Consider the following 53748-nt stretch of genomic DNA (forward strand, 5'->3'; position numbering starts at 1 on the left):
GCGCAAGAGCGGGGCGACGAAGCTGCCAATCGCCCCTTGCGGGGGAGATGTCCGGCAGGACGGAGAGGGGTGTGAAGGATCGCGACCTTCGAGCGGTCAGCTTTCGAGTGTCCGTGAGCAACGGCCAATAAGCCGGCGGGACAGCACCCCCTCTGCCTTGCCAGGCATCTCCCCCGCAAGGGGCGATTGGCAGCTTCGTCGCCCCGCTCTTGCGCCCACCTCCCATCTCCCTCATCTTTTTCTCTACAAGAACACGACGGGACATCACGTGACCCTTCCCAACATGATCACGATCATGCGGCTGCTGCTCGTGCCCGCCGTGGTGCTGGCCATGCTCCAGTCGCTTTGGGGTTGGGCCTTCGCCGGATTCCTCGTCGCCGGCATTTCCGATGGCGTCGACGGCTTCATCGCGCGCCGCTGGAACCAGTCGTCCCGCCTCGGCGCCTATCTCGATCCGATCGCCGACAAGCTCTTGCTGGTCTCGGTTTTCGTCGTCATGGGCTTTGCCGGCGAACTGCCGCTCTGGCTGGTGGTGACCATGGTCTCGCGCGACGGGCTGATCGTCTGCGCCGTGCTTTTGTCCAGCGTGATGAGCCATCCGGTCGAGGTGAAGCCTCTCTTCGTGTCGAAGGCCAACACCGCCGCTCAGATCGTGCTGGCGGCGCTTGTGCTGGGCGAACTTGCCTTTTCCGTGCACCTAGGCCCGCTGCGGACCGCGCTCATATTGCTGACCGGGGTCTTGACCGTGGCTTCGGCCGCGGCCTATCTCGTGGCTTGGCTAAGGCATATGAGCGGCTATGGCGAAGGCTCCCGGACGAGCAACTCCCAGATCGTCAACACCAAGTCGGGCATCGGCAAGTCGGGCGGCTCCAGCACGGACGCCTGACGATGACGACGCGGTGATCGCTGCTGACGACGGCTCGGGCGGGCTTCGCCGCCAGGTCTTCTTCTGGCTGGCGACGGCCGTCCTGCTGGCGCTCTTCCTCTATTTGTTCTCGGGCATCCTCTTGCCCTTCGTCGCCGGCATGGTGCTGGCCTACTTCCTCGATCCGGTGGCCGACTGGCTGCAGCGGCTCGGCCTCTCGCGCCTGATGGCGACGGTGGTGATCCTGATCGCCTTCATCGTCGTGGTCGTGCTGGCCTTCGTCATCCTGGTGCCGGTGCTGGCCACCCAGATGGCCGATTTCGCCCGCAAGCTGCCGGAATATCTCACCCGCCTGCAGTCGCTGATCACCAGCTTCGATCCGAAATGGCTGGAGCAGCGTTTTGGCGTCAACGCCGCCGGCCTGCGCGACGGGCTGAATTCGCTCTTGACCTCGGGCTTCAGCCTGCTCACCACCGTCTTCACCTCGATCTGGAGCTCGGGCGTCGCGCTGGTCTCGGTGGTGAGTCTGTTCGTCGTCACCCCGGTCGTCGCCTTCTACATGCTGCTCGACTGGGACCGCATGGTGGCCGAGGTCGACGGCTGGGTGCCTCGCGACCATGTCGAGACAGTGCGCGCGCTTGCCCGCGACATCAACACCGCCACCGCCGGCTTCGTGCGTGGGCAGGGTACGCTCTGCCTTGTGCTCGGCGCCATGTATGCCACCGGACTGACGCTGACCGGCTTGAACTTCGCCATCCTCATCGGCTTCTTCGCCGGGCTGATCTCCTTCATCCCTTATGTCGGCTCCCTGACCGGATTGGTGCTCGCCGTCGGCGTCGCCTTCGTCCAGTTCTGGCCGGACTGGACCATGGTGGTCGCGGTGGCCTGCGTGTTCTTCGTCGGCCAGTTCATCGAGGGCAACATCCTGCAGCCGAGGCTGGTCGGGAAGAGCGTCGGCCTGCATCCGGTGTGGCTGATGTTCGCGCTCTTTGCCTTCGGCGCGCTGTTCGGCTTCGTCGGTCTTTTGATCGCCGTGCCGGCCTCGGCGGCGATTGCCGTGCTGGTGCGCTTCGCCATCGGCCGCTATCTTGAATCGCCGCTTTACAAGGGCCACGCCACCGAACCCGCGCCGCCATTGCCGGCAGATCGCGGCGGCGGCCACCGCTCGAAGCGGGGCTGAAATGGCTGCTCAGCCAGCAGATAAGCCACGCCAGCTGCCGCTCGATCTCGGCCACGGCACCGGCTATTCGCGTGACGAGCTCGTCGTCTCGGGCACCAATGCGCAAGCGGCATCGCTGGTCGACCGCTGGCCCGACTGGCCGTCGCCGGTCGTGGTGCTGGCTGGGCCGCCCGGCTCCGGCAAGACGCATCTCGCCCGGATCTGGCAGGAGCGCGCGCACGCCGTCGCCATCGATCCCGGCCGGATCGGCGAGCACATTGCCGGGCTCGGTGTCGGGTCGGCGCTTATCGACGACATCGACAAGGCGGCGATCGACGAGCAGGCCCTGTTCCACCTGATCAATGCCGTGCGCGCCGCCGGCTCGACGCTGCTCTTGACGGCGCGGCGGTTCCCCTCCGCCTGGCGCGTCGCGCTGCCCGACCTCATCTCGCGGCTGAAAGCGGCGGCGACGGTGGAGATCCACGAGCCCGACGACCTTTTGCTCGCCGGCGTCATCACCAAGCTGTTCGCCGACCGCCAGATCGAGGTCGAGCCGCATGTGGTGCAATATCTGGTGCGCCGCATCGAGCGTTCGCTCGGCACCGCCATGCGTATCGTCGAGCGCCTCGATAGCGCAGCCCTCGAGCGCAAGACGCCGATCACCCGCGTCTTGGCCGCCGAGACCGTCAGCGCCATGGACGAAGGGCAGGGTGAGTTCGATATCTAGTCTGCTTCCCTTCTCCCGGGGAGAAGCGCCCTTACGCCCATAGCCGGGCCAGATGCCGGGCCAGCAGATAGACTCCCATATGCGCGGCCACATAGCAGGCGGCGACAAGGATGAAGAACATCAGGCTGGCGGACCGCGACCGGACCACACCGCCATTTCTCTTGCCGGGACGGTTGTTCCAAACCCACAGGGCGGCGCACAGAATTGCCCAAGAGACTGCGACCGAAACCGTAAAGCCGTAATAGGCCAGATAGGCCGGGCCGATCAGCGACAGCAACGCCTCGATGGCAGGCATCGAAAATCCCCCTGGGTTCGAAGTGTAGACCGGTGACAGGTTGGAAGCGAGGGATTGTCGTGCCGCGTCCCGGCAGAAACCGATTCGCATGGCCAGATCTGATTATAAGCGGGCTAATCGGCCGGCGCGTGACATCGAGATGACGACGTGATATATTGATATCAATGCAATCGGCATGATATCAATGAGTGCTGTTACGATCAGAAACCTTCCGGAGGAAACGCATCGTGCGTTGCGGGTGCGCGCGGCCATCAATGGACGCAGCACGGAGGCGGAAATCCGCGCCATTCTTGAAGACGCGGTTCGACCGGAGGGCCGAGTCAAGCTGGGCTCGCTATTGTCCGCCATTGCTCGCCGGTCGGGCGTGACGGACGAGGACGTTGAAGCACTCGAACAAGCCCGTGAGAAAAGCCTGGCCGAGCCGCTGAAATTCGAATGATCCTCTTGGACACTAACGTCGTTTCGGAGGTGATGAGACCGCAACCTAATCCCGCGGTCCTGGCCTGGCTGGACAAGCAGGTTGCCCAGACACTCTATCTGTCCAGCATCACGCTGGCGGAGGTGCTGTTCGGCATCGAAGCCATGCCAGCCGGTCGGCGCAAAGATGCGCTGGCCGAAACCTTTGCCGGGATATGCGCAATCTTCGATCGGCGCATCCTGGTCTTTGACGAGGAGGCGGCACGCCGCTATGCCGGTCTCGCCGTAAAGGCCAGAACCGCCGGAAGGGGATTTCCCGTGCCTGACGGGTACATCGCGGCCATCGCCGCCGCGAAAGGCTTTCAGGTCGCGTCGCGGGACACGGCGCCGTTTCATGCGGCCGGCGTTTCCGTGATCAACCCATGGGAGCCTGTGGCGTAGATGTCCCATTCCGGAACAGTCTTTCGGCATCGCTCTTGCAATGCAGACAATGCCGGCTGATCCCGGTCCCGGTCGCGTTCCAGATCGGGTTGTAGGCTCGCCGGGCTCGAGGTGTTGGGGTTCTCGCCCGGCGGGTTTACCGTTCCAGCGGAGCTCGTCTCACGCCGTAGGACTCAACTTCGGGGACTGTTTCGCTATGAAGCAGCGAAAGCTCGCAGCTGCCCGCCGCTTTATGTCGGCGACGATTTCTCCAAGACCGACATGGAACGCGATCTGAACGGCCGAGGTGGCTAGAGCAATTCTAGGAAAAGTGTGAGCGGTTTTCAGTCTGGAATTGCGTCAAAACAAGGAGATAGAGCGGTTCGCCGTTTCCGTGAAACGGTGAACGCTCTCGGTCCGCCCCCTTGAGCCTGTCCCACAGCCGGCGCAATTGTCTCCGGCCAGGAGTCCCGACAGCGCGGCCGGTCTGATTATTTCCGAGAGAAGCGATGGTCGGAGTGGCAGGATTCGAACCTGCGACCCCCTGATCCCAAATCAGGTGCGCTACCAGGCTGCGCTACACTCCGACGTCCCGCGGCGTATAGGGGGCGCGCGCCCGGAAGGCAACACAAAAACGGAGGCCCTTCGATCCGGGCCGATGCCGCTGTATTGAGGAGTGCCAGCCCTCGATTTCAACAACGGTGTCCGGATAGCCGCGGGGGCCCGCAAGGGGTGGCTGCAAGCGGCGCTTGAAAACCTTGCCGCCTCCGCTGATGCCTTCGCGGCCTTCATGCAAAGTGATCGGTCAGCTCAGCGCTTCTGGCCGGCGATCTTCCTGGCGATCGCCGTACCCTGGATCCTTGCGTTGGAAAAGCAGCCGCGAATGCTCGGCCGCATGCCGGTGAACCAGAGTCCGGGCAGCTTCGGGTCGTTGGGGGCGCCGTTGAACAGCGGCACGCCCTTGGCGTCGAGCACGCCGAGCTTGCCCAGCATCGCCTCCAGCCCGGTGCGATAGCCGGTAGCGGCAATGATGATGTCGGGCGCGATCGTCTGGCCATTGTCCAGCACGACGCCGTCGCGCCTGAATTCGCGCAGTTGCGGCACCACGATGATGCGCCCGGCCTTGATGGCATCGACCGCGCCGTCGTCGGCGGCGATCGCAGTATAGTCGGAGCCGAGCCGGCTGGCGCCCCCCGCCGGGGCAGGGGGCAGGCCGTATTTCGTCAGATCCCCGAACACCAGGCGCTGCGTTGCCGCCATGGCTGCGTCCGCGAGCCATGTGGGTAGGTTGGCCATGAGCGGCGATATGCGGTGCACCGCGATCTGGCCGATGCGCTTGGGCAGCAGCGAAGGTCCGTTGCGGGCCGAAAGCCACATCTGGCCCGTCTCGACACGGGAAAGATGGTTGAGCGCGTCGAAGCCGGAATTGCCGGCGCCGACCACCAGCACCTTCTTGCCGGCATAGTCGCTCGCCTTGCCGAAATCGGCCGAGTGGATGATCGATCCGGGAAAATCCGCCATGCCTTTCCAGGCCGGGATGAAGGGTTGCCGGTCGCGCCCGGTGGCGATCACCACATATCGCGCCGCCTTCAAGCCGGCGCTCGTCCGCAACAGCCAGTGGTCGCCGCGAAATTCGATCTCGTCGACCTTGATGCCGAAAACGATCGGCAGCTGATGCGTCTCGGCGAAATCGTTGAGATGGCGGATGACGGCGCTCCGGTGCGGGAAGGCCGGCGTCCCTACCGGAAAGGATACGCCCGGCAACGAGGAGAGGTCGCGATGCGTGTTGAGGTGCAGGTTGTCGTGGCGGCGATGCCAGGGCTCGGCCAGCCGTTGCTCGCGTTCCAGGACCTGCGTCGTCACGCCGGCCTTGGCCAGCGCATGCGCGGCGGCAAGCCCCGCGGCGCCCGCGCCGATGACAATCGCGCCTTCCAGTATCGTTGGCTCGCCGACCCCCGACGGCAAGACTTTCGCTTCCGCGCCCATGCGTGTCTTTATCGTCGTCATCATGCCTTCAACTGGCACGACCATGTATCTGACATATGCCGCCCACGGGCCAAAAGGAATAGGTCGACGTTGCAAAGACCTTTGGCATTGTGTCGCGGATTTTTACAAGCGCTGGCTAATGAACCGGGTCGGCATGGCGATGCACCAGCTTGAAGGCGCCGTCCTCCAGCCGGAACACTTCCGTCACCCGCAAGGTCATCTCGGTCGCCTCGCCGTTCTTGCCCATGCGCGCCTTGGCATGCTGCAGGCCGCTCCAGAAGGCCAGGTCGCCGCTTGCCGAAGCCTGCAGCACCTCAAGGTCGGTGCTGCCGCCCTTGCCGAAGCTCGCTGCATCGCGTTCGTAGCGGCCGGCAACCGCCTCGGCGCCTTCGAGATGGTCGCCGCGCGGCGAAAAGAACGTCGCCGGCCCGGCATGGGTGACGATCGCCTTCAGCGAGGTGGCGTCGCCATTGACATAGTCCTCGGCGATCTTCCCGCGCTGCTTCATGAAGGCATCGAAGGACGAGCCGCCGGGATGCACCGTCCTGATCCAGGTTTCCATCGCCGCCATGAATTTCTCGAGAAACGCCGCGGTGTCGCTATTGGTCACCGCGCCTTTGTCGTCCAGCAGTTCCGCGACATTGCCGATATAGGCCTCCGGCTGCTGCATCACCGGCATGTCGAGGAAGACGAAGGTCTGCCGTAGCGCGTGGTTGGCCCCGAATGCGCCGAGCTTATAGGGCGTGACGCTGACCACGCCGGCGGGCAGGCCTTTGAACACGCTCTTGCCGGACGGCCGCGAGCCGACATCGAGCGCATTCTTCAGGCAGCCCGGGATCGAACGGTTGTATTCCGGTGTGACGAACAGCACCGCGTCGCATTCGCGTATCGCCGCGCGGAAGGCCGACCACGGCGCCGGCGGGTCGTCGCCGTCCAGATCCTCGTTGTAGAGCGGCAACTGGCCGATCTCGATGAAGCGGCAGCGCACCGAATCCGGCGCGCGGGCGGCCAGCGCCTTGGCGATCTTTCGGCTGAAGGACTGGGCGCGCAGGCTGCCGACAAGCACGGCGAGCTGCAGGACGGCGTGTTCGATTGCATCGGTCATGGCGAAACGTCCGTTTTGGCGGTGGCTCACGGGAGGGTCGGCCCCGGCAAGGCCGCCCGACATTTCGATAATGTCGCCGGCGCGGCGAGGTTCCCCGCGCCGTGGGGGTGCAGGGGTGCTTGCGCCCTTGCCGCCGCGGCCATTGCACAGTAATGACGGATTGGCGCGAGATTTCAGGCTCCCGACAGGACCCGGAAATGGCGCTGAACAAGGGTGCCCGGGCTTCGGGCGGCAAAGAGGTGGTCATGTCCGCGCGTATTTTCAGTCCAGCCAAAACCGCGATGCAGTCCGGCAAGGCCAAGACCGGACATTGGGTGCTGGAATTCGACCCCGCCCAGCGCAAGAAGATCGACCCGCTGATGGGCTACACCACCTCGGGCGACATGCTGAGCCAGGTGAAGCTCACCTTCGACACGAAGGAAGAGGCGGTAGCTTATGCCGAGAAGGAAAAGATCGCCTATCGCCTCGAAGAGCCGAAGGAAGCCAAGCGCCGGCAGATTTCCTATTCGGACAATTTCCGCTATGACCGCAGGACGCCCTGGACGCACTGACTTTCGAGTCACGCGTCGCTTGGCATGACAGACCAGCCGGCTCGGCCGGCCGACGGTCCCGTAGCTCAGCTGGATAGAGCACCGGCCTTCTAAGCCGATGGTCACAGGTTCGAATCCTGTCGGGATCGCCAATTAATTCAATGGCTTATGGAGTCTGGCTGACTCTCGATCTAAACCTGCGCCAGCAACTCTGTCACGAAATCCACGAACACACGCACCTTCGCGGTGCGGTATTGCCGCGAGGGGTAGATCGCGTGGAGCGGGAAGAGCTCGTCCCGCCAGTCGGGGAACAGCTCGATCAGCCGCCCGTCACGGACCTGCTCGCGCGTGGCGAATTCCAGGACCTGCGCGATGCCGGCGCCGGCAAGGCAGGCGCTGAGCATGGTCGGCGCGTCGGAGGTCGTCAGCCTGGTCTGGACGCTGACCGGCAGCATCTCGTTGCCGCGGCGCAGTTCCCACTCATAGGCACTGCCGTGCGCGGCGTCCCAGAAGTCGATGGCGTCATGGTCGGGCAGGTCGGAAGGGTGCTGCGGCCGCCCCGGCGCTGAATATAGGTGGGGGCCGCGACGGTCAGCACGCGCGTCTCGAACAGTTTGCGCGCGGTGAATGAGCCGGCCGGCGGATCGCCGAATCGCAAGGCGAGGTCGAACCCATCGGCCACCAGATCGCCGACCGCGTCGCGCATGATGAGTTCGAGGCGAAGGTGCGGATAGAGCGCCAGGAACCGACCGGCATGCCCCGCCAGCACCAGCTGCGAGAAGAACGGGTCGACATTGACGCGCAGCCTGCCGCGAACCACCGAGGTGGCTCCGGTGGCCTCGACCGCCGCTTCCTCGATGCCGTCGAGGTGAGGGCCGACCCGCTCGTGGAAGCGACGCCCTTCGTCGGTCAGGTGCATGGTGCGCGTCGTGCGGTCGAGCAGCCGCACGCCGATACGGGCCTCCAGCCGCTGGATCGCGCGACCGACGCCCGAGGCGGTCATGCCGAGCGTGTGCGCTGCCCGCGCCATCGAGCCGGCTTCGACCACCGCCATCAGCACCGTCACGCCGGACAGCAATCTTCCGTCGTAGGGCATCAACCATTCCCAACCTGAAGTCCGGGTTATGATGACATATCGGCGTTGGGACCAGCAAGCAAAGGGTGTGACAAGGCCGGCCACCGACCTTCCGCGAGCCTGCTTTCTTTTCGCCGGCCGCGATCCCGATCCACACGATCCGAAAGGCATGATCATGTTCGCCGTTACAGCAATCACCGGCCGCGTCGGCGGCGCCGTAGCCGAAACGCTGCTCAAATCGGGACACAAGGTTCGCGCGGTTCTGCGCGACCAAGCCAGGGGCGCGCCGTGGCTCGCCAAGGGCTGCGAGGCCGCCATCGCCGACCTCGGCGACGCCGGGCCGCTTGCCTCGGCACTTGCGGGCGTCGAGGGCGCGTTCATCCTGTTGCCGCCGGTCTACGATGCCGAGCCCGGCTTTCCGGACGTGCTGCCGAAGATTGCCGTCATTCGCGAGGCGCTTGGTCGCGCGCTGCCGGCCAAGGTGGTCGTGCTGTCGACGATCGGCGCGGATGCGGCGTCGCCCAATCTGCTCAATGTCTTGCGCCTGCTGGAAGAAACGCTCGCCGACTTGCCCGTGCCCGTCACGTTCCTGCGCGCCGCATGGTTCATGGAAAATGCCCAGTGGGATCTCGCCTCGGCGCGCGACGCGGGCGTCATCGACAGCTATCTCCAGCCACTCGACCGTCCGGTTGCCATGATCGCAGCCGCCGATGTCGGCAGGACGGCGGCCGAATTGCTGCTGGAACAATCCAGCGGCCACCGGGTGATCGAACTGGAAGCGCAACACAGGGTCTCGCCGAACCAGATCGCCGCTGCCTTCGGCAATGCCCTCGGTCGCAAGGTCGCGGCGCGTGCCGTCCCGCGCGAGCGCTGGGAGACGATCTTCCGCGACCAGGGCATGCGCCATCCCGAAATGCGCATGCGCATGCTCGACGGCTTCAACGAAGGCTGGATCGATTTTCGCGATCCGAACGCCCAAAGGCGCAAGGGCAGGATCGGGATAGACCAAGCGATTGCGAAGATCGTCGGCCAGGCCGGACAGTGAGTCGACGTTTTCGGGCAGGCAGACCCGAAGACCCGGTCAGAAGTCGCTCACCGTCTGTCCCGCCGGGCCGCCCAGATAAGTGTTCCACACATAGTCGCGAAGCATCTCCCGATGTTCCGTCGATCGGTGGTGGTAACCCGGTCTTTCGGGGTATGACACGCCGGCGAGGTGAAAGAAGGCGCCGTCGATGAACTCGTGGTGCCCGACCGCGCCCGCCATCGTCATCGGCCGCTGTTCCACGGCTGCGACGGCGACATCCGCCTCGTCGAGCTTCGAATAGAGGATCGCCCAGTTTGCGGCGCCGGTGTCGAGGCCGAGATTTATGCGGGGTTCGAAGTTCAGTTTGCGATCGGCCACCGCTGAGAACCGGTAGAAGCAGTAGCCTGCCCACAGGTTCCAGTGCCGGTCCTGCGGCTTGGCCTTGTAGACATGGTTTTCGTTGCCGTTTGCCCTGCGGCCATACACGGCTTTGCCGTCCAGCTTGGACGGGATGTCGAACGGCGCGACCGGGAAGCAGTCGTGGTCGATGAAGCCGAAAAGCTCGGGCTTCAGGTGGCGGACGATGTTGTGGAAGGCCCAGGTGATGGCGGTTCCGTGCGATCTCGACAGGTGCTTTTCGACCCGCATCGGCAGGGCAAGGTAAGGCACGCCGCGCACTTTGCAGATGCGTGCGATGGTTTCTCTCGCCTGGGCCTTGGTCGAGTTGTCGACGACGACCAGCGTCATCCCTGGCGAATGCATCTCCCATGCTTTCGTCAAGGCGTCGATCACCCAGGGCACGTTGAATGCGATCGTAACGCAGACGCGCGACACTCCGGCGTCCTGCAATTCTTTCGCAAGAAGGCGCCCGGATGCGCGCCCCCGATATTCGAAGGCCTTGTAGACGAACTGGTTGCGGAGCGCCTTTACCCGTATCACGACAGGGTTTCTGCTCACTCCATCAACTATTGCTTTATACGCCAACGCTGCCTCTCACAAGCGGCACCCCCCGGTGGTCTCTTTGCTCGCGGCGACTAAAAAATCAAGCAGCTTGAAGCTTCGCCCGTTGGGTTCAACGGCGCAGTTCCGGCTCAAAGCGCGCAGTATCGGGACCTCTGGGTTGCTGGTCGGCTGTTCTGCGGCTATGTCGCCGCAGGGCTGCCGCTGAGGTTTGCAAATGTCGACGATTTCCAGATGGCTCAAGGACGCACGCTCCAAGCTGCCGGAGCATGTAACGGTCGGCCGTCACACCTACGGCGTGACATGGCGCAAGGTCCTGTTCCCGTTGAAGGATGCTCCGCTGCAAGTCGGGGCCTTCTGCTCGGTTGCCGGTCAAGTGCTTTTCATTTGCTCTGGCCAGCACCCAACCGAGAGTGCAACCTCGTTTCCGATCTACAGCCGGTTGCTGAAGCAGCCCGAGCCGACCGCAAATGGCGGCAAGCCTGCCGGCATTACCGTCGGCAATGATGTCTGGATCGGCAACGGCGCGATGATCTTGCCGGGGATCAAGATCGGCGACGGCGCGATCGTCGGGGCGGGATCCGTGGTTACGAAGGATGTTCCACCCTATGCAATCGTCGGCGGAGCCCCGGCCCGGCTGATCAGATACCGATTCTCCGAGGAGATCGTAGCGAAGCTGCTGGCGATCCAGTGGTGGCGTTGGGACGATGAGAAGGTCAAGGCCGAGGCGGCCATCCTCACCGGTCCCATAGAGGCTTTCGTCGAGAGGCATTCTGTGGCAGGCACCGCCACGAAATGACGGGCAGCGATTAGCGGAACGATGAGGTCGTGTTTCTTCCTGGCGACGGATGCCAACTACCTTCCATATGCCTGCCTCACGGCGCGCCGGATTCTGGACGTCTCCACGCCGGTCGACGGCTTTCTGCTCTACACCGGTGCGAGCGAACCGGACCTTGAAGTCGCCCGCCATTTGCTGGAAGGCAAGGTCGAGCTGGTCGACGTCACGGACTTCATGACGAATTTCGGCTTCCGCTTCGGAACCTACAGCATTGCCGCTTACGTTCGGCTTTTTGCCGACCAATTTCCGTTTTTCGCGCCGTATGATCGCATCGCATACACAGATTGCGACGTTCTCTTCAACAGAAACATCAACGACTTGGCTGGCCAGCAGCTGCGCGCCCCGCTGCTCGCCGCGCATGACGACTACATGTATTTCAGGCCTTCTTACCGGCAAAAGCTCAAGCTGGCGCCCGGTGCGCCATACTTCAATTCCGGTGTGGTCGTCTTCGACATGAACGCCGTCCGCGAAAATGCCCTGCTGGAGCAAACGCGAAAGATCGCCGTCGAGGGGCGGATGAACGACCAGAATGCCCTGAACGTCGCCTTCGAGGGCAAATGGCAGACGATGCATCCGAACTGGAATTTGCAATCGCTTGGAACGAGAGAGTTTCGGTTCTCGCAAGCCTGGGCCAGGCACTTCGCCGGCGGCAAGCCTTGGGGCAATCAGGTTGGGGTCGAACTCGAGGCGCTGAAAATCTGGCACGATCTGGCCAGGGACACGCCCTGGGGCAAGCCCTTCGAGCAGCGCATTCCCTTCGAGCGCGGCGTGATGAAGCGCTTCATCCGCCGCTTCGACGCTGCTGCCGGTCTTTTCGGCAAGGACGTGCAACGCCGCCGGGCCAGGTATGACGGCACGAAGATGCATCGGATTTACGCCCGTCAGGCGGATGAAGGAGCGATGGCGGTCCAGTTTCCGGAAGTGCTCGGCGGATTTGGCTGATCCGGCTGCGCAAACCTGGTTTTGCCCTCCGCGGCTGTGGATAGTAACCGCGCGTTTACCACGCTCGGGCGCTTGCGTTGCGGCCTGGCGCCCGACTCGTCGAAATGGAAGTGCCTGAACCCGTCAGGCGACCCAGAAGCCTAGCGGCCGGCGTTTTCATGTACCCCACCGAGATGCGTGCTCGAACGCGTTTCGGAGTATGCGTCGGTCGTCGCTTCGCCCTCACCGAAACAAAAGCCCGCCGCGGTAATGGGGAACCGCGACGGGCGTGCGGGAAATCGAAGCTAGGCCAGCAGGCCGGCGACCTTGGCCGCCTTGCGCAGCGTCTTGCGCGCATCCACCGGGCTGCGGAGACCGTCGAGCGCGTCGCGGCAGACGCGGTTGGCCGAGCGCCAGGCGCGGTCGCGCGACTGTCCCGGCCAGCGCTGGTCGAGGCACTCCATCGCCTCGAAGCAACTTGACACCTTGTGCTGGCCGTTTGGCTGGAAATCGATCACGACCGGTTCGGAAAACCAGACATCGTTCATCACTTTCTCCGTTCTTGTAATTGTCTTTGGGCGAGCAACGACGCCGGACGGCGTCGATCCAGGCCGAGGGCGATTGCCGACCCGCGCGTTAACCAACCACCACGCATTAGGTTCCGAAGAATTTTCATGGCTGCGATGGGCGCCTCATCGGTCGACGGATCCGCGATCCGGATGGCTGAAAATCACGTGACCAAAGTCACTGCCGCGCCCTCGCGGGCGGGGCTAATGAATCAGCCAGGCTGATGAAATGCGGGAAGACCTCTCATGCTTATCGCCGTGCTCGCATCCACCATGACCGTCGCCACCTTGATGGCGACCGCTTTCGGGCTCTACGAGGAAGCGCGGCGGAGCCGTGCTCACGCTGAAACGGACCGCTTGCGCGCGTTTCGAACGGCGCGTCGGTTTTCCGTCAAGTCGCGCGATCGATAGGCCCGACACCGCCGCGCATGTTCACTCCGCTTCAGCTGGCCATGTGCATCTTCCGCGCCGGAATCCTGCTTTCGCCGGCGGTGTTCGCGGTGCTGGTGCTTTTATGGCTCTACTATCGGTAGGCGGGCCGGTCGGACGCCGGGTCGGCTCTATTCCACCAGTACATGCGCCTCGCGCGCGGCGACGATGAAGGCCTCCCTGGCGTTGTCCGCCGCGACGTCGCCGCGGATCGCCCGGCGGCAGGCGCGCAGCGCATCGCCGTGCGGCGCACTGCCGGCATCGCGCCACTGGCCCGTCAGCAGCTCGATGGCCTGCTCGGCGTTGGATATGTGGCGGATCGAGCCGGAAAGCCCGACGGCGACTTCGACCGGCCTCGAAAACCATCCCTGGATCATCGCTAAACCTCCGAAAATATGTCGCAACACGATATATTTTACCGTAGAGTCGCGTGGCGAAACGTCAACTTAACGTGAAGCCATCTCACGAAGGCGACTTAAGCTGCTCATCGTCCAAGCGGCCTCCGCGAAAGCTCGATCAGTTCGGCCTCGTCGGTGATGCCCGCCATGTAATTGGCGATGATGCGCGAGGCGCGCGCTTCCTTCTGCTCGGCGGTCTCGCCTTCGAAATTGCCGTTTTCGTAGACACGGCCAAGCATGGCCGTCTCGTCGGGAGTGAATGTGTTGCGCACAACGGACATGGCTTCCTCCTTCAGCCTGGCCCTCTTTTTACCCGGCTAATATTAGCATGTTTCGAGGTTGGGGGTGAGTCTCGGCGACATTGGGACGAGGGTTGGCATGCTTCTTCGCCTGCGGCTGACGGCTGCTTTGCCGGCCTCGTTATATTCTTGCCGAACGAGCGCTGCGCTGATACGCATTAGCAGCGCGGAATTTTTCTGAGTCTGCATTGACTTGAGCCCAGAAAAGCGCCGCGCATTCTGTCCGAGACCAGCAACCCCGACGTGGTGGCAACCGGGTTACGAAGGGGTTCTGGTCGAAAAAGAAGCAGGGCAGGTCCCGCGTCCAAACCGGGGCAGGCTCATCAACGCTCTGGAACTCTGAAGCCATTGCCCCCATGGCCTTCGGAAGAGCATGAACCATGGGGAAATCGATGGTTACGAAGAAACTTACCGCCAACGCAGAAAGCGCGGCAGCCTTTCTTGCGGTGATGGGCAACGAGAAGCGTCTGCTCATCATGAACTACCTCGCCGAGGGCGAACTCTCCGTCGGCGTGCTCGCCGACAAGGTCGAACTCAGCCAGTCAGCGCTGTCGCAACACCTGGCCAAACTGCGCAGGTTTGGCCTGGTCGAAACCCGCCGCGATCGTCAAATGGTCTATTATTCCTGCAAGTCTTCGGCAGCGCGCGAGCTTCTTGCGCTGCTCGATGGCCTGCTGGCCATGGACAAGCCGCTTGCCGGACCGGCAAGGCAGGCTTTCGTCGAGAGAATGCGGCGGCCGCAGGCCGCCTGAACTGACTGCTACGCACGGACGAGGCCGGGGGCCTTCGTCTGGCGCGGCGCCACTATGGCGCAGGGCCGCATCGCGACGCCACCCACATTTCCTTGAACCGCTCCTGCCATGCCGCTCGCAGGGCGGTTCATCACGTTTCTTTGAGAGGCGAAGCTTCGAAACCCGATCTTCTCTGCAAGCGGCTGACAATAAAGGGTTTTCTTGTGCGGGCGGGTGCTTGGCTCTGACGAAGATTACAGATTTGTAAGTCGCCTCGCGGGCCTCCGCTGGTTAATCTTCGAGTCGATCCACACCCCCGGATCATGACGGTGCCGAGCTTCCACTTCGGCTCCGTAAAAGGCCCGCCGCTCCCGGCGGGCCTTTTCGTTTTGCGGTCACGCGCCTTGCCGCGTTCACCAAGGGCGATCATCGCTTGGTGTCGTCGGGAAGCTCCCGTCCGGCAATCTGGACTCTCGATTTCCCGTCACCTATCACATTGCGCAATGGTTCGTGCCGGGCTCCCGATCCGCGAAGCGGCGGGCAGCGTGGCATTCTTGGCCTTCGGTGCTGACGATGTTCGATACGCAAAAAGCCAAGGCCGCTTCGCGGCTACTGGTGACCCACTGGGACAATGGCACCCGTCTCGATGCGATACCCGAGACGGTTCGGCCGCGAACGCGCTCGGAAGGCTATGCCGTCCAGTCGCATGTGATGGACCGCTCGGCGGCTCCGCTTTTCGGCTGGAAGATCGCCGCAACCAGCCTTGCCGGGCAACGGCACATCAACGTCGACGGTCCGATGGCCGGCCGTCTGCTTGCGGAGAAGGCGATCGAGGTCGGCGGAACTGCCCCGCTGGCGACGAGCAGGATGCGTGTGGCCGAGATCGAATTCGCCTTTCGCTTCGGCCGCGAACTGCAGCCGCGCGCCGAGCCCTATGAGATCGCCGAAGTGATGGACGCGGTGGCGGCATTGCACCCGGCAATCGAGATACCGGACTCGCGATACGACGATTTCTGTGCGGTCGGCGCGGCGCAGCTCATCGCGGACAATGCCTGCGCCAATCTGTTTGTCATCGGCGAGGCCGTCGAAGACGATTGGCGCGATGTGGATCTGGCGAGGCACCCGGTGGTCGGGTTCGTCACCGGGAGGTCGCGCCATGACGGATCGGGAGCGGCCGTGCTGGGCGATCCCCGGATTGCCCTTCAATGGATTGTCAACGAATTGTCGGGCCTCGGCATCGCGCTCGAGCCGGGGCAGGTGGTGATAACCGGCACCTGCGTCAAGCCGATAGAAGTCGAGCCCGGCGATGAAGTCACGGGCGATCTGGGCAGGTTCGGACGCGTCTCGGTCAGGTTTGTCTGATCGGACCGTTTAGAGCAATTCCAGGAAAAGTGTGGGCGGTTTTCCGCCCGGAATTGCGTCAAAACAAAGAGATAGAGCGGTTCGCCGTTTCCGTGAAACGGTGAAACGGTCTAGCGTGCGGCGGGCTGCCTCGTGACGACGCTGCGCACCGCGAGCACCAGCACGGTGATGATGATCAGGATCACCGAAAGTGCCGCGATCGCCGGATCGATGTTGTCGCGCAGGCCCATCCACATCAGGCGCGGCAGCGTTATGGCGTTCACCGAGGTGATGAACAAAGTCACGCCGATCTCTTCCCAGGAAAGCACGAAGGAGAGCAGGGCGGCGGTGACGATGCCGAACTTGATGTTGGGCATGATGACGCGCGTCGCGCGCTCCCACACGCTTGCGCCGAGGCCGCGCGCGGCAAGGTCGATGCGCCGGTCGAGCTGGCTGAGCGACACCAGGATCAGCACCGTGGCGAAAGGCACCGTCATCACCGAATGCGCCATCGCCACACCAAGCCAGGTGTCGTAGCCGAAGAACGAGGTGAGGCCCGAGACCGAGGTGAGCAGGAAATAGAGCGTCACCGCCGAGACCACCGGCGGCACCACCATCGGCAGCAGCACGAAGCCGACAAGGACGGCGGTGAAGCGCGGCTGGAACATCCACACGCCCAGGCTGAAGGTGAGCGCCAGCGCGGTGGAAAGGATGCTGCTGACGATGCCGATCCTGAGCGAAAGCAGGATCGAATCCAGCCAGCGCGGATCCTCGATCAGCGAGCGGTAATGGCGCAGCGACAGTTCGCCCGTTGGCATGGTCAGCATGCGGCTCGGCGTCAGCGACACCGGGATGACGGCAAGCAGCGGCATCAAAAGGAACAGCGCCACCAGCACGGCGAGGACGAGCGAGACGGGACCGGGGCGATAAGTCGGCATCTTGGCTACACCAATTGCTTCGGTTTGACGTAGCGGAACAGAAGCGCCATCAGCGCGCCGACGAACACCACCAGCACGACGCTGATCGCCGCGCCCAGTCCCCAGTCCGGGCTCTGGAAGATGCGCAGATAAATCAGCTCCGCGATCATGACGCTGCGCCCGCCGCCGAGGATTGCCGGCGTGACGAAAAAGCCCAGCGAGAACACGAAGGTGATCAGCGCCGAGCCGATGATGCCGGACCGGGTCATCGGCACGAACACCGTCCAGAAGGTGCGCATGCGGCTGGAGCCCAGGCCGCGTGCCGCAAGCAGCACGCGCTCGTCCAGGCTGCGCATGGCGGACGCCAGCGGAAACACCGCGAAGGGGATGAGGAAATGCGACATGCCGACGATGACGCCGAACTCGTTGCGCACCAGGGTCAACGGCTCCGAGATGAAGCCGATCGATTGCAGCCAGGTGTTGATCAGGCCGCGGTTGGAAAGCAGCGCCACCCAGCCGAAAGCGCGCGTCAGCACCGAGATCCAGAACGGCACCAGGATGCAGAATTCGGCGAGCACCCGCTGCGCCGGGCTGCCGCGCACCCAGACCACGGTGATGGCATAGGCCGCCGTGACCGAGACGCCGGTGACGATCGCCGCGATGCGCAGCGTGCGGATGAACACCGATTGCACCAGGTCGTCGGTGAGCAAGGCGTGGTACTGGCCGAGCCCGGGGGTGGGGAGCGTAAAACTCCACTTCACCACGCCCAGGAACGGCCATGCATAGGCAAGGATCAGGAACAGGAGCAGCGGCGCCATCAACAGCGCCGCGCCCATCCTGTCGGAGAGGGTGCCTCTCATCGCCAAGTGGCTCTCGGCCCGATCAGGCCGAGATGATCTTGGTGTATTCGTCGAGCGCGGCGCCGTAATTCTTGGCGTACCACTCCATGTCGAGCGGGATCTGCTTCGCCATGTTCGCCGGATCGACCGGGTTGATGCCCTTCTTGTCGGCCGGGATCAGCGCATCCGCCGCCGGGTTGGCCGGGCCCTGGCCGAGCTTGTCGAACATCACCAGTTCCTTCTGTGGATCCTGGGTGCTGGCGATGAACTTCATCGCCGCGTCCTTGCCGCCGGGGTTGTTCTTCAGCACCGCGAGCGCGCCGGGCGAGATCAGGCCCTGGTCCCAGATGAACTTGATCTGGCCGCCCGAGTCCTGCTCGATCAGCGAGGCGCGGGTCGACCACACGATCGCCATCGAGGCTTCGCCGTTGAGCAGCACGCTCTGGCTCTCGGCGCCGCCGCCCCAGTAGGAGACGACGTTCTCCTTGAAGGCGGCGATCTTGTCATGCGCGCGCTTGAGGTCGAGCGGATAGAGCGAGGCGGGCGCGACGCCGTCTGCGAGAAGAGCCGCTTCCCAACTCGACACGCCCCACTTGTAGAGCGAGCGCTTGCCCGGGAATTTCTTGACGTCGAAGAAGTCGGCCATGCCGGTCGGCGCGTTGGAGCCGAACTTCTGCGAGTCATAGGCGATCACATAGGAGAAGAAGTAGGTCGAGGCGGCGTATTCCCAGCCGAAGCCCGGCCGCATCTTGCTCTTGTCGACGATCTTGTAGTCGATCGGCTCGAGCATGCCCTGGCCGCCGAGCGTGATGGCCGAGAACGGATCGACGTCGACCAGATCCCAGGTCGGCGCGCCGCTCTTATACTGCGCGGCGATCGCGCCTTCGGTCGGGCCCGAACCGTCCATCTTGACCGGAATGCCGGTGTCCTTGGTGAAGGCCTGGCCATAGGCGGCGTCATAGGCCGTGATGGCATCGCCGCCCCAGTTGACCAGCACCAGCCCCTTGGTCTCGGCGAAAGCGCCGGTCGAGCGCAACAGCATCGGCGTGCCGGCGAGCACAAGACCCGCAAGCTGCGCGAATTGCCGGCGCGAGATCTCGCCGCGCTTGGTCCGCTCGGCGAGCGATTCGATGGTCTGCTTCTTCGTGTCGTTCATGTCAGTTCCCCTTGTTGTCGTTGATTTGAACCGGAAGCCGGTGCGGCGATTTCAGGCCGCTGCGGCGAGTGCTTACTGTCCTCCGTCCGGAAGAAGGAAACCCTTTTCGGCCGGCCAGGTCAGCCAGACGGAATTGCCTTTGCTCAAGGCCGCGGCCGCCACTTCGTTCGGTACCGAGACGGTGACCTTGGCGCCCTGGCGGGTGGTGAGGTCGAGCTTGGTTGCGGCGCCGAGATAGGTCGAGGCGACAGCCGTTGCGGCGATGCCGTTCTCGTCGACCGACGCTTCCGGCGCGATCGACATGTCCTCGGGACGGATGGCGAGGATGGCGTCGCCTTTGATCGCTTCCGCCTTGCAGCGCATGTTGACCGCGCGGTCCTCGCAGAGACCGGTGGCGCCATTGTCGGCGGGGCGCACGCCCTTCACCGGCAGCATGTTGATCTCGCCCAGGAACTCGGCGACGAAGCGGTTGGCAGGCCGGTCATAGACCTCGTCGGGCCTGCCGACCTGCAAGAGCTTGCCATGGTTGAATATGGCGACGCGCGACGACAGCGCCAGCGCCTCGCTCTGGTCGTGGGTGACGAAGACGAAGGTGGTGCCGGTCTCCTGGTGCAGCCGCTTCATCTCGGCCTGCATCTGGCCGCGCAGGCTCTTGTCCAGCGCCGAGAACGGCTCGTCGAGAAGCAGCACGCCCGGCTCGAACACCAGCGCGCGCGCCAGCGCCACGCGCTGCTGCTGGCCGCCGGAAAGCTGCGCCGGCAGTTTCTTCTCATGGCCCTTGAGCCCGACGCGCTCGATCATCTCGCCGACGCGCTGTTTGATCTCGGAAGCGGACTTCTTGCGCACCCTGAGCGGGAAGGCGATGTTCTGCTCCACGCTCATATGCGGGAACAGCGCATAGCCCTGAAACACCATGCCGGCGGCACGCTGTTCGGCCGGCCGGTTGGTGATGTCGACGCCGTCGCTGAAAAGTTTGCCTTCGCTCGGCTGCACGAAGCCGGCGAGGATCATCAGGAAGGTGGTCTTGCCGGAGCCGGAGGGCCCAAGCAGCGTCAGGAACTCGCCGCGGCCGATATCGAGCGACAGATTGTCGAGCGCCCGGAACGAGCCGAAGCTCTTGCCGATCCCGTTAGCTTTGATTTCTGCGGCCCGGCCGGGTTGCTGCATCCTGGCTCTTTCCTTAGTTCCCAATGAAATCGTAGGCATGGCTGCGCTTCACCGCAACCGAATAGTTTTCGCCTGATCGGCAAATTTGATTCACGGGTGGTGGGCTTGGTGGGTGGCCGGAACTGCTGATCTCCCCCGCAAGGGGGAGATTGGCACTCCATCGCCCCGCCCTCAATACTTCGCCAGCCTGTTCTCCGACAGTTTCGCCCTAAGCCAGTCGCTGAAGGCGTTGAGCACCGGGTGCCCTGCCTTGGCGTGCTCGAACACTAGGTAGTACGACCGCGGCGAAGGGACCGAGGCTTCGAACGGCTTGACCAGCCGGCCCTCGCTCAGCGCCCGGCGGCCCGTCAGTTCGTCGCCCATGGCAATCCCCTGGCCGGCGATGGCCGCCGAAAAGACGAGGTTCATGTCGGAAAAGAAGATGCCGCCTTCGGTATCGGGATTTTCCACCTTGGACAGTGCCAGCCAGCGCGCCCAGTCCTCGGTATCGGAGAGATGCAGGAGATTGGCGCGCAACACGTCGGCGGGTTTGGAAAAGCCGCCCACCTTGTTGAGCAATGTCGGGCTGCAGAGCGGCGTGAAGTGGACCTCGCAAAGCAGCTCCACCGCCCGGTTCGGCCAGTTGCCGACGCCGAAGGCGATGAAGGCGTCGGCCTCCGGGTTGGAGACGTCGTCGAGCCGACGCGGCGTCAGCACGGAGAGCGCCACGTCCGGATACATCTGCTGGAACTCGCCGATATGCGTGCACAGGAACATCGAGGCGAAGCCCGGCGGGCAGGAGATGCCGAAGGAGCCGCCGACGCCGGCGCCGCTGTTTTGCGTTCCGGCGTCGCCGAGCACGGTCAGCGCCTTCCTAACATCGGCCGCGTAGCGCTGGCCGCGCGGGGTGAGGGCCACGCCCTTGCCGATGCGCTGCAACAGATCGAAGCCGAGATCGCGCTCGAGCAGCCTGAGCTGATGCGAGACGGCGCTTCGCGTGAGATGAAGCTCGTCTGCGGCGCGCCACACGCTGCCATGACGGGCAAAGCTGTCGAGGGCGCGCAGCGCCTGCGTGGAAGGTATGCGCAAGGGGCCTCAGGTGAACCGAATTTGCACGAACCGGGAAAACATATCACTTTTTGACGAGCCGCTTCACTGCTTTCTTTGAACCATGGACCAACCGGTGACGAGTTCCGCGCAGGAAACCGCGCTTGCCACGATCGACAGCATCCAGCCGCTGCTGTCGGCCTGGACGCGCACCATCTTCGATTTCGGCGAAACCGCTTGGCGCGAGTACCAGTCGGCCGCCTGGTATGTGGATCGGCTGAAGCGCGAGGGCTTTTCGGTCGAGGAAGGCTCGGGCGGCATGCCGACGGCTTTCTGCGCCCACTGGACGAACGGCGACGGCCCGGTGATCGGCATGTATGGCGAGTACGACGCCGTACCCGGCAACTGCCAGGATGCCGTGACGGTGAAGCGCGCGCGGCCGGGTCTCGGTGTCGAGGCCGGCGGCCACACCGATCCGCATTCGGGTCTCGGCATCGGCAGCCTTGGCGGGCTTTTGGCCACTAAGGCTGCGATGCTGGAGCACGGCATCAAGGGCACGCTGCGCTTCACCGGCGAGCCGGCGGAGAAGGTGAGGGGCTCGAAGCCGATCCATGCGGCAAAAGGCTATTATGACGGCCTCGCCGGCATGATCTCCTTCCATCCCTTCTACATGCTGCCGCTCTGCAACACCGCGCGCTGGGACACGCATTGCGGCGCGGCTTACGCGATGATCTACCGCTTCATCTGCGACGAGCCCGAAAATTGGGGCCGCGCCGCAAGCGACGCAGCGCCGATCCCGCAGGCCCATTCAGCGGTCCGTGCGCCCGGCGCCAATGACGCGCTGATGATGATGTACATGGCCTCCAAGGCGCTGCGCGATTCCATGCTGACGCATCAGGGCGGCTGGTCGATCAGCGAGGCGATCCTGACGGCAGGCCAGGCGACCGCCGACAACCTGCCGGCGGGGCTCGCCGAGATCCAGTACATGATCCGCGTGCCGACCATTGCCATGGCCGAGCAGGTGACCGCCGTGCTCGACCGCAACGCGGACGCCGCGGCCAGGATGAGCGGCTGCCGCTATGAGCGTCGCTGGGTGTCGAAGTCGCGGCCGGGGCTCGCCAACCACGCCATGGCCGACATCACCTATCAGGCACTCTCGACCGTCGGCGCGCCGCGCTGGGACGAGGCGGCCAAGGCCATCGCCCGCGAGGTCCAGGTCAATGCCGGCGGCCAGGCGACCGAGAACCCGTTCATCGACGAACTGGAGCGGCTGATTTCGCCGCGGGATGCCGAAGCGATCCTGCGCCGCGACCTGCCGCCCTCGCAGGTGAACTCCACCTCGGACGACTATACCGACATGAGCTGGCACGCGCCGACATCGCGTTTCTATGTCGCCCGCCCGGCGCTGCGCGCGACGAACGGCCATGTCTATCCGTCCTGGGCGATGAATGCGCTGGGCGGCATTCCGGCAACCATCGATCCGATGGTGACCTGCGCCGCTAAGACGGTCGCGCTGGCGGCGCTGCGCCTGCTGGAAGATAAGGCCGCGCGCGATGCCGCCATGGACGAGTTCGTCAAGCGAACCGGCGGCGGCGTTGGCGGCTCGAACTGGATAGCGCCGCTTTGCGATTACGAACCGCCGATCAATTTCCGCTGGCCGGAATATGTCACCACGCCGCGCGGGCGCGACTGGTGGATCCCGGCCGCTTCCGCCGCATGACACGAAACAAACCATCCCGAGGAGAACACCATGACCGTCCATGACCGCATCGTCGCCGAGCCGTTCTCGCTGCAGCGCCGCAATCCCAATGGCGGCACCAAGCCGCTGACCGCCTGGGGCTTCGCCAACGAGACCGATGTGCTGACCGACGTGCTGCTCGGCTCGCCCAACTTCCTGCGCCACCTGTCGACCAGCTCGCTGTCGAGGAAGCACTTGCGCGAGGCACCTTGCAACGTCCAGATCGCGCAGGCGCAGCACAAGGACCTCGTCGCCGCCTATGAGCATTTCGGCGTCAAGATCCACTGGCACGAGCCGACGCCCGAACTGCCGATGCAGGTCTATTCGCGCGACTCCAGTGTCATGACGCCTTACGGCGCCTTCATCACCGCCATGGCCAACTGGTGGCGGCGCGGCGAGAATTACGCCGCCATCCGCACCTATGAAAAGCTCGGCATCCCGATCTACGACATGGTGACGGCCGGTACCTTCGAGGGCGGCGACTTCAACGTCATCGAGGACGGTGTGGTGCTGATCGGCTGCGGCGGCGCCCGCACGCAGGAGGAGGGCGCGCGCCAGGTGCAGGCCTGGTTCGAGAAGGAGGGCTGGGAGACGCGGCTTGCCTTCATCGACGAGTACTACGTCCATATCGACCTGATGGTGGTGCCGATCGCCGAAAAGCTCACCGCCGTCTGCCTCGCCTGCACCGAGCCCGGCATCGTCGACTGGTTGAAGGGCAAGGGCCACGAGATCATCGACGTGCCCTTCCAGGACACGATGGCGCTCGGCTGCAACTTCATGTCTCTCGGCAAGGACAGGGTGATCGCGCCGACCGCCTCGAAGACGCTCATCGAAAAGCTGAAGGCGCGCGGCTTCGAGGTCGCGGCCATCGACATGAGCGAGATCTCCAAGACCGGCGGCGGCATCCACTGCATGGCGCAGGCGCTGAAGCGCGTCCCGGCGTAAGGGCCTTCGAAGTTAGCACTCGCGCTCGATGAAAGCTTATCCCTCTGGTCGATAGGCCAGGGGGATATTGCGTGCTTATCGCCTCGGCCTGTCAGGAGATTGCATCGCTCCGGTTCCGGCCAATCTGATCCTGCGCTAGGCTCCCGTCAGCCGAAACAGGATTGCCGAAAAGATGATCGTCCAGGCCTGCATCAACGGCGCCCGTCCCGCCGACTTCCACCCTGCATTGCCGCTCGACGCCGAGGCGATGGCGCGCGATGCGGTGGCCTCGATCGCGGCGGGTGCGGCCGAGCTGCATGTCCATGCGCGCGGCGCCGACCGGCAGGAAAGCCTGGCGCCGGACGCGATGGACAGGACGATCGCAGCACTCCGCTGCGCCTGTCCGGGCACGCTGATCGGCGTCTCCACCGGCGCCTGGATCGAGAAGGACGATTTGCGCACGCTTGTCGCCATCTCCAGCTGGCGCGAGCTGCCCGACTATGCCTCGGTCAATCTCAGCGAGACGGCAGCACCCGTCGTTATGGAAAGCCTGCGCCAGCGCGGCATCGGCATCGAGGCCGGCCTGGCGTCCATCGCCGACGCCGAGCGGCTGGTCGGCCTCGACCATGGCGGCCGGGTGCTGCGCGTGCTGATCGAGATTTCCGAGCAGACGATTGATCAGGCCTTCGCCGTCGCCGACGGCATCGAGAAGGTGCTGGAGCGCGCCGGCATTCGTCGCTCCCTCCTGCTGCATGGCGAGAACGCCACGGTGTGGCAGTTCGTGGAAAGGGCTGCGGCAAGGCAGTTGTCGACGCGGGTCGGCCTGGAGGACGGCAAGGAATTGCCGGACGGTAGTATGGCCGCGGGCAATGCCGCGCTGGTGGCGGCGGCGGTGGGGATTTATCGCAGGGTGTGGTGACAGCCAATCTCCCCCCTTGCGGGGGAGATGTCCGGCAGGACAGAGGGCGGTGTGAAGGAACGCCAGCGTGGGCGACCTTCCATTAGTGATCCTAGGACGACGCGGCTGCGAACGACTGACAGGCCGGCGGGGCAGCACCCCGGGCATCTCCCCAGGGGGGAGATCAGCAGTTTCGGCCTCACTGCGTATCCGCGTTGGCTCTCAACTCCGCGCGTTTCTCGTCCGACACCACGGCAAGGTCCAGCACCTTTTGCAGGCCCGCCGCGTGGCGGAAGGTCGGCTCGGTCTGCATGCCGCTCTTCACCGCATCGACGAAGCGCTGGTAATTGGTCGGCACGGAGCCCGCGTCCAGCTCCTCCCATTTGGCGCTCTCGATATTGTCGCCGACACAGGCCTTCAGAGCCGAACCTTCGAGATTGTGCACCACCTCGATGCCGCCCTTGTCGCCATAAATGCGCAGGCGCAATTCGTTCATGTGGCCGGTGGCCCAGCGGCTGGCATGCACCACGCCGAAGGCGCCGTTGGCGAAGTCGAGCGTCATGGCGAAACTGTCATTGGCGTCGAGCTGGTATTCGCCGATGCGGTTGCCCGGCGCCTTGTCGAAGGCGCGCAGCCGGCAGAAGACATGATCGATGTCGAGCGCGGCACCATAGCTGGCGAAATCGAGGATGTGGATGCCGACATCGCCGAGCACGCCGTTCGAGCCGTGGCCGCGCGACAGCCGCCACAGCCATTTCGGATCGGTACGCCAGTCGCCCCAGAATTTCGACACCAGCCAGCTCTGCAGATAGGACGCCTCGACATGGCGCACCATGCCGATCTCTCCCGCCTGCACCATTCGGCGCGCCTTCTGCAGCGCGGCCACGTTGCGATAGGTGAGGTTGACCATGTTGACGACGCCTGCGGCTTCCGCGGCATCGGCCATTTCGCTCGCCTTGCCGAAATTTTCCGCCAGCGGCTTTTCGCACAGCACCGGCTTGCCGGCGGCGACCAGCGCCATGGTGGTCGGGTGGTGGATGCGGTCGGGCGTGACATTGGCGACCGCGTCGAAATCGCCCCAGTCGAGCGCCGCCTCCAGCGAGGTGAAGCGTTTCGGGATCTTGTAGGCGTCTGCATACTCAGCGACGCGGGTCGCATCGACGTCGACCGCGCCGACGATATCGACCCCCTCGATGGCGCCGAAGCGGCGGGCATGTTCCTGCGCCATCCAGCCGGTACCCAGTATCAAAAGCCGCATTTTCTGCTCCTCCGAGCGATTTGGTTCGATTCAATCATGTGAAGCGAATGTGACCCAGGCGCTGTTTTCACGCAATCCCAAGCGAAGCAGGGAAGGGGCTTTTTTAGCGAAAACCGGCCTCGCCATGCGAATGCAGTTTGGGCCCGCGCTCCTCGATCGGCTCCAGCGCCTTCTCGACCGGTACGTTCGGCGCATCGAGGATGGCGGGCTTCGACCCTTGCGGGTTGTGCGCCCACTTCACCGCGTTGCGCAGCACTTTCTGGACGGTCGCATCGTGATAGGTCGGATAGGTCTCGTGTCCGGGCCGGAAGTAGAAGACATTGCCGGCGCCGCGTCGGTAGGTCAGGCCCGAGCGGAACACCTCGCCGCCCTGGAACCAGGAGATGAAGACGGTTTCCAGCGGCTCGGGCACGGCGAACTGCTCGCCATACATCTCTTCGTTCTCCAGCTCGAAGAATTCGCCGACGCCTTCGGTGATCGGATGGCTGGGGCTCGTCACCCAGAGCCGCTCGCGCTCGCCGGCCTCGCGCCATTTCAGCGTGCAGGGCGTGCCCATCAGCCGCTTGAAGATCTTCGAGAAATGGCCGGAATGGAGCACGATCAGCCCCATACCCTCCCAGACGCGCTTCGCAACACGCTCGACCACCTCGTCGACCACCGCGCCATGGTCCTTATGGCCCCACCAGACCAGCACGTCGGTCTCGGTGAGGCGCGATTCTGGCAGGCCGTGCTCGGGTTGCTCCAGCGTGGCCGTCGAGGCGGAGATCGCCTTGTCCGCATTCAGCGCCTTGGCGATGGTCGCGTGCATGCCTTCAGGATAGAGGTCGGCGACCACCTCGTTGGTCCGCTCATGGATGTTCTCGCCCCAGACGACAGCGCGAATTGTCATGGATTGCCTCGTGAGTGATTGGGAGCCGCCCCGCGCCATAGATAGCGCCTTCGCCCGGTATTGAAAGCGGTTTTCGACTGTCGCTTGGCTGTGAACGGAGCCCGGCGCGAAAGTCTCCTTACCGGCCAACAATATACGTCCATATGCTTCGGCGTTGATTCAACCGCCGCACAGCCAATTGGCAAGCGCTCCGCCTCGGCTACAATGTCAGCCATGAGCGAAGTGCTTGTAGGAGCAGCGATCTTTGCTTGCCTGGCTGGAACCTCGCTGGCCAGCCTGATGGTGCACGAGCGCTTCCCGTCTCACCACCTTGGGGACGACACCAGCGCGGTGGTGCGGCTTGCCGCGAACCTTTTCGTGGTGATGTCCTCGCTTATGCTCGGCCTGATGATCAACTCGGCCAAGAACACATTCGAGTCCATCAACGGCAACGTACACACCTTCGCCACCGAGATCATTCTGCTCGATCGAACGCTCCGGCATTACGGGCCGGAGGCGGACAGCGGCAGGCAGTCGCTCGCCGCCTATGTTCAGCGCGTCGTCGAGACCTCCACGGCCGACAGCGACACGACCGTCGTCCCGAACAGGCTGTCGGAATTGCTGCTCTATCAGGTCGGAGACATCCTGGCGGAATTGGCCCCCACGGATGCCAAGCAGACCGCCGCGCAACAGGCCGCGACGCAGCAGCTCCAGAAGCTGATCGAGCAGCGCTGGATACTGGCCGAGCAGTCCGAGGGCGCTATCCCCGCGCCGGTGATCGTCCTGCTCGTCGCCTGGCTGACACTGATCTTCGCCAGCTTCGGTTTCAGGGCGCCGCGTAATGGGACTGTCGTCTTCACATGCCTCATTTCCGCAGCGCTGGTGGCCGCGGCGATCTATCTGATCATCGACATGGACTCGCCCTTTTCAGGCCCGATCCAGATCTCGCCGGCGCCCCTGCAGAGGGCGCTGGCGGAACTAACGACGCAATGAGTTCACCGGCTGGATTCGCCCAGCGATTTAATCAGCAACCTTGCCGCCACCTCGGCGCCGTCGGCGCGGATCTTGCCAGCCAATGCCGCCGCGTGAACCCGGGTCTTCCGAGCCAGCGCCACCTCCAGCGCCGCCGATAACGACTTCACCGTTGGCACTGGACCGTCATGCGCGGCGCCGATGCCGAGTTCAGCCACCCGCCGCGCCCAATAGGGCTGGTCGCCGATCTGCGGCACGATCACCTGCGCCGCTCCCGCCCGCGCGGCGGCGACGGTCGTGCCCGCGCCGCCATGATGGATGACGGCCGCGACGCGACCGAACAGGGCCTGCTGGTTGACCTCGCCGACCGCAAAGCAGTCGTCGCGATCATCGATTGGGCCGAGCCCGGCCCAGCCCTGCGCGATGACCGTGCGGAGGCCCCTGGCGCGGATCGCTTCGATGGCGGCGTGTCCGGCTTCGCTCGCGACCGATATCGAGCCGAAGCCGACATAGACCCGCGGCGGCCCGGCATCGAGGAAGGCTTTGAGCGCGCCGGGAAGGGGCCGTTCATCCGGCTGGATGAAGGCGCCGGCCTGCACGGCGTCGATCAGGTCCGAGCCCGGCCACGGCCCCAGCGTCGGATCGCAGGCGAGCAGAACCCTTTTGCCGTAGACATAGTCCCGGACATTTTGCACCGGGGGCAGTCCCAGCGACGCGCGCTGGCCGTTGATCGCCTCGCCGAAGAGCGCGTTCTTGGTCCGGATATCCATCTCCCACAGCAGCCGGTTGTCGGTCACGCCGGCCGGCAGCGGATGGCTTGGATATTCATGCGGCCGGTTGTGCGGCGACGGCAGCCAGATGGGGCAGAATGTACCGAGCATGTAGCGCATGCCACGTTGTTCCGCGACCATCCGCGCGGCGGCGCAGGACGGGAAGAGGCCGAACGCCACCACTGCGTCGCAGCCTTCGGCGGCCGCACTCAGCGCCTCATATTGCCTGGCGACGATCTCGGTCGCCTGGCCGGCAATGAGCCTGGCCCGGTCCTCGGGCGACGCCGATCGCGACCGGTTGATCATTTCCTTCGCCCATTCGCGCACTGGCGCGAAGGCCGGGGCCAGCGGCACGCCGGCGCGGGCGAGAAGCGCGGCAAACTCCGCATCGCCCGGCGCGCTTACCCTGGCCTCGACGCCATGCGCCTGCAAGGCCGCGCCCAGCGCCGCCAAAGGCTCGACATCGCCGCGCGAGCCGTAAGTCGATAACAAGATCCGCATTCCATGCCCCGTTGTCGTTTTTCGGAGCAGCGTTGATACGCCATGGCCAGGGGCTTGCCGCAAGCCCGGGCTGCGCCATATCTATATCTTGGGAAGGGTCGTTATCGCTTCCTCAGGTGAGGGTGACGATAGTCGCCACGGCTGGAAGCGACGGCAAATAGCCCGGCGCGTGTTGGCGCCAGGCCCTTTGGATCAGCAAGTGGGGATAGATAGCCAGCCGGCGACCAGTCGCCGGCCCGATAGGATTCAACCCTGGCGGCCTTCCTGGGCGACCTGGGTGGGGGACCTTGTGAGGCGCGGAACCACGACAAGGCGCTTGATCTTGCCCTTTTTGTAGGCGGCAAGGAAGCGGTGATAGTCCTTGAAGACGACGCAGCCATTGGACTCGGCGCGGCCGCCGCGCAGCATATAGGTGTGCGCGAGCAGGCCGTTGCGGCCGTATTTGTTGCTGCCGCTGGCTGGCGTGAGCCTGATTGCCTCGACGCCGTGAAAGCGCGATTCGCGCATCGACAGATTGTAGGTGTCCGGCGGCGTCGGGCCGACATTCTTGCGGTTGACGAAGCGAGGCTGGTCGACCATCGAACCCAATCCCGAATGCGCCTCGAGCCTAGAGCCGTCCGGCATATAAACCGTCTTGGCCGAGATATCGTACACGGCCACGCCATTGCCGGTCGAAGGCCCGTTGAAAAGGTTGCGGAAGGCGTTGCCGAGGCCGCCGCGCTCAGGCGTGTCGGGCTTTGCATAGGCAAGCATCTCGGACGCCTGCGCCTTGCGCTTGCCGGGCTTGGTGTCGGCCGCGAGCGGCTTCGAGCCCACTACGCCCGGCAGGGCTTGGTCGCCGCTCCTCGGCGAGACGGTCGTCGGCGTGCTCTGCGCGGTGTCGGCAGCGGACGGCTGTGGCTTGGCCTTGGCCGTCTGCGGCTTCGCGGTCTCCGGCTTCTGCGGCTTGGCCGCGTTCTGCTCGGGCGCCTGGGTGGCGCGCTCGAGCGTGGTGCGCGGGCGAAGGCCGGGCACGGCAATCGCGTCCGGCAGATCGTCCTGCGGCGGCAGCGAGGCGACCTGGTATTCGCCGTTCTGGCCGCTATCCGATTTGTCGGCGACATTTGGCGCGTCGCTGTTTTCGAGCGCGACGGCGGTCGGAACGTCGGCCGTATCCTCCGGCGATACGTTGGCGAGCGCGAGTGCCAACTCCGAAGCGCCGGCGATTTCGGCTGGCTGCGAACCGAACCGGGCTTCCGCCGGGGCGCCCGGCAGCGCGCCGCCGAAACGGCTCGCCGAAGGCAGGCTGGCCAGCAGATACGGCGCGTTCTCGGCGCGGGCAAAGGCATCGGCAAGCTTTTGCGGCGAAAGCGCCGCGCGTTTCACCACACCGTCGAACCGGTCGGCGGCGCCGGCGGCCGAAGCCACCACCACGACTTTTTCCTGCGCGACGCTGTTCGGCGCCGGCAGCTTGAGGCGCGCCATCTTGCCGTCATGGCCATTATTCTTCAGTTTTTCAGGAGCTTGGCCGTCATGACTGAAGCTTGTCGCAAGGCTGAAGCAGCCAGCGTCGCAGCCACCGGTGAGCGAGCCTGCCCTGTAGCCGCCATTGGCGGCAAGGCGCGGCGCCCAGGCATTGGCGATCTGTCGGCGCTGGTCGCCAAGCGCGATGCTGCGCGGCGAAAGCAGGCCTTGCGGCAATCCGTTGGAAGCTGCGGTCAGCGAGGTGCTTACCGAATAGAGTCCCGCCAAAGTGGCGACGGACCATAGGGCAAGGGCGGCGCCGACAGCAGGCACCACGACCCAACGATGACCAGACTTTTTCGAAGTTACCTCCCCATGAGGAGCGTCACCCCGGTTTTTCAAACGCAAAAACGCCATACGACCACTCTCAATCGGCATGCCGGTTTGCGGACCTGGCACCCGTCACGATCACAGTTCGCTGGTGCCCCCTGCACCTACTCGCGTCTGTTGCCGATTGATTCAAAAGATGGACAAAGTTGGTTAACCAATCCCTCCACCAATCGCCATTTTGGCGACGGTCCATACGAAAAAAGAGCCCTCCATGGTCTCCGCCACGGTAGAAATGCTCTCCCTCACCCGCTTTGCTGCCTGTTTTTCCAGCCTGTGTCAAGAAAACGTGAGGGCTGGAACCGCAACGCTTCAGCCGGCTAGAGGTCGATTGAGGTTAAAAAACGGCAAGGCGGCAGGCCGCCCGGCTGCCCGGCATTTTCTTTTTGGGCCAGGCGGAATCAGGCGCGGGCCTGTGCCGACCTGCTCGATTCCCGCTTGACCTTCCAGTTACTGGAACCCGTAGCGTGTTGAAAGGTCGTCCCCGCGGCGGCCTTCCCAACCACGGTCGAGGAGATGCACCGCGCGGCTTTCTGGTGGCGGGCTTGGCAACGGCTCTGTCGGGGTCTCGCGCACTGGCGCAGATGAAGATGGACGACATGCCGGGCATGGAACCCATGCCGAGCATGGATATGAGCGGTCATGCCGGCCATGACATGGGCGCCATGGCGCAAGCGCCAGCGGCGCTGCCCGAGGGCGAGGCGTTGCGCGACCTGCCGCTGCTTGCCAACGAGGCCGGCCGGTCCGGACTGTTCAAGGCCAGGCTGACGGCTGCGCCGGCCACGGCGCGCTTCGTCGAGGGCCAGGACACGCCGATCCTCGCTTATAACGGCATGAGTCCGGGGCCGCTGATCGAGGCCTATGAGGGCGACCGCGTCGAAATCACCTTCGCCAACCGGATCGCGGGCGAGCAAAGCACCATCCACTGGCACGGCATGCCGGTTCCGGCCGACCAGGACGGCAATCCGATGGACCCGGTGGCGGCGGGCGCCGACCGCGTCTATGCCTTCGAGCTGCCCGAAGGCTCGGCCGGCTCCTACTGGTATCACCCGCATCCACATGGCCGGACGGCCGAGCAGGTTTATCGCGGCCTTGCCGGCGCCTTCGTCGTCAAGGCCAAAGCCGATCCGATCCCGCTCGCTTATGGCGACACCGTGCTCATGTTCACCGACCTTCGGCTTGCCGCCGACGGCTCGATGCCCGACACCACCATGACCGACCTGATGAACGGCCGCGTAGGCGACCATGTGCTGGTCAACGGGCAGAAGAACCCGAAGCTGACGGTGGCGCGCGGCGCGAAGCGGCGCCTGCGGCTCTACAACGCCGCCAATGCGCGCTTCCTCAGGCTCGCCTTCGCCAACGCCGCGATGACCTTGATCGGCAGCGACGGCGGTCTCCTGGAGGCGCCGGTTGCGGCCGAGGAGATATTGCTCAGCCCGGCCGAACGCGTCGAACTGGTCGTCGCCTTCGACCAGCCGGGCTCTGCCACCCTCACCACGCTGGACTATGACCGCGGCTGGACGGGGCCTGGCCGGCCGGCGGATGCCGGGCTGACGCTGCTGACGGTCGATGTCTCCGGCGCGCTGGCCGAGACGATGCCGCCGCTGCCCGGGCGGCTGAGGCCGATCGCGCCTTTCGGGCAGCCCACAATCAGTCGCCGTCTGGTCTTCACCGAGACCATGGCGATGAACGCCACCGGCATGGAGATGGGCTTCCTGATCAACGGCAAGGCATTCGACATGGGCGCGTCGACATCGTCGCCAGGGCCGGCGAGACCGAGCTGTGGGAAATCGCCAACCAGGCCGACATGGACCACCCATTCCATGTCCACGGCACGCAGTTCCAGGTGATCGAGCGCGTGCGCGACGGCAAGGTCGCCAAACCGGCTTATCTGGCGTGGAAGGACACGGTCAACGTGGCGCGCGGCGAGACGGTGCGGCTCGTCATCCGCCAGGAGCAGCCGGGCGCGCGCATGTATCACTGCCACATCCTCGAGCATGAGCAGCTCGGCATGATGGGCATCGTCGACGTGCGGGCGTGAGGTTCCGCGACGCTCTCCGGGCGGGGGCTTGCGCTCGCCTGCCCTCTGGTCCTTGCCCCAACGCTGGCAGCGGGTCCGGGCGATCCCATCGTGGCGGCGCGCTAGGCCTCGATGAAGGAGATGGCGGCCGCCGCCAAGGCAATCGCGGAAATGTTCGGCGGCAAGCGCGTCTATGAGCCGGTAGCCTTCAAGGCAGCCGCGGACACGCTCAGCGCCCGTACCGGCGCTGCCCTGATTGCCGAATTCCCGCGAGGCACGCTTGGTGCGCCGTCTGGCGCCAGGCTGGAAATCGATGAGGCCCGGCCGGAGTTCGAGGCACTCGCCCGCCATATCGGCCGGCTCGCGGACGCGCTCGCCGACAAGGCCGGGAACGCGCCGCCCGAAATCACTGCCGATATGCGGATGACCGGCCCGCCCATGGACGGCGGCAGCCTGCTTGGCAAGCGCCCGGGCGCCGCCGAGGCCGATCTGGCAAAAATGCCGGCCGAGCGCCTCCTGCACCTGATCCTGCAGGACTGCGCGAGCTGCATTCGAAGTTCCGGCGGAAAGTCGAGTGAGGCCGGACGCGGAGAGCATGATCCCGAAAAGTGGCAACTGGTTTTCGGAGAAAGATCATGCTCCAGCAAAAGAGTTGGATCGTGACGGCGATTCAACGAAACGCCATCACGGTCTAACGCGTGATATGGCGGCGCACCGTTTTCCACTCCTGCCAGATCAGCCACATGACGATGGCGTCGAACACGGTCAGCACCAGCAGGCCCGGCGAATGCGTGTAGGAATAGCGATAGACCTGGTAGGCCATGAAGGCGCCGAGCGCGACCAGCGATGCGGGGTAGGACCACAACTTGCCGCGCAGCAGGCCGATGACCAGAAGCAGCTTAATCAATCCGTGGCTGAGCAGATAGAAGGCATAGAACTCCTTGCTCGCGACGGAGAACCCGGCGGCCATCTGCGACAAATGGGTGGCGATGAAGTCATGGGGATCCTCGACCAGTTCTTCCTGGGTGACCATGTTGACCCAGGAAGCGATGGTATCGGTGGTGACGAGGTAAAGCAGGATGCCGCCGATGCACTCGATCAGGGCATGGGCACCTTTTAGCCATACGCTGACCTCAAAGAGCTGGTGAATGCGGTGCTCGCCGGCGGGCTTCAACGATCGACCTACTTTTGGACCAGGGATATCAGGCAGGAATGGACGCTTCTCTCACGCACTGGATCAACGCGGCTGCCGGCATTAGCCCACTCCTTGATAGGACAATGATCGCCATCTCACAATTCGGCGTGCCGCTGATGGTGATTGCGGTCGCCCTGCAATGGTGGTCCAGGGACGATCGCCTCCACGTGCGCCATGCCTGCCTGTCGGCCGGCCTTTCCTTCCTGATCGGGCTGGCGATCAACCAGGCGATCCTGCTCTTCGTCCATCGGATCAGGCCTTACGACGCCGGCGTCACGCATCTTTTGATCGCGCCCAGCACCGACTGGTCGTTCCCCTCCGATCACGCGACCGCCAGCATGGCCGTCGTCGCGGCCTTCGCCTTGCAGGCACTGCCGCGCCGCACGCTCGCTTTGCTCGTCATGGCCGTGCTGGTCTGCTGGTCGCGGCTGCATATCGGCATCCACTATGCAGGTGACATTGCCGGCGGCGCGGCCACCGGGATTGCCGCCGCGTTGGCGGTGCGGCTTAGCTATCGCGAGAATTCGCGGCTGGACGCTTTCGCCACCAAGATCCTGTAACGGACCCGTCTTCGGTTACTCGGGCGCGCATCACAAAAGTGACGCGCTCGCCCGGCTATATGCTAGGCTCACGCCGCCAAAACAGGGTTCATCGTTATGGATGCCAGCGAATTGCAGGCCATAGGCGATACGCTGATGCGCGTTGTCACCCCCGATATGAAACTGAAAGACCTGCTCAAGGCGGTGCGAAAACTGCATCCAGATGCCAAAAAGAAGGACATCGCCCGCGCGGCCTTCCACGCCATCATCGCCAATGCCGACCAGAATCCAGGCAAGTCGCGCAATCTCCAGGCCTTCGCGCTTGCCGAGCGTACCCAGCAATCGGAATAAATTGCCGCGAATTGTAGCGTTGGGCTTGCCGGAAATTTAATAAGCAGTTTCTAATTTAATGACTCAGCCGGCAGTTAGCCCCCAACCGGTAATGAGCCCATGACCAAAAACCTCGGCAATTCCAAACCCAGCGCTCCTGCCAAGGAGATAAACCCCTCGCTGTTCGGCAAGGCCGCGCCGGCGCTGTTTCCGCTGGTCGTAGCGGCGCTCGGCTATCTCGTCGGCCGGCATTTCTTAGGCTTTTGACGCGCCCGGCTTTGCGGCGCGCGTTGTTTCCGGTCAATCCGGTCGCAATTGGCCGATGACAATTCGGCCGTCTTGACCATGCCCTTTGCTGCTTTGGTCCTAGGGCCTAGGTCGTTCTTGTCCTTGGCCGGACCCAAGCGCATGCTCGCAACAGCCGGCGGCCTCGCAAACTCCGGTCAGGCCCGGCCGCCGAACCCAGTATCACCCCCCAAGGCTGCCGGGCCGCCGGCGCGGCGAGTTGGTCCGCACTCTCGCACGGCCAAGTGCCGGACTGGGCGATCCGCAGTCCCGTTCGGACACTTTCGAAATCCGCTGCCGCGTCCTCTTGCAGACCGAACGCCCTAGCGAAGTCGAATTCCGCTGCGCCGAGGTGCAATTGCTGCGCCACACCCGTTTTTATTCGTGAGGCTTCGCAAGCGTTTCGAATAACGGAGTGCCGCTTTGCAATAAAAACCAATAAGCCCCGCTTTTCGGCAACTCCAGGCGCGCTAGATCGTATTGGGTCGGAGATAGGCAATTCTTCGAGCCAAGAGCAGGGGGCTGTATATGGTAACAAGCGAGCCAGACAGTGTCCGAGTAAAAGCCGTCAACGGACAATGGATCGTACGCGTCGTCGATGGCGGCAGGCTGACGCAGCAAGTGTTCGATATTCACGCGCAGGCCGAGGTCTTCGCCGAGGAGGAGCGGTTGCGACTGGGGCTGCCTGGCGAGCCGCCGGCCGAGGAGCCGGTCGGGCCACTGCGACGCGGGCGGGCTCACTGAGGTCGTACCACGTATAGGCGCCGGTCAGCTTCAGGTCGGGCGTCAGCTGGCCGACAGCCTCGATCTCGACGCCGCGCGAATTCACCTTGCCGATCTGTCGGTTGAAGTTGATCTGGCCGTCGCCGGTCACCGCGTTCTGGCGCGTCAGGTCGAACAGCGATGCGCTGAACATCACGTCGCTCAGCCATGTCGGCTGGTATTTGACGCCCGCCTCGTATTGCACCGCTGTCTCCGGCTTGAATGCCTCCCCTGTCTTGGCTGCGAGCGCTCGAACTTGTCGACGCTGGGCTCCCTGGTGAAGAGGTCGCGCGGAATCTTTCCCCACGGCGCGTCGACGACGGTGCCGACATGGGGCAGGAAGTTCTGGCCGCGCGTCTTCAGCTTCGAGACGTTGGCATAGATGATGAGGCTGGTGTCTTCGTCCGGCTTCCAGGTCACCTCCGGCATGAGGGCGAACTGGTCGTTGTCGGTGTAATCGACCTGCGTGCCGCCGTAATTGCCGGTGGCGATGAAGCGATAGGCGAGCGTGCCGTCCTTGTTGACGCCCTCGACGTCGAGCCCTGACCAGACATTGCCGAACTCGTTGACGCCGATCGCGGTCTCGCCGCGGTTCTGGAAGGTCGGCCGCTTGGAGACGAGGTTGATGAGGCCGCCCGGGTTCGAGGCGCCGTAGAGCGCCGACGACGGCCCGCGCAAGATGTCGATGCGGTCGAGCAGATAGGGATTCACCTTCCAGGTGGCGAAACTGTCGCTCGACTGCAGCTGCAGCCCGTCGAGGAAGTAGCTGTTGACCTGCGAGGAGAAGCCTCGGATCAGGAACCAGTCGTTGCGGGTGTCGTTGCCGAAGGTTTCCGAACGGATGCCCGGCGCAGAGCGCGTCGCCTCGACCACCGAGCGCGCCGTCTGGTCGTCGATCTGCCGGCTGCCGATGACGCTGACCGCCTGCGGCGTCTTTCCAGCGGCTGGTCGGACTTGGTGGCGCTGGCGTCCTTCTTGGCTTTGTAGCCATCGAAGCCCGGTGTGCGGTCGCCGACGGCCTCGCCCTGGACCTTGATCGGCGCCAGCACTTCCGGTTTCTCCTGCGCCAGCGCCTGCGGCGTGTTGAGGAAAGCCGTCGCCAGCAAAAGCCCGCCAGAACGCGCCGGTCACAAGGGGGAGATCGGCAGCTGCAACGCCTCGAGCCTACCCCAGATGCTCGGCCCTAAGCTTCTCCTTCATCCGCTTGAGCGCCGGCTCGCCGCCCGCAGCCAACTCGTTCGCTACCCGCGCGAGCTTGTCGTCTGCCTGTCGATATTTGCCGCCCCAGGCGCCGAGCGTGGCGAGCACGGGCAACAGGTCGATGCCGGCTTCGGTCAACCGGTAGATCGCCTTGAGCCCATGCGTCGGGTCGTCGCTGCGGGTGAGGATGCCTTCGTCCTGCAGTGTCTGCAGCCGCTCGGCGAGCGTCCTGGACGAGATGCCTTCGTCGGATTGCAGGAATTCGCGAAAATGCCTTTTCCCGGCGAAGATCAAGTCGCGGATGATGAGCAGCGTCCAGCGGTCGCCGAGCAGTTCGAGCGAGAGGTTGATCGGACAGCCGGATCGCCCTTTGGTCGACATCGGAATGGTTCCATTTTTAAATCACTTTACTATTGACATCATTCTCTCCTCGCGTCAAATAGTTCCGAAAGTAAATCATTTGAGCAGAGAGGAGAGCGTCATGAGCGAGCAAGCCAACCGTACGATCGTGGTCGTCGGCGCAACCAGCGAGGTCGGCGCCGAGGTCTCGGCCAGGCTGACCAGGGCAGGGCACACGGTGCGCGGCGTCGCCCGCAGCCTCGGCGTCGCGCTTGACGACCAGGCGGCGCTCGACGCCGCCTTCTCGGGCGCCGATGGCGCCTATGTGATGATCCCCTTCGATGTCACCGCGCCCGATCTGCACAGTTTCGAGAATGAGGTCGGCGCACGGCTGGCAGCGTCCATCGCCAAGGCCGGCCTGCGCCGTGTCGTGCTGCTCAGCGGCCTCAATGCCCATCTCAGAATGGGCACCTCGCTGGGTGCCGCGCTGATGGAAGAGCGGCTTGCCGCGCTCGGCCTGGAGCAACTGGTCTATCTGCGCACCTCCTTCTTCATGGAGAATTTCGTCAAGGGCATGGGCTTCGTCGAGCAGGCGGCGTCCGGCGTCTTTGCCTCGCCCTTCCGCGGCGACCTGCCGATGCCGCTGATAGCCGCCAAGGACATTGGCGAGCGCGCCGCCGTGCTGTTGAGCGCCGAACACTTTCCGGCCCGGCGCGTCGTCGAATTGCACGGCGGCGGTTCCCACACGCTCGATCAGGCCACCACGATCCTGGGCCGGGCGATCGGCAAGGATGTCGCCTACCATGAAGCGCCTTTCGCCGAAGCGCGGGCCGGCATGGTCGCCAATGGCATATCGGCGAGTTTTGCCGATGCGCTGGGCGAAACGGCGGCAAGCTTCAACAGAGGCGAGCGCTGGGCGCTGGAGGCGCCCTCAGCCGAAAACGCCACGCCGACCAGCTTCGAAACCTGGGTGAGAGCCTTCGCCCGTTCGCGCAATGCCAGCTAGCGCTCCGCGCCGCAAATACAGGAGAGGAGACCCGAATGAAGAATCTCATCCTTCAGATGCAGATGTCGGTCGACGGTTTTGTCGGCGCCGATGAGGATCGTCGCTGGCAGCTCTGGGAATGGGGCGACGACAGCGCCTGGGACGAGGAGCTCAAACAGGACTTCAACGCCATTTTCGAGACCATCGACACCATCCTGTTGAGCCGCAAGATGGTGGAGGAGGGATATCTGACCCATTGGGGCAATGCCGCGAGGAAATACCCGCAGGATCGCTTCTATGCCTTCGCGCGGCGCATCGTCGAGGTTGAGAAGGTGGTGGCGAGCGACAAGCTCGAGGCTTCGCGCTGGCAACGGACGCGGGTCGTCAGCGGCGACCTGCCGCGCGAGGTCGATGCGCTGAAGCAAGGCGAGGGCGGCAGCATCGCCGTGTTCGGTGGCGCGGGCTTTGCCTCCGCGCTGATCGCCGCCGGTCTGGTCGACGAGTTCCAGCTCTTCATCAATCCTGCGGTGCTGGGCAGCGGCCGCCGCATCTTCGACAAGGGCGGTTTTGGCGGGCTGAAGCTCCTCGGCTCGAAGTCCTATGCCTGCGGCATGGTGGTGAGCCGCTACGCGCCGGCGCAATGAGGAGCGGCACCGAGGTCGCGCCGCGTTGAATCAATCCGTCAGTGCGTCTTCTCAACCGCCTGTTTGGCCGTGCCTTTCCCGCATCGGCTGCGAGCCGCTTCCGCTGACGAGCCGCAGTTGCGCGCCCGGCCGGCCGGGCCAGGCTTCATGGTCGTTGCCCGCGGCGACGAACCAGCGGGCTTCACGCGATGTCAGGCCGATAAGCACCCGGCCGGCATATTCGGCCGGCGCGCCATTACCCGCATCGAAAACCGCCCAGCTGCCGCCGGGCGGCTCCTGCACCGCGACGAACCTCATCGGAGACTCCATCTGTGAAGAGATGGGCAACATAGCAGGCGCGACTTGGCGTTCCTATGACGTGGCTCACATTGGCACATATTTGCGGTGGATAGCAGGGCTCCGGCTGCAATCAGGCCGTGCGTCCACCAATCTCCTTGGCCGCTTGCGCTACTGCCCTGCCTGGTCCGCGTCGGTCAGCGTGCCGAGGAAGGCGACGATGTCGTCGATCTCGGCGTCGGTCAGCGCCGGCTTGTCGCCGGGTTTTCTGCCGTTGAACGGCGGATCGGTGTTGAGGTTCGGCCAATAGGCTTTCGGCAGGTCATCGAATTTGTCGACCGTGCCGTCGGCCTTCTTCGGATACCAGCGCCCGGGATCCGTATCGCGGCTGGCGTAGAAGGCCACTGCTTCGCGCAGCGTGTGGAAATAGCCGTTGTGGAAGAAACTTTTGCGCAAGGCCACGTTGCGCAGGGTCGGCGTCTTGAACAGGCCGCAATATTCCGTCCGCCCCTTGAAGTCGGTGCGCATCGGACCGCACAGGCCAAGGTCGACATAATCGGAATCGGCATTGGCGGGGATCGCCGGATTGCGCGGCACGGCGATCGCGATCAGGCCGTAATCGGTGAACTGCGGCGGCTCGCCGTCGTTGGCCGGCTCGCTCAGATGGCAACTCGCGCAATTGCCCTTCGCTTCGTCCTCGAACAGCATGCGGCCGCGCAATTCCTGCGCCGAGAGCTGCGCCTTGCCGGCAAGGAAGGCGTCGTAACGGCTGGAATAGGGATAGAAATCGGCGCTGCTCTGCTCGAACGTGCCGAGCGCTTCGACCGCGGCGTCGAAGGCGTCCTGCGGGTGCTCGAACACATCGGCGCCGAACGCCGCCTTGAAGGCGTCGGCATAGGGCGCCTTGCCCAGCGCCGCGACCACGTCGCCCTCGTCCTTGTTGCCCATCTCGAAGGGCGACAGCAGCGGGATCCTGGCCTGGTCCTTGCCGTGGTCGGCGCGGCCGTCCCAGGTCAGGCCGCCGGTCGGGCCGTTGTCGACGCTCTCGTCGCCTTCATCCTCGGAGTCGTAAAAATGCTCGGTGAAGGCGGGTGCAGCCTGCAGATAGCGCAGCGACGGCACGGCACGGACGCCGGGTCGGTCGAGGTTGGCCCCGCCCATCTCGACCGGCGACGCCGAGGCCGGGCCGAAGGCGTGGTTGGGATCGTGGCAGGACGAGCAGGCCTGCTTGCCCGATGCCGAGAGAGACGGATCGAAGAACATCTGCCGCCCGAGCGCCGTCAGCGCGTCGGCTCGGGCGAAGGCGTCCTGACGCGACATCGGGCCGGGATGGACGCCGGAAGGTTCCGCGGCGTCGGCAGGCGCGGTCAAGCCGATCATCGAAGCCGCCAGAACGGCGATCACGTGATTTTTCCGTCCCATCGTCCGCGGCGACATCCCTGATTTCCTTCGCCCGATTTCGTTCGCGACGTAAGGTTCGAGTGCAACGGATTGATGACCGGCCGTATCGTTCACGAAACCGTGTTCGGACGCTGCAGAACTGTCACATGGATGACAACGCGCCGAAGTAGCTGGGCATTGATGCCGTTGCGTTCCTGCATTGCCGTCCTCCAGCCATTCCCAAGCCACGAGGCATTTCCCAATGATCCGGTCCTTGCTCTCTCTTTGCCTCGCCACCACGGCGCTGGCATCGCTCTCCGCTACTGCCCACGCGGCACCTCCCGGCTATGACAAGATCGACACCGTCGTCGTCATCTACGCCGAGAACCGCAGCTTCGATAACCTCTATGGCGGCTTCCCCGGCGCCAACGGCCTGGCCAACGTGTCGCCCGACCAGGCGCGCCAGCTCGACCGCGACGGCAAGCCGCTTTCCGAACTGCCGCCGGCCTGGGGCGGACTGACCGGCAAGGGCGTCACGCCGGCGGTGACGGAAGAGCAGAGCGCGCACCTGGCCAACGCTACCTTCGCCATCGACGATCCCAAGGGTTTCAACGAGGGCACCAACGTCGTCACGCACGACCTCTGGCACCGCTTCTACCAGGAGCAGATGCAGATCGACGCTGGCCGGAACGACAAGTTCGTCGCCTGGGCCGATTCCGGCTCGTTGGTTATGGGCCACTATGACGGCTCCAACCTGCCGATGTGGGCGATCGCCAAGAAATACGTGCTCGCCGACAACTTCTTCCAGGGCGCTTTCGGCGGCTCCTTCCTCAACCACTTCATGCTCGCCTGCGCCTGCGCCCCGTTTTACCCGAATGCCGACGCCAGCCCGGTGAAAGGCCAGATCGCCGTCGTCGAGCCGGATGGCGTGACGCTGAAGCCGGCCGATAATTCGCCGGCCTCGGCGCTGGGCGGCGTGCCGAAATTCGCCAATGACGGCGCTATCACGCCCGACTTCTACGCCGTCAACACCATGCAGCCGCCTTACCAGCCGAGCGCCAACAAGCCGGTCGAGGGCGGCGACAAGGCGCTCGCCGATCCGGCGCAGCCGACCACGCTGCCGCCGCAGCAGGAGATCACCATCGGCGATCTCCTGTCGCTCAAGGGCGTTTCCTGGGCCTGGTATTCAGGCGCCTGGCAGGCGGCGCTCGACGGCAAGAACGCCACGCCCGTGCCGAACTTCCAGTTCCACCACCAGCCCTACAATTATTTCGCCGCCTACGCGCCGGGCACGACCGCGCGTGCCGAACACCTCAAGGACGGCGGCCTCGGCGGCGAAGAGTTCATCAAGGCGATCGACGGCGGCAAGCTGCCGGCCGTCTCCTTCTACAAGCCGCAGGGCAACCTCAACGAACATGCCGGCTATGCCGATGTGACCTCGGGCGACCAGCATCTGGCCGATCTCGTCGCGCATCTGGAGAAGGGCCCGCAATGGGCCCATATGCTGGTCGTCGTCACCTATGACGAGAATGGCGGCTTCTGGGATCACGTCGCGCCGCCGAAGGCCGATCGCTGGGGCCCGGGCAACCGTATTCCGGCCTTCATCATCTCGCCCTACGCGAAGATGGGCATGGTCGACCACACCCAGTACGACACCACCTCGATCCTGCGCTTCATCACCAACCGCTACGACCTCCCGGTGCTGCCCGGCATCGTCGCCCGCGACAAGGCCCTGCGCAACAACGACCAGCCGCCGATGGGCGACCTGACGGCGGCGCTGGATTTGACGAGGTAGCGCTTCACCGCTTGGTTCCTCGCCCCGCCAAAGGCGGGGAGAGGTATCCGCGAAGCGGACGGAGAGGGGCCTTCGTGGGGCGCTCCCCTCCGTCTTGGCTTCGCCAAGCCACCTCTCTCCCACTTTCGTGGGGGCGAGCAGACGCTAACCCCCCATGGCCTGCTTCGGCGATTGCCTCGGTGAATTCCCCTCCGCTATCAATGTATTCAAAGTTGGAGACATTCGATGGCGGACCTCAAAGTCAGAACCCGAAAAGTCGGCGCGCTTGCCGTCCTGCCGCCGGGTGGCCTGCCGGCGGTCACGACACCGACCGGCGGCACCGTCGATGTCGTCACGCAGGTCAGCGCCCCCGGCTTCAGCCCTCTCGACCTGCTCCATGCCTCCTTAGCCGCCTGCATGGTGCTCAGCGCCCGCATCGCCGCCAACCGCCTCGGCGTCGCCGACCGGCTCGGCGAGGTGAGGGCGCAGGTCACCGGCGAGAAGGCGAAGGACGAGCCGTCGCGGGTCGAGACGTTCAAGATCAAACTGGAAATCGACGGCGACCTCGATGCGACGACGAAAGAGCGGATCCTCGCGGACGCCGAGGATATCTGCACCGTCTCCAACACGCTGCGCGGCGCGCCCGCGCTGCATGCCACATTGGGGTGAGGCCGATGGTGCATCTCTCGCCGATCGACTATGCGACGGCCTCCGACGAAATCCGCGCCGAGCACGACAGGGAACTGGGCCTGCGCGGCCGCATGACCAACATGAAGCGCATCCTGCTTCATTCGCCGGCCGCCCACCGCATCTACGCCGAGTGGTTCACGCTGCGCGATCTTCTCAAGCCCACGCTCGACGACCGCGCCATCTGGCTGTTCTCGAAGGCGATCGCCGAGACGATGCGCGCCGAAATCCCGGTCACCTTCTTCCGCCGGGCGCTGATCGACAACGGCCTCGATCCTGATGCGATTAAACCTTCAGCCGACGAAACCCTTCTCATCGAATTCGCCAGGGCGACCGCCGCCGACGCCAATACGGTTTCGAATGAAACCTGGGCAGCGCTCAAGGCGCGCTACGACGAGACGCTGCTCGTCAACCTCGTCGCCTTCGCCGGCATCATGGTGGCGACCTGCGTGTTCACCAATGCTGTGAGGGTGGAGCTGGATCCGGAGCTGGAGAAGTATCGCAAGCGGTGAAGCTGCTGATCTCCCCCCCTTGCGGGGGAGATGCCCGGCAGGGCAGAGGGGTGCTGTCCCGCTGCCTATCCGCGCAAATAGCGGCAGCTTCCGGAAGCTGCCTCGCTTGAAAAGGACAAGCTGGGGAGGTTGCGTTCCCTCACACCCCCCTCTGGCCTGCCGGCCATCTCTCCCGCAAGGGGAGATCAGCAGTTCCGTCGCAGGCGCCCACCTCCGCAGGAATCGGGTGGCCCCGTGACCTAGCGCGCTCCATTTTTGGGTAAGCAAGCGATGGAGCCAACCCATGACCATCCATTCACTCAACACCAAGCGTGCCAGCCGCTCCGCCGAAGCCCGCGTCGCGGCACAAGACTGGCGCAACCTCGTCTCGGACCTCAACGCCCACGGCTGTACCGTCATGCCCGACCTGCTGTCGGCGGAAGAATGCACCGACATCGCCGGCCTCTATCCGCATGAGGAGCATTTCCGCAGTCATGTCGTGATGGCCCGCCACGGCTTCGGCAAGGGTGAATATCGCTACTTCAAATATCCGCTGCCGGACCTGATCGAGAGCCTGCGCACCGCGCTCTATCCGCGCCTCGCCACGGTCGCCAATGACTGGAACGAAAAAATGGGTGTGGCGCTTCGCTATCCGGCCGACCACGCCGCCTTCCTGAAGCGCTGCCACGACGAAGGCCAGGTGAGGCCGACGCCGCTCCTGCTGCAATACGGTCCCGGCGACTTCAACTGTCTGCACCAGGACCTCTACGGCGCGCTCGCCTTTCCGCTGCAGGTGGCGATATTGCTCTCGGAACCCGGCGAGGATTTCACCGGTGGCGAGTTCGTGCTCACCGAGCAGCGCCCGCGCATGCAAAGCCGCGCCGAGGTGGTTCCGCTCAAGCGCGGCGACGCGGTGATCTTCGCCGTGCACAACCGGCCGGTGCAGGGGACGAAGGGGTATTACCGGGTGAATCTCAGACACGGGGTTAGCCGATTGAGATCAGGACGGCGGCATACGGTGGGGATTATTTTCCATGACGCGAGGTAGGGCGCGGCGCCGAAGCTGCTAATCTCCCCCCTTGCGGGGGAGATTGGCCGTCACAACCGCCTTCGCCAATCTCATCTGCGGCGCTTCTGCCTCTTCCCCTGCCGCCCTCATTCGCGTACACGCCCGGGCAAATCCCGCCACGTCAGCGCAGTTTCCCGGACCGCCCCATGATCCGTCTTGAAAATATCGGCAAGCAGAACGGCCGACAGATCGTCTTCATCGAAGCCTCTGCCGCCTTGCAGAAGGGCGAGAAGGTCGGCTTGGTCGGCCCGAACGGCGCCGGCAAGACGACCTTGTTCCGCATGATCATCGGTCAGGAGCAGCCTGACGAAGGGCAGGTCTCGGTCGATCGCGGCGTCACCATCGGCTATTTCAGCCAGGATGTCGGCGACATGGGCGGCTTGAGCGCCGTGGCCGAGGTCATGGAAGGCGCCGGGCCGGTGAGCGCGGTCGCCGCCGAGATGCGCGAGCTCGAGCACGCCATGGGCGATCCTGACCGCGTCGACGAGATGGATCAGATCATCGAGCGCTATGGCGAATTGCAGCACCGTTTCGAGGAGCTCGACGGTTATGCGCTCGACGGCTGCGCTCGCGAGGTGCTGGACGGTCTCGGCTTCTCCCAGGAGATGATGGACGGCGACGTCTCAAAGCTCTCCGGTGGCTGGAAGATGCGCGTGGCGCTCGCCCGTATCCTGCTGATGCGGCCCGACGTCATGCTGCTCGACGAGCCGTCGAACCATCTCGACCTCGAAAGCCTGATCTGGCTGGAGAAATTCCTCAAGGACTATGATGGCGCGCTGCTGATGACCTCGCACGACCGCGAGTTCATGAACCGTATCGTCAACAAGATCATCGAGATCGATGCCGGCGCGCTCACCTCCTATTCCGGCAACTACGAATTCTACCAGGAGCAGCGCGCGCTGGCCGACAAGCAACTGCAGGCGCAGTTCGAGCGCCAGCAGGCGATGCTGGCCAAGGAGATCGCCTTCATCGAGCGTTTCAAGGCGCGCGCCTCGCACGCCGCGCAGGTGCAGAGCCGGGTGAAGAAGCTCGACAAGATCGACCGCGTCGAGCCGCCGAAGCGCCGCCAGACGGTCGCCTTCGAGTTCCAGCCGGCGCCGCGCTGCGGCGAGGACGTGGCGACGTTGAAGGGCATCCACAAATCCTATGGCAGCCGCTCGATCTATTCCGGTCTCGATTTCCAGATCCGCCGCCGCGAACGCTGGTGCGTGATGGGCATCAACGGCGCCGGCAAGTCGACGCTTTTGAAGCTGGTCGCCGGCGCCTCGGAGCCGGACGAGGGCTCGGTGGCGCGCGGCCCGAGCGTCAAGATGGGCTATTTCGCCCAGCACGCGATGGAACTGCTCGATGGCGAGCGCACCGTGTTCCAGACGCTGGAGGACAATTTCCCGCAGGCCGGACAGGCGCCGCTGCGGGCGCTTGCCGGCTGTTTCGGCTTCTCCGGCGACGAGATCGAGAAGAAGTGCCGCGTGCTCTCCGGCGGCGAGAAGGCGCGGCTGGTGATGGCGCTGATGCTGTTCGATCCGCCCAACCTTCTGGTGCTCGACGAGCCAACCAACCACCTCGACATCACGACCAAGCAGATGCTGATCGAGGCGCTGTCGCAGTATGAAGGCACCATGCTCTTCGTCTCGCACGACCGTCATTTCCTGGCGGCACTGTCCAACCGCGTGCTGGAACTGACCCCCGAAGGCATCCACACCTATGGTGGCGGCTACACCGAATATGTCGCCCGCACCGGCCAGGAAGCGCCGGGGCTGAGGAGCTAGGAACGCGGCCTAAAGCGCATCGTAGACGGCGTCGATCAGGGCTTTGCGGCGTGGGTCGACATCGTCGAAACCCACCATGCGGTTGGTGACGTAGCCGAACCCAACGCCGGCGCCGGGATCGGCGAAGCCGATGGCGCCGCCCCAGCCGGTATGGCCGAAGGTTTGCGGCGACGCGCGGCCTGCATAGACAGGATCCTCGATCTGGTAGCCGGCGGCGAAGGCGGCCGGCAGCGCGAAACTGTCGTCCATGCCGCGAAAGCGCGGCCTTGCGGCTTCTTCGATTGCCGCGCGGCCGATCAAGACTTTGCCGTCAAGGGTCCCCCCTGCCGCCATCATGCCGTAGATCCGCGCCAGCGCATGGGCGGTGGACTGGCCGTTGCCGCCCGGCACCTCGGCGGCGCGCCAGGCGCGGTCGTTGGGCGCCAGGGCGCGTGGCGTCGGGTTGTCGCATGCCTGCGGAAAGGCAGAGGTGCGCACGAACTCGACCCAATCCGAAGCTTGCGGGCCTTCGATCATCTCTGCGGCGCGGGTATCCTCGGGCTCCGGCAGGCCGACGTGGAAATCGGCCCCAAGCGGGACTGCAATCTCTTCCGCGATGAAGCGGCCGATGCTGCGCCCGTCGACGCGCCGCAGCACCTCGCCGGCAAGATGGCCGTAGCTGAGGGCATGGTAGACGCAGCGGCTGCCGGGCTCCCATAGCGGCGACATGGCGGCAAGCGCGTTGGCATAGGGCGTCCAGGCGAGCAGGCCCGCCTCGTCCATCGGCACGGCGAGACCGTTCAGCCCGGACCGGTGCGACATCACCTGATCGAGCGTGACGCGCTCCTTGCCGCCGGCCGCGAATTCCGGCCAATAGCGCGCGACCGGCGCGGCATAATCCAGCTTGCCGCGCTCCACCAGCATCGCGATCGCCAGCGCCACGACGCCTTTGGTCGAGGACCAGACATTGACCAGCGTGTCACGCCGCCACGGCCGGGTGAGTGCGGCATCCGCATGACCGCCCCAAAGGTCGACGACAGTCCTGCCATGGACCACGATCGAGACGCCGCCGCCATGTTCGAGGCCTTGGGCGAAACACCAGGCGAACGCATCGCGGACTCCGGCAAAACGCGGATCGCAGAAGCCTTCTATGCTCATAGGCGAAGTCCCACTTACGCACGCCTTAGCTAAAGAGCTTGGTCACAAAGCCGCTGAACCAGGCAAGCTGCGTCGCGTGGTGGGATTCCATCAGCCGGTCCTGCTCGTTCCGGTCCTGCGCGCCGAGCGTTCCGTACGGCGCGCCTTGCCGTTCCTGCCAGCGCCGGAAGCCGGCTGGACCCTGCTCGGCATGGAACTGCAGCGCATAGGTCTTGTCGCCGATCCGGAACGCCTGATTGGGAAAGGTTTCGCTCGAGGCGAGGTGCACTGCGCCTGCCGGCAGGGCGAAGGTATGAAAATGGTTCTGCGGCAGGAAGAGCGGCCGGTCGAGGAAGTCGCCGGCCTCGGCCGTCGGCGTGATCTCGAAATAGCCGAACTCCCTGATGCCGCTTTCCACCGGCCCGACATCGGCGCCGAGATGCCAGGCGATCTGCTGCGCGCCCTGGCAGATGCCGAGCAGTGGCAGGTCGTTGTCAAGGCAATGCTCGATCAGCGCGGCTTCGTGATCGAGGAACGGATGCTTGTCGGTGTCGAAGACGTTGAACGGGCCGCCATAGATCACCGCGCCGTTGACAGCGTCGAGATCGATCGCCTCACCCTTGAACGGCATTGCTGTCGCGACTGAATGGCCGTTGGCCTCCAGGGTGGTCTGGACATGATCGTCGCCCGGTTCTTCCGAGTGCCTGACCAGAACGATGCGCTTCATCGGAGCTCCTGCCGCTTATCCGTGGGAAACGATAAAGCTAAGCGGACCGTGGGAAATGTGCCAGCGTCGGGTTCCGACTGGACGCTGGCAGGCCCCGCGCCGCCCGAGGGCGGCGCTGTCGCTCACCCCTTCGCCAACCCGCGATCGATCAGCCGCGCCAGGCGCGCAGAGAAGGCCTTGGCGTCGGCCGGCTTATCGCCGTCGAGCACGCGCGCTTCGTCGTAGAGCAGATGCGCGGCGTCTTCCTTGAACGCCTTTTCATCGTCGCCGAGCTTTGCCAGCGCTGCGACGCGCTCATGACGCGGGTTGATCTCGAGGATCGGCTTGGCGGCCTTGTCGAGCCGGCCGGCGGCGTTGAGCAGGCGTTCGAACTGGCGGTCCGGGCCATGCTCCGGCGCGACGAGGCAGACGGCGCTTTCGGTCAGCCGGTCGGAGGCCTTCACGTCAGACACCTCCTCGCCGAGCACCGTCTTCACGAAGGCAAGGAACGTCGCGACGTCGGATGACGTTCCGGCGTCCGGCTTCGCTGCGTCCTCGGGCAGCGCGACATCGGCAAGCTCGGCCGCGCCCTGCGTCACCGACTTGAACGGCTTGCCGTCGAACTCCGGCGCCATCGTCACCCAGAAACTGTCGACCGGATCGGTGAGCAACAGCACCTCGATATCGCGTGCGCGAAAACCTTCGAGCTGCGGCGAGGCTTTGAGCCGCGCACGGTCGTCGCCAGCCATGAAGAAGATCGCCTTCTGGCCTTCCTTCATCGCCGCCACATAGTCGGCGAGGCTGCGCCAGCCTTCGCCCGAAGCGGTCGAGCGGAAGCGGGCAAGCTTCAGCAACTGCTCGCGCCGCTCATAATCCTCATAGAGGCCTTCCTTGAGGACGACGCCGAAATTCTCCCAGATTTTCGCATAGGCTTCGGCATCGTTGTCGGCGAGCTTTGCGAGATCGCCGAGAATGCGGTTGGTCACGCCCTTGCGGATCGAGGCGAGCAGGGGGCTTTCCTGGATCATCTCGCGCGAGACGTTGAGCGGCAGGTCGGCGGAATCGACCAGGCCGCGCACGAAGCGCAGGTAGCGCGGCAGCACATCGGCATCGTCGGTGATGAAGACGCGCCGCACATAGAGCTTCATGCGGCCCTTGCGGTCCTGGTCGAACAGGTCGAACGGCTGCGATCCGGGCACGAAGGCGAGCACGCTGTACTCCTGCCGGCCCTCGGCGCGGAAATGTATTGTCGAGGCCGGTTCGTCATACTGGCCGGCAATGCTACGGTAGAAGTCGGTATATTCTTCCGGCTTGATTTCGCTCTTCGACCGAACCCAAAGCGCTGTGCCGTCGGCGATGTCGCGCGGCTCGGCGCCGGGCTTTTCGACCAGCGTGATCGGCACCGGCACATGGCCAGACTGCGATTTCGCCAACCCTTCGAGCCGATAGGGCGTTGTGTAGGAAGAGGCGTCTTCCATCAGATGCAGCACGACACGCGTGCCGCGCCTCGGAGCCGCCTCGAGCGGCACCGGCGCGATTTCATAGGTGCCCTTGCCGTCGGACGACCAGCGGAAGGCTTCGTCGCTGCCGGCCTGGCGGCTGGTGACGTCGACCCGGTCGGCGACCATGAAGGCCGAATAGAAGCCGACGCCGAACTGGCCGATGAGCTGCGTGTCCTCCGCCGCCTTGCCGGCCTCGACGCGTTCCATGAAGGCGCGCGTGCCGGAGCGCGCGATCGTGCCCAGCGCTTCCGCCATCTCGTCGCGGCTCATGCCGATGCCATTGTCCTCGACGACGAGCTCTCTGTTGTCCGGATCGGCGGCGATCGTGATGCGCGGCTTGGCATCGTCACCCAGCAACTCGGGCCGGCTCACCGCCTCGAAACGCAGCTTCTCGCAGGCATCCGCCGCATTGGAGATCAACTCGCGCAGGAAGACATCGCGGTCCGAATAGACCGAATGCACCATCATGTGCAGAAGCCGCGAGACGTCCGCCTCGAATGTCCTGGTTTCCGTCTTCTGATCCGTCATCTCGGCTTTCCCAAATCTCCATTCTGCCCGACGCGCCATGCGCGTTAAGGGATTCATCCTGTGGTTGTTTCAATTGTGTCCGCGGTCTGGATGGGACCGGCTTCGGCAGGACAATATCGGGATGCGAGGGGAAGGCAACAAGAGGGTGCGGAGAGGCAAGTGGGAAGGGCGGCTCCATCGAGTGCTCTGCCGTGGATCGATAGGGGAACTCTCCTTTCAATGCTCACTTGCGACTTTGAAAGTCTTCGCATCGGTCATGTGAATGATGACAAGCAGCTCGCTGTCTTTCTCCTTTGTGGCGCATGCTTTCAACCCCTGTCGAGAGAGCAGACCAACATATGGTGGGAGCGGAAGAGGGGATCTCTTGGCAGCCGATCCGCATAAGATTGGGAGCGACGATAACCTTAATTTTGGTTTCCCTTGCAGAGGCTTCCCGAACGGAAGGTAAAGGGATAGATTAGCAATTCGTTAAGTACGCCCGGGGGCGAGCGTAAAAAGTTGTGTCGTCGAGCTTAAGGGATGTGCCGTGATGAATTTCAAGTCTCTGATCAAGCGGGCCGAGGACGTCGATAAGGAATTTCAGGAACTCCAATCGGATCTGGCGGAAGCATTCGAGGACGTTCTTGCCGATGAGGAAAAGACACCGTCGGAGGACGATGCCGTTGCCGGTCAGGAGCTGGTGGCAAGCGACGAGAATCCGCCGCCCGAAGAGCAGCCCGACGCAGCTCCATCGCGGCTGACGCCACACACCCAGACGCGGCTTGCCGCCCTGGAGGCGGTGGCCGGGCTTTTCCGCGACGGGCAGGGGCATCTCCAGGAGATCGAGGCCAAGCTGGCGGAGATCGCCACCGCGCATCACATGACGCGCGAGGTCCTCAATGTCTTCCATCGCGACGTCTTGCGCTCCAACGAGCTGGAACTGGCAAACCTCGCTCTCACCACCGAGCACAAGACGCTCTCGGAACAATTGCTCGACGCCGCCCGCAGGCAGCGCGAACGCGACGGCGCGGCCGAAGCGTGGCAACAGCGCGAGGCGAGCCTCGTCCAGGACCGCGAACAGCTGCGCTCAGCGCTTGCGGCCGTGCGCCTGGAACTGGTGGAGATGGGCAATGAGAGCGGCAGGCGCGAGACTGAATTCGGCGAGATCGCCAAGGCTCTGGCGGCCAAGACAGTAGAGCTCGACCGACGCGGCGCCGAGAACAAGCTGCTGCGCGAAAAGCAGGTCGGCCTCTCGGTCGATCTGGAGCAGGCGCAAAAGCGCGAGGCGGAGGCCCGGCACAGATTCGATGAGTTCGCGGCAGCCCACGCCGGCGAAACCGCCCATATTGCCGAGCTGATGGCTCAACTCGGCAACCACGAAAAGGAAGAAACCCGGCTGCAGAAGACGCTGGAGGCAACGCAGGCCAAGCTTGCCGAAACAGCCGAGACGGCGCGGATCGCCGAAAGCGACAGTGCCGCCGAATTGGCGCGCGGCCAGGCGGAAATGCGCGGTTTGCGTGCCGAGATCCAGGAACTACAGTCGCGTATGGATCAGGTCTCGATCGACAATGGCGAAGCAACCGCCGAGATCACCAGGCTCAAGACGCAGTTGAACGATGCCGTCACCGAACGCCAGATCGCGCAGGAAAGGCTCGCCGTTCTCAAGGACGAGAGCGAAGCCGACAAAAGGAACCTGTCCGCGGTCAGCACCAATCTCTCGCAGCTTTCGCTGCAGCAGGCGTCCGAGCAGATCCAGCTCGATATCCAGAAGCAGGAATGCGAGGACTTGCGCGCCGAGGTCGAAGCGCTCAATGCCCGCATTCGGGAATTGCTGCCCTACGAGCGCCTGCATCGGGTGACGGATGCAAGGTCGCGCAAGGATGCCGTGCCTCAAGCCAACGGGATCATCGCCGAAGCGGCCCGCCCGGCCGCCCGCCGCGTCCCCCGGCGTAACATACGGGCGAACGGAGGCTGAGGAAACTGCTGCGCCCGGAATTCCTCTGGCAGGCTATTTCCCTGCCATGCCGTCCGCGAGGTCCTGTGCCTGCTTGAGCAAGGCCGGGAAGGACGGGTCGCCGGGCAGTCGCTGGGCCATGCAGGCCCGGTAGTCGGCGTCGCCTTTTTCCCAGGCGGCGTTGGCGGCATCGGTGGCGGGCGAGTCGTCCTGGTCCGAGCCCTGATCGGTCTGCTGGGTCTTCTGCGCCGCCGCGTCGGCGGCTGCCCAGAGCGAATCGCACGCCGCGATCTTCGGCACGGCTGGCGAGGCGGGGGCCTCGGCAACCAGCACGCGGTCGCCTTTGACGACCGCTACGACGATGTGCTGGTCGTAGATCGGTCCGACATCCTGGGTCCAGCCGCCGAGCCGGGCGACCACTGCATCGGCGCCGTCGGGCTTCTTCAGCGAAAAGTCGAGCGTGCCGGAGAATGCCGCGTCGCTGCCGATGGCCTGGGTGTAGAAACTGTCGAGCTTCAGCGCCGCGCCAATGTCGGCGGGCAGCTTGAAATCGGCTTCCGCTTCGGCCGATTTGGACTTCAGCCAGCGCTCGGTCAGCCCGCGCGTCGAAGCGACGATGCTCGGGCCGTCGTCGCTCTGGGAATATCTCAATCCGTCGAGCATGCCGAAACCGATATCGGAAGCGTTGAGGCTCTGAACGTTCATCGTGCCGGCCGCCGGAAAATCCTTGACTGACAGCGGGCCGAGAATGGTGGCGAGCCGCTGCTGGAGATCGGCCAGCGCCTTTTCGTTCTGCGCATCGATGGTTTCGATTGCCGTGTTGGCGCTTTCCTGCGCGGTGATATCGGCGATCGCCTTGTCGCGCGCGGCGATGTAGTCGTCCTCCGGCGAGGCCGCGAGCGTCGTGCTGCCCGCCAGTGCAAAGAGAAGCGTTAAGACCAACCGCATGCTGCAACACCCCAAGGTTAGCGACCAACAGCCCTTGCGTGCCATCGCCCGACTTGGCGGCTTTTGCGTGGCGGAAATCGAGGCGGCCACAAATCTTTATTCCGGCTTGCGCTTCTCCACCTCGGCCTTCCGCAGCAGGAAGCGCTGGATCTTGCCGCTCGGCGTCTTCGGCAGCTCGGCGACGAACTCGACCTCGCGCGGATAGGAATGTGCCGAGAGCCGCTTCTTCACATGCTGGGCGAGCTCCTCGGCCAGCGCCTCGCTGCCCTTGAAGGCGGGCGCCAGCACCACGAAGGCCTTGACGATCTCGGTGCGCTGCG

General features: G+C 64.5%; 57 protein-coding genes, 2 tRNA genes and 2 pseudogenes (1 of these 61 only partly in view). 32 read left to right on the plus strand and 29 right to left on the minus strand.

What is annotated here, in order from left to right:
- Window positions 1-268: 268 nt before the first annotated feature.
- The 3 genes from FJ471_RS12645 (at window position 269) to hdaA (ending at window position 2751) form a co-directional block, all read left to right on the plus strand.
- On the plus strand, window positions 269-886 hold the full coding sequence (locus FJ471_RS12645) for a CDP-alcohol phosphatidyltransferase family protein (RefSeq protein WP_140803488.1): 618 nt from the start codon (window positions 269-271) through the stop codon (window positions 884-886).
- A gap of 67 nt (window positions 887-953) precedes the next feature.
- Entirely contained in the window at window positions 954-2045 is a 1092-nt protein-coding gene (locus FJ471_RS12650; RefSeq protein ID WP_246684708.1) for an AI-2E family transporter, read from the plus strand.
- Between the two features lies 1 nt (window position 2046).
- Complete coding sequence (gene hdaA / locus FJ471_RS12655) at window positions 2047-2751, plus strand: DnaA regulatory inactivator HdaA (RefSeq protein ID WP_140803490.1); 705 nt, start codon at window positions 2047-2049, stop codon at window positions 2749-2751.
- Between the two features lie 31 nt (window positions 2752-2782).
- On the opposite strand, the gene FJ471_RS12660 is transcribed toward hdaA, so the two are convergent.
- Window positions 2783-3046 carry a hypothetical protein gene (locus FJ471_RS12660; RefSeq protein ID WP_140803491.1) on the minus strand — a complete coding sequence of 88 codons (264 nt, stop codon included), beginning with the start codon at window positions 3044-3046 and terminating at the stop codon, window positions 2783-2785.
- Window positions 3047-3230: 184 nt separating this feature from the next.
- Here FJ471_RS12660 and FJ471_RS12665 point away from each other — a divergent pair, with 184 nt between their 5' ends.
- The 3 genes and pseudogenes from FJ471_RS12665 to FJ471_RS35260 all read left to right on the plus strand — a co-directional run.
- A complete protein-coding gene (locus FJ471_RS12665) occupies window positions 3231-3485 on the plus strand; it encodes an Arc family DNA-binding protein (protein WP_140803492.1) in 255 nt (84 codons plus the stop codon).
- Window positions 3482-3904: a type II toxin-antitoxin system VapC family toxin gene (locus tag FJ471_RS12670; protein ID WP_140803493.1), complete on the plus strand. Its 423-nt coding sequence runs from the start codon at window positions 3482-3484 to the stop codon at window positions 3902-3904. The genes FJ471_RS12665 and FJ471_RS12670 overlap by 4 nt, the downstream gene beginning before the upstream one ends.
- 169 nt (window positions 3905-4073) lie before the next feature.
- Window positions 4074-4198: pseudogene (locus FJ471_RS35260) on the plus strand (type II toxin-antitoxin system VapC family toxin); the annotation flags it as partial.
- Window positions 4199-4393: 195 nt separating this feature from the next.
- Here FJ471_RS35260 and FJ471_RS12680 read toward each other — a convergent pair.
- The 3 genes from FJ471_RS12680 to FJ471_RS35555 all read right to left on the minus strand — a co-directional run bounded on the left by FJ471_RS12680 (window position 4394) and on the right by FJ471_RS35555 (window position 6974).
- A tRNA-Pro gene (locus tag FJ471_RS12680) sits at window positions 4394-4470 on the minus strand.
- Between the two features lie 223 nt (window positions 4471-4693).
- Window positions 4694-5869, minus strand: a complete 1176-nt coding sequence (locus FJ471_RS12685; protein WP_140803554.1) for an NAD(P)/FAD-dependent oxidoreductase — start codon at window positions 5867-5869, stop codon at window positions 4694-4696.
- Between the two features lie 136 nt (window positions 5870-6005).
- Window positions 6006-6974: an NAD(P)H-dependent oxidoreductase gene (locus FJ471_RS35555; protein WP_140803494.1), complete on the minus strand. Its 969-nt coding sequence runs from the start codon at window positions 6972-6974 to the stop codon at window positions 6006-6008.
- A 245-nt stretch (window positions 6975-7219) separates the two neighbouring features.
- Here FJ471_RS35555 and FJ471_RS12695 point away from each other — a divergent pair, with 245 nt between their 5' ends.
- Window positions 7220-7525: an ETC complex I subunit gene (locus FJ471_RS12695; protein ID WP_140803495.1), complete on the plus strand. Its 306-nt coding sequence runs from the start codon at window positions 7220-7222 to the stop codon at window positions 7523-7525.
- A gap of 54 nt (window positions 7526-7579) precedes the next feature.
- Window positions 7580-7656, plus strand: a tRNA-Arg gene (locus FJ471_RS12700).
- A gap of 39 nt (window positions 7657-7695) precedes the next feature.
- On the opposite strand, the pseudogene FJ471_RS12705 reads toward FJ471_RS12700, so the two are convergent.
- A pseudogene (locus FJ471_RS12705) lies at window positions 7696-8600 on the minus strand (LysR family transcriptional regulator).
- Window positions 8601-8754: 154 nt separating this feature from the next.
- Here FJ471_RS12705 and FJ471_RS12710 point away from each other — a divergent pair.
- Entirely contained in the window at window positions 8755-9624 is an 870-nt protein-coding gene (locus tag FJ471_RS12710; RefSeq protein ID WP_140803496.1) for an NmrA family NAD(P)-binding protein, read from the plus strand.
- Window positions 9625-9660: 36 nt separating this feature from the next.
- Here the strand turns inward: FJ471_RS12710 and FJ471_RS12715 are convergent, their stop codons facing one another.
- The gene (locus tag FJ471_RS12715) at window positions 9661-10542 is read right to left on the minus strand and encodes a hypothetical protein (RefSeq protein ID WP_246684702.1); all 882 of its coding nucleotides are present in this window, start codon (window positions 10540-10542) and stop codon (window positions 9661-9663) included.
- A gap of 238 nt (window positions 10543-10780) precedes the next feature.
- On the opposite strand from FJ471_RS12715, the gene FJ471_RS35560 reads away from it, so the two are divergent.
- Both FJ471_RS35560 and FJ471_RS12725 read left to right on the plus strand, forming a co-directional pair.
- Window positions 10781-11362 (plus strand): CatB-related O-acetyltransferase, encoded by a 582-nt coding sequence (locus FJ471_RS35560; protein ID WP_140803498.1) that lies wholly within the window; start codon window positions 10781-10783, stop codon window positions 11360-11362.
- A 21-nt stretch (window positions 11363-11383) separates the two neighbouring features.
- Window positions 11384-12343, plus strand: coding sequence for a glycosyltransferase (locus FJ471_RS12725; RefSeq protein WP_140803499.1), 960 nt, complete (start codon window positions 11384-11386; stop codon window positions 12341-12343).
- A 284-nt stretch (window positions 12344-12627) separates the two neighbouring features.
- Here the strand turns inward: FJ471_RS12725 and FJ471_RS12730 are convergent, their stop codons facing one another.
- Entirely contained in the window at window positions 12628-12870 is a 243-nt protein-coding gene (locus FJ471_RS12730) for a DUF982 domain-containing protein (protein ID WP_140803500.1), read from the minus strand.
- A gap of 264 nt (window positions 12871-13134) precedes the next feature.
- Between FJ471_RS12730 and FJ471_RS34755 the strand changes: the two genes are divergently transcribed.
- Window positions 13135-13299, plus strand: a complete 165-nt coding sequence (locus tag FJ471_RS34755) for a hypothetical protein (RefSeq protein WP_181179355.1) — start codon at window positions 13135-13137, stop codon at window positions 13297-13299.
- A gap of 149 nt (window positions 13300-13448) precedes the next feature.
- Here the strand turns inward: FJ471_RS34755 and FJ471_RS12735 are convergent, their stop codons facing one another.
- Together FJ471_RS12735 and FJ471_RS12740 are read right to left on the minus strand one after the other, a co-directional pair.
- Window positions 13449-13694 carry a DUF982 domain-containing protein gene (locus tag FJ471_RS12735; RefSeq protein WP_140803501.1) on the minus strand — a complete coding sequence of 82 codons (246 nt, stop codon included), beginning with the start codon at window positions 13692-13694 and terminating at the stop codon, window positions 13449-13451.
- A 107-nt stretch (window positions 13695-13801) separates the two neighbouring features.
- Complete coding sequence (locus FJ471_RS12740; RefSeq protein WP_140803502.1) at window positions 13802-13996, minus strand: hypothetical protein; 195 nt, start codon at window positions 13994-13996, stop codon at window positions 13802-13804.
- Window positions 13997-14406: 410 nt separating this feature from the next.
- Here FJ471_RS12740 and FJ471_RS12745 point away from each other — a divergent pair, with 410 nt between their 5' ends.
- Both FJ471_RS12745 and FJ471_RS12750 read left to right on the plus strand, forming a co-directional pair.
- Complete coding sequence (locus tag FJ471_RS12745) at window positions 14407-14766, plus strand: metalloregulator ArsR/SmtB family transcription factor (RefSeq protein ID WP_040988334.1); 360 nt, start codon at window positions 14407-14409, stop codon at window positions 14764-14766.
- A gap of 552 nt (window positions 14767-15318) precedes the next feature.
- A complete protein-coding gene (locus FJ471_RS12750; protein ID WP_140803503.1) occupies window positions 15319-16107 on the plus strand; it encodes a fumarylacetoacetate hydrolase family protein in 789 nt (262 codons plus the stop codon).
- Window positions 16108-16217: 110 nt separating this feature from the next.
- Here the strand turns inward: FJ471_RS12750 and FJ471_RS12755 are convergent, their stop codons facing one another.
- From FJ471_RS12755 to FJ471_RS12775, 5 genes are all read right to left on the minus strand, one after another.
- Entirely contained in the window at window positions 16218-17024 is an 807-nt protein-coding gene (locus tag FJ471_RS12755; RefSeq protein WP_140803504.1) for an ABC transporter permease, read from the minus strand.
- 5 nt (window positions 17025-17029) lie between these two features.
- On the minus strand, window positions 17030-17863 hold the full coding sequence (locus FJ471_RS12760) for an ABC transporter permease (RefSeq protein ID WP_140803505.1): 834 nt from the start codon (window positions 17861-17863) through the stop codon (window positions 17030-17032).
- A gap of 22 nt (window positions 17864-17885) precedes the next feature.
- Window positions 17886-18998 carry an ABC transporter substrate-binding protein gene (locus FJ471_RS12765; RefSeq protein ID WP_140803506.1) on the minus strand — a complete coding sequence of 371 codons (1113 nt, stop codon included), beginning with the start codon at window positions 18996-18998 and terminating at the stop codon, window positions 17886-17888.
- 72 nt (window positions 18999-19070) lie between these two features.
- The gene (locus FJ471_RS12770) at window positions 19071-20165 is read right to left on the minus strand and encodes an ABC transporter ATP-binding protein (RefSeq protein WP_140803507.1); all 1095 of its coding nucleotides are present in this window, start codon (window positions 20163-20165) and stop codon (window positions 19071-19073) included.
- Between the two features lie 171 nt (window positions 20166-20336).
- Complete coding sequence (locus FJ471_RS12775) at window positions 20337-21233, minus strand: LysR substrate-binding domain-containing protein (RefSeq protein WP_140803508.1); 897 nt, start codon at window positions 21231-21233, stop codon at window positions 20337-20339.
- A gap of 82 nt (window positions 21234-21315) precedes the next feature.
- Between FJ471_RS12775 and FJ471_RS12780 the strand changes: the two genes are divergently transcribed.
- The 3 genes from FJ471_RS12780 to FJ471_RS12790 all read left to right on the plus strand — a co-directional run bounded on the left by FJ471_RS12780 (window position 21316) and on the right by FJ471_RS12790 (window position 24772).
- Complete coding sequence (locus FJ471_RS12780; RefSeq protein WP_181179358.1) at window positions 21316-22911, plus strand: amidohydrolase; 1596 nt, start codon at window positions 21316-21318, stop codon at window positions 22909-22911.
- A 30-nt stretch (window positions 22912-22941) separates the two neighbouring features.
- Window positions 22942-23874 carry a dimethylarginine dimethylaminohydrolase family protein gene (locus FJ471_RS12785; RefSeq protein ID WP_140803510.1) on the plus strand — a complete coding sequence of 311 codons (933 nt, stop codon included), beginning with the start codon at window positions 22942-22944 and terminating at the stop codon, window positions 23872-23874.
- A 172-nt stretch (window positions 23875-24046) separates the two neighbouring features.
- Window positions 24047-24772 (plus strand): 3-keto-5-aminohexanoate cleavage protein, encoded by a 726-nt coding sequence (locus FJ471_RS12790; RefSeq protein WP_140803511.1) that lies wholly within the window; start codon window positions 24047-24049, stop codon window positions 24770-24772.
- A 178-nt stretch (window positions 24773-24950) separates the two neighbouring features.
- Here FJ471_RS12790 and FJ471_RS12795 read toward each other — a convergent pair whose 3' ends face one another.
- Window positions 24951-26009, minus strand: a complete 1059-nt coding sequence (locus FJ471_RS12795; protein WP_140803512.1) for a Gfo/Idh/MocA family oxidoreductase — start codon at window positions 26007-26009, stop codon at window positions 24951-24953.
- 103 nt (window positions 26010-26112) lie between these two features.
- A complete protein-coding gene (locus FJ471_RS12800; RefSeq protein ID WP_140803513.1) occupies window positions 26113-26898 on the minus strand; it encodes a ThuA domain-containing protein in 786 nt (261 codons plus the stop codon).
- A gap of 213 nt (window positions 26899-27111) precedes the next feature.
- Between FJ471_RS12800 and FJ471_RS12805 the strand changes: the two genes are divergently transcribed.
- The gene (locus FJ471_RS12805) at window positions 27112-27870 is read left to right on the plus strand and encodes a DUF4239 domain-containing protein (protein WP_140803514.1); all 759 of its coding nucleotides are present in this window, start codon (window positions 27112-27114) and stop codon (window positions 27868-27870) included.
- A gap of 2 nt (window positions 27871-27872) precedes the next feature.
- On the opposite strand, the gene FJ471_RS12810 is transcribed toward FJ471_RS12805, so the two are convergent.
- Together FJ471_RS12810 and FJ471_RS12815 are read right to left on the minus strand one after the other, a co-directional pair.
- Window positions 27873-29120, minus strand: a complete 1248-nt coding sequence (locus tag FJ471_RS12810; protein WP_140803515.1) for a glycosyltransferase — start codon at window positions 29118-29120, stop codon at window positions 27873-27875.
- Between the two features lie 246 nt (window positions 29121-29366).
- Window positions 29367-30896: a tlde1 domain-containing protein gene (locus tag FJ471_RS12815; RefSeq protein WP_246684703.1), complete on the minus strand. Its 1530-nt coding sequence runs from the start codon at window positions 30894-30896 to the stop codon at window positions 29367-29369.
- 644 nt (window positions 30897-31540) lie between these two features.
- Here FJ471_RS12815 and FJ471_RS12820 point away from each other — a divergent pair.
- The 3 genes from FJ471_RS12820 to FJ471_RS12825 all read left to right on the plus strand — a co-directional run bounded on the left by FJ471_RS12820 (window position 31541) and on the right by FJ471_RS12825 (window position 33633).
- Window positions 31541-32800: a multicopper oxidase domain-containing protein gene (locus tag FJ471_RS12820; protein WP_246684704.1), complete on the plus strand. Its 1260-nt coding sequence runs from the start codon at window positions 31541-31543 to the stop codon at window positions 32798-32800.
- Window positions 32704-32991 (plus strand): multicopper oxidase domain-containing protein, encoded by a 288-nt coding sequence (locus FJ471_RS35280; RefSeq protein ID WP_348643334.1) that lies wholly within the window; start codon window positions 32704-32706, stop codon window positions 32989-32991. The genes FJ471_RS12820 and FJ471_RS35280 overlap by 97 nt, the downstream gene beginning before the upstream one ends.
- 120 nt (window positions 32992-33111) lie before the next feature.
- Entirely contained in the window at window positions 33112-33633 is a 522-nt protein-coding gene (locus FJ471_RS12825) for a cytochrome c (RefSeq protein WP_246684705.1), read from the plus strand.
- Window positions 33634-33661: 28 nt separating this feature from the next.
- On the opposite strand, the gene FJ471_RS12830 is transcribed toward FJ471_RS12825, so the two are convergent.
- Window positions 33662-34144 carry a DUF2127 domain-containing protein gene (locus FJ471_RS12830; protein ID WP_140803518.1) on the minus strand — a complete coding sequence of 161 codons (483 nt, stop codon included), beginning with the start codon at window positions 34142-34144 and terminating at the stop codon, window positions 33662-33664.
- A gap of 104 nt (window positions 34145-34248) precedes the next feature.
- Between FJ471_RS12830 and FJ471_RS12835 the strand changes: the two genes are divergently transcribed.
- The 3 genes from FJ471_RS12835 (at window position 34249) to FJ471_RS34760 (ending at window position 35301) form a co-directional block, all read left to right on the plus strand.
- Window positions 34249-34725 carry a phosphatase PAP2 family protein gene (locus FJ471_RS12835; RefSeq protein WP_318014051.1) on the plus strand — a complete coding sequence of 159 codons (477 nt, stop codon included), beginning with the start codon at window positions 34249-34251 and terminating at the stop codon, window positions 34723-34725.
- 135 nt (window positions 34726-34860) lie between these two features.
- Window positions 34861-35055: a hypothetical protein gene (locus FJ471_RS12840; protein ID WP_348643333.1), complete on the plus strand. Its 195-nt coding sequence runs from the start codon at window positions 34861-34863 to the stop codon at window positions 35053-35055.
- Window positions 35056-35154: 99 nt separating this feature from the next.
- Window positions 35155-35301 carry a hypothetical protein gene (locus FJ471_RS34760; protein ID WP_181179360.1) on the plus strand — a complete coding sequence of 49 codons (147 nt, stop codon included), beginning with the start codon at window positions 35155-35157 and terminating at the stop codon, window positions 35299-35301.
- A 586-nt stretch (window positions 35302-35887) separates the two neighbouring features.
- Here the strand turns inward: FJ471_RS34760 and FJ471_RS34765 are convergent.
- Genes FJ471_RS34765 through FJ471_RS12855 form a run of 3 tightly spaced genes read right to left on the minus strand, consistent with a single transcriptional unit; the run spans window position 35888 to window position 37662 of the window.
- Complete coding sequence (locus FJ471_RS34765; RefSeq protein ID WP_181179362.1) at window positions 35888-36286, minus strand: TonB-dependent receptor; 399 nt, start codon at window positions 36284-36286, stop codon at window positions 35888-35890.
- Window positions 36244-37212, minus strand: coding sequence for a TonB-dependent receptor plug domain-containing protein (locus FJ471_RS12850; RefSeq protein ID WP_140803521.1), 969 nt, complete (start codon window positions 37210-37212; stop codon window positions 36244-36246). The genes FJ471_RS34765 and FJ471_RS12850 overlap by 43 nt, the downstream gene beginning before the upstream one ends.
- A 33-nt stretch (window positions 37213-37245) precedes the next feature.
- Window positions 37246-37662, minus strand: a complete 417-nt coding sequence (locus FJ471_RS12855; RefSeq protein ID WP_140803522.1) for a helix-turn-helix domain-containing protein — start codon at window positions 37660-37662, stop codon at window positions 37246-37248.
- Between the two features lie 100 nt (window positions 37663-37762).
- Between FJ471_RS12855 and FJ471_RS12860 the strand changes: the two genes are divergently transcribed.
- Entirely contained in the window at window positions 37763-38626 is an 864-nt protein-coding gene (locus tag FJ471_RS12860) for an NmrA family NAD(P)-binding protein (protein ID WP_140803523.1), read from the plus strand.
- Window positions 38627-38661: 35 nt separating this feature from the next.
- Window positions 38662-39249 (plus strand): dihydrofolate reductase family protein, encoded by a 588-nt coding sequence (locus tag FJ471_RS12865; protein WP_140803524.1) that lies wholly within the window; start codon window positions 38662-38664, stop codon window positions 39247-39249.
- A gap of 51 nt (window positions 39250-39300) precedes the next feature.
- Here the strand turns inward: FJ471_RS12865 and FJ471_RS12870 are convergent, their stop codons facing one another.
- Complete coding sequence (locus FJ471_RS12870; protein WP_140803525.1) at window positions 39301-39546, minus strand: hypothetical protein; 246 nt, start codon at window positions 39544-39546, stop codon at window positions 39301-39303.
- Between the two features lie 150 nt (window positions 39547-39696).
- Window positions 39697-40905, minus strand: coding sequence for a cytochrome-c peroxidase (locus tag FJ471_RS12875; protein ID WP_246684710.1), 1209 nt, complete (start codon window positions 40903-40905; stop codon window positions 39697-39699).
- Window positions 40906-41167: 262 nt separating this feature from the next.
- Here FJ471_RS12875 and FJ471_RS12880 point away from each other — a divergent pair, with 262 nt between their 5' ends.
- From FJ471_RS12880 to FJ471_RS12900, 5 genes are all read left to right on the plus strand, one after another.
- Window positions 41168-42700 carry an acid phosphatase gene (locus FJ471_RS12880; RefSeq protein ID WP_140803527.1) on the plus strand — a complete coding sequence of 511 codons (1533 nt, stop codon included), beginning with the start codon at window positions 41168-41170 and terminating at the stop codon, window positions 42698-42700.
- A gap of 225 nt (window positions 42701-42925) precedes the next feature.
- Window positions 42926-43348, plus strand: coding sequence for an OsmC family protein (locus tag FJ471_RS12885; protein WP_140803528.1), 423 nt, complete (start codon window positions 42926-42928; stop codon window positions 43346-43348).
- 5 nt (window positions 43349-43353) lie between these two features.
- Window positions 43354-43878 carry a hypothetical protein gene (locus FJ471_RS12890; RefSeq protein ID WP_140803529.1) on the plus strand — a complete coding sequence of 175 codons (525 nt, stop codon included), beginning with the start codon at window positions 43354-43356 and terminating at the stop codon, window positions 43876-43878.
- A gap of 283 nt (window positions 43879-44161) precedes the next feature.
- Entirely contained in the window at window positions 44162-44905 is a 744-nt protein-coding gene (locus FJ471_RS12895) for a 2OG-Fe(II) oxygenase (RefSeq protein ID WP_140803530.1), read from the plus strand.
- Window positions 44906-45072: 167 nt separating this feature from the next.
- A complete protein-coding gene (locus FJ471_RS12900; RefSeq protein WP_140803531.1) occupies window positions 45073-46695 on the plus strand; it encodes an ABC-F family ATP-binding cassette domain-containing protein in 1623 nt (540 codons plus the stop codon).
- Between the two features lie 9 nt (window positions 46696-46704).
- Here the strand turns inward: FJ471_RS12900 and FJ471_RS12905 are convergent, their stop codons facing one another.
- The 3 genes from FJ471_RS12905 to htpG form a co-directional block, all read right to left on the minus strand.
- Window positions 46705-47832: a serine hydrolase domain-containing protein gene (locus FJ471_RS12905; protein ID WP_140803532.1), complete on the minus strand. Its 1128-nt coding sequence runs from the start codon at window positions 47830-47832 to the stop codon at window positions 46705-46707.
- Window positions 47833-47857: 25 nt separating this feature from the next.
- Complete coding sequence (locus FJ471_RS12910) at window positions 47858-48538, minus strand: gamma-glutamyl-gamma-aminobutyrate hydrolase family protein (protein WP_140803533.1); 681 nt, start codon at window positions 48536-48538, stop codon at window positions 47858-47860.
- Between the two features lie 122 nt (window positions 48539-48660).
- The gene (gene htpG / locus FJ471_RS12915; RefSeq protein WP_140803534.1) at window positions 48661-50547 is read right to left on the minus strand and encodes a molecular chaperone HtpG; all 1887 of its coding nucleotides are present in this window, start codon (window positions 50545-50547) and stop codon (window positions 48661-48663) included.
- Between the two features lie 529 nt (window positions 50548-51076).
- On the opposite strand from htpG, the gene FJ471_RS12920 reads away from it, so the two are divergent.
- Window positions 51077-52501: a hypothetical protein gene (locus FJ471_RS12920; RefSeq protein ID WP_140803536.1), complete on the plus strand. Its 1425-nt coding sequence runs from the start codon at window positions 51077-51079 to the stop codon at window positions 52499-52501.
- A 33-nt stretch (window positions 52502-52534) separates the two neighbouring features.
- On the opposite strand, the gene FJ471_RS12925 is transcribed toward FJ471_RS12920, so the two are convergent.
- Together FJ471_RS12925 and FJ471_RS12930 are read right to left on the minus strand one after the other, a co-directional pair.
- A complete protein-coding gene (locus FJ471_RS12925; protein ID WP_140803538.1) occupies window positions 52535-53428 on the minus strand; it encodes a hypothetical protein in 894 nt (297 codons plus the stop codon).
- A 96-nt stretch (window positions 53429-53524) separates the two neighbouring features.
- Window positions 53525-53748 carry the 3' portion of an acyl-CoA synthetase gene (locus FJ471_RS12930; RefSeq protein WP_140803540.1) on the minus strand. It continues 1426 nt past the right edge of the window, so 224 of the gene's 1650 nt are visible here — the last part of the coding sequence; its start codon lies beyond the right edge, outside the window; it ends in the stop codon at window positions 53525-53527.

It is taken from the genome of Mesorhizobium sp. B2-7-1, assembly GCF_006440735.1.
Taxonomy (GTDB): domain Bacteria; phylum Pseudomonadota; class Alphaproteobacteria; order Rhizobiales; family Rhizobiaceae; genus Mesorhizobium.

What these genes read in the sequence shown, in the direction of transcription:
- FJ471_RS12665 (WP_140803492.1), top strand. Translation starts at nt 3,231, where the DNA reads ATGAGTGCTGTTACGATCAGAAACCTTCCGGAGGAAACGCATCGTGCG.
- FJ471_RS35555 (WP_140803494.1), bottom strand. Translation starts at nt 6,974, where the DNA reads ATGACCGATGCAATCGAACACGCCGTCCTGCAGCTCGCCGTGCTTGTC.
- FJ471_RS12725 (WP_140803499.1), top strand. Translation starts at nt 11,384, where the DNA reads ATGAGGTCGTGTTTCTTCCTGGCGACGGATGCCAACTACCTTCCATAT.
- FJ471_RS12765 (WP_140803506.1), bottom strand. Translation starts at nt 18,998, where the DNA reads ATGAACGACACGAAGAAGCAGACCATCGAATCGCTCGCCGAGCGGACC.
- htpG (WP_140803534.1), bottom strand. Translation starts at nt 50,547, where the DNA reads ATGACGGATCAGAAGACGGAAACCAGGACATTCGAGGCGGACGTCTCG.
- FJ471_RS12810 (WP_140803515.1), bottom strand. Translation starts at nt 29,120, where the DNA reads ATGCGGATCTTGTTATCGACTTACGGCTCGCGCGGCGATGTCGAGCCT.
- FJ471_RS12685 (WP_140803554.1), bottom strand. Translation starts at nt 5,869, where the DNA reads ATGGGCGCGGAAGCGAAAGTCTTGCCGTCGGGGGTCGGCGAGCCAACG.
- FJ471_RS12865 (WP_140803524.1), top strand. Translation starts at nt 38,662, where the DNA reads ATGAAGAATCTCATCCTTCAGATGCAGATGTCGGTCGACGGTTTTGTC.
- FJ471_RS12880 (WP_140803527.1), top strand. Translation starts at nt 41,168, where the DNA reads ATGATCCGGTCCTTGCTCTCTCTTTGCCTCGCCACCACGGCGCTGGCA.
- FJ471_RS12730 (WP_140803500.1), bottom strand. Translation starts at nt 12,870, where the DNA reads ATGAACGATGTCTGGTTTTCCGAACCGGTCGTGATCGATTTCCAGCCA.
- FJ471_RS12870 (WP_140803525.1), bottom strand. Translation starts at nt 39,546, where the DNA reads ATGAGGTTCGTCGCGGTGCAGGAGCCGCCCGGCGGCAGCTGGGCGGTT.
- FJ471_RS12750 (WP_140803503.1), top strand. Translation starts at nt 15,319, where the DNA reads ATGTTCGATACGCAAAAAGCCAAGGCCGCTTCGCGGCTACTGGTGACC.
- FJ471_RS34760 (WP_181179360.1), top strand. Translation starts at nt 35,155, where the DNA reads ATGACCAAAAACCTCGGCAATTCCAAACCCAGCGCTCCTGCCAAGGAG.
- FJ471_RS12770 (WP_140803507.1), bottom strand. Translation starts at nt 20,165, where the DNA reads ATGCAGCAACCCGGCCGGGCCGCAGAAATCAAAGCTAACGGGATCGGC.
- FJ471_RS12785 (WP_140803510.1), top strand. Translation starts at nt 22,942, where the DNA reads ATGACCGTCCATGACCGCATCGTCGCCGAGCCGTTCTCGCTGCAGCGC.
- FJ471_RS12745 (WP_040988334.1), top strand. Translation starts at nt 14,407, where the DNA reads ATGGTTACGAAGAAACTTACCGCCAACGCAGAAAGCGCGGCAGCCTTT.
- FJ471_RS12835 (WP_318014051.1), top strand. Translation starts at nt 34,249, where the DNA reads ATGATCGCCATCTCACAATTCGGCGTGCCGCTGATGGTGATTGCGGTC.
- FJ471_RS12840 (WP_348643333.1), top strand. Translation starts at nt 34,861, where the DNA reads ATGCGCGTTGTCACCCCCGATATGAAACTGAAAGACCTGCTCAAGGCG.
- FJ471_RS34755 (WP_181179355.1), top strand. Translation starts at nt 13,135, where the DNA reads ATGCTTATCGCCGTGCTCGCATCCACCATGACCGTCGCCACCTTGATG.
- FJ471_RS12885 (WP_140803528.1), top strand. Translation starts at nt 42,926, where the DNA reads ATGGCGGACCTCAAAGTCAGAACCCGAAAAGTCGGCGCGCTTGCCGTC.
- FJ471_RS12790 (WP_140803511.1), top strand. Translation starts at nt 24,047, where the DNA reads ATGATCGTCCAGGCCTGCATCAACGGCGCCCGTCCCGCCGACTTCCAC.
- FJ471_RS12805 (WP_140803514.1), top strand. Translation starts at nt 27,112, where the DNA reads ATGAGCGAAGTGCTTGTAGGAGCAGCGATCTTTGCTTGCCTGGCTGGA.
- FJ471_RS12795 (WP_140803512.1), bottom strand. Translation starts at nt 26,009, where the DNA reads ATGCGGCTTTTGATACTGGGTACCGGCTGGATGGCGCAGGAACATGCC.
- hdaA (WP_140803490.1), top strand. Translation starts at nt 2,047, where the DNA reads ATGGCTGCTCAGCCAGCAGATAAGCCACGCCAGCTGCCGCTCGATCTC.
- FJ471_RS12920 (WP_140803536.1), top strand. Translation starts at nt 51,077, where the DNA reads ATGAATTTCAAGTCTCTGATCAAGCGGGCCGAGGACGTCGATAAGGAA.
- FJ471_RS12800 (WP_140803513.1), bottom strand. Translation starts at nt 26,898, where the DNA reads ATGACAATTCGCGCTGTCGTCTGGGGCGAGAACATCCATGAGCGGACC.
- FJ471_RS12710 (WP_140803496.1), top strand. Translation starts at nt 8,755, where the DNA reads ATGTTCGCCGTTACAGCAATCACCGGCCGCGTCGGCGGCGCCGTAGCC.
- FJ471_RS12760 (WP_140803505.1), bottom strand. Translation starts at nt 17,863, where the DNA reads ATGAGAGGCACCCTCTCCGACAGGATGGGCGCGGCGCTGTTGATGGCG.
- FJ471_RS12925 (WP_140803538.1), bottom strand. Translation starts at nt 53,428, where the DNA reads ATGCGGTTGGTCTTAACGCTTCTCTTTGCACTGGCGGGCAGCACGACG.
- FJ471_RS12780 (WP_181179358.1), top strand. Translation starts at nt 21,316, where the DNA reads ATGGACCAACCGGTGACGAGTTCCGCGCAGGAAACCGCGCTTGCCACG.
- FJ471_RS12825 (WP_246684705.1), top strand. Translation starts at nt 33,112, where the DNA reads ATGGCGGCCGCCGCCAAGGCAATCGCGGAAATGTTCGGCGGCAAGCGC.
- FJ471_RS12755 (WP_140803504.1), bottom strand. Translation starts at nt 17,024, where the DNA reads ATGCCGACTTATCGCCCCGGTCCCGTCTCGCTCGTCCTCGCCGTGCTG.
- FJ471_RS12735 (WP_140803501.1), bottom strand. Translation starts at nt 13,694, where the DNA reads ATGATCCAGGGATGGTTTTCGAGGCCGGTCGAAGTCGCCGTCGGGCTT.
- FJ471_RS12670 (WP_140803493.1), top strand. Translation starts at nt 3,482, where the DNA reads ATGATCCTCTTGGACACTAACGTCGTTTCGGAGGTGATGAGACCGCAA.
- FJ471_RS12910 (WP_140803533.1), bottom strand. Translation starts at nt 48,538, where the DNA reads ATGAAGCGCATCGTTCTGGTCAGGCACTCGGAAGAACCGGGCGACGAT.
- FJ471_RS12855 (WP_140803522.1), bottom strand. Translation starts at nt 37,662, where the DNA reads ATGTCGACCAAAGGGCGATCCGGCTGTCCGATCAACCTCTCGCTCGAA.
- FJ471_RS12740 (WP_140803502.1), bottom strand. Translation starts at nt 13,996, where the DNA reads ATGTCCGTTGTGCGCAACACATTCACTCCCGACGAGACGGCCATGCTT.
- FJ471_RS12900 (WP_140803531.1), top strand. Translation starts at nt 45,073, where the DNA reads ATGATCCGTCTTGAAAATATCGGCAAGCAGAACGGCCGACAGATCGTC.
- FJ471_RS12860 (WP_140803523.1), top strand. Translation starts at nt 37,763, where the DNA reads ATGAGCGAGCAAGCCAACCGTACGATCGTGGTCGTCGGCGCAACCAGC.
- FJ471_RS12820 (WP_246684704.1), top strand. Translation starts at nt 31,541, where the DNA reads ATGGACGACATGCCGGGCATGGAACCCATGCCGAGCATGGATATGAGC.
- FJ471_RS12875 (WP_246684710.1), bottom strand. Translation starts at nt 40,905, where the DNA reads ATGATCGGCTTGACCGCGCCTGCCGACGCCGCGGAACCTTCCGGCGTC.
- FJ471_RS12695 (WP_140803495.1), top strand. Translation starts at nt 7,220, where the DNA reads ATGTCCGCGCGTATTTTCAGTCCAGCCAAAACCGCGATGCAGTCCGGC.
- FJ471_RS12890 (WP_140803529.1), top strand. Translation starts at nt 43,354, where the DNA reads ATGGTGCATCTCTCGCCGATCGACTATGCGACGGCCTCCGACGAAATC.
- FJ471_RS35560 (WP_140803498.1), top strand. Translation starts at nt 10,781, where the DNA reads ATGTCGACGATTTCCAGATGGCTCAAGGACGCACGCTCCAAGCTGCCG.
- FJ471_RS12905 (WP_140803532.1), bottom strand. Translation starts at nt 47,832, where the DNA reads ATGAGCATAGAAGGCTTCTGCGATCCGCGTTTTGCCGGAGTCCGCGAT.
- FJ471_RS12895 (WP_140803530.1), top strand. Translation starts at nt 44,162, where the DNA reads ATGACCATCCATTCACTCAACACCAAGCGTGCCAGCCGCTCCGCCGAA.
- FJ471_RS12660 (WP_140803491.1), bottom strand. Translation starts at nt 3,046, where the DNA reads ATGCCTGCCATCGAGGCGTTGCTGTCGCTGATCGGCCCGGCCTATCTG.